The sequence below is a fragment of the Aurantimonas sp. A3-2-R12 genome (assembly GCF_036016755.1).
Taxonomy (GTDB): Bacteria; Pseudomonadota; Alphaproteobacteria; order Rhizobiales; family Rhizobiaceae; genus Aurantimonas; species Aurantimonas coralicida_A.
The window spans coordinates 57,286-106,117 of sequence record NZ_JAYXIH010000011.1; the positions used below are offsets into that span (position 1 = coordinate 57,286).

Below are 48,832 nucleotides of genomic sequence, written 5' to 3' on the forward strand. Positions count from 1 at the left end.
GGCCGTCAGAGATCGAGGTGTCGGCGACGGAAACGTTGTCCGGCAGGCCGCGGGCCAGCCAGGTCACCGCGATTCCGAAGGCGACGATCAGCGCCGCGACCGCCGGCAGGCCGATCTTCAACACCCGCACGAGGCGCGAGTGCCGTCGTGCCCGCGCGAATTCCCGCTCGGTCCGCGTGCTCGCGCCGTGCCCGGTAGGCCTCGCCGGCGAGGCCATCAGCCTGGCTGCGCGCCTTCCGGTTGGGTTCGTGTCCACCGTCAATCGGGTCCTCTCCGTCCTGGCTCGGTCCATCGACGCCCGCGATGCGCCTTGTCCAGACTTACGGCGATCCGACAGCAATACGGGCTTTTTGCGTCGAAGCCAAAAACTTGCCGTAAATTCTTAACCTGAGGGAATGAACGTTTCGTGTGGCTTCACAGGACGCGCGGTTCCGGCTAACCCTCGCCGCAACGCGCAATCCTATGGAGCCGTCCATGTCCGCAACCGCCGAGGACCTGATCGATCGCCGTCGGCTGCGCCGCAAGCTGAGCTTCTGGCGCGTGGCGGCGGTGGTCGTCGTGGCGCTCGCCGCCCTCGCCGCCGCCGTTTTCTCCGGTTTTGACGGCGCCGCCACGTTTTCGTCGCGCGATCAGATCGCCAGAGTGGCGATCGAGGGCCTGATTACCGAAGACCTTGACCTTCTCGACCTTCTCGAAAAGGTCAAGGACGACGACGCGGTCAAGGCCGTGGTACTGCGGATCGATTCGCCGGGTGGAACGACCGTGGGCGGCGAGGCGCTCTACGAAGCGGTGCGCGCCATCGCCGCCGTCAAGCCGGTGGCCGCCGAGGTCGGAACGCTCGCCGCCTCGGCCGGCTACATGATCGCTTCCGGCGCCGATCACATCGTCGCCCGGCGAACCTCCATCGTCGGCTCCATCGGGGTGATCTTCCAATATGTCGATGCGTCCAAGCTGCTCGACACCATCGGCGTCGAGGTCAACGCGATCAAATCCTCCCCGATGAAGGCCGAGCCCTCGCCCTTCGCGCCCGCGCCGGAGGAGGCCAAGGCGATGATCCGCCGCCTGATCATGGACACCTACGAATGGTTCGTCGCGCTGGTCGCCGAACGGCGCGACATGAGTCTGTCCGAGGCGCGCGCGCTCGCCGACGGCTCGATCTTCACCGGCAGCCAGGGGCTCGAGCGCAAGCTGGTCGATGCGCTGGGCGGCGAAGCCGAGGTGCGGCGCTGGCTGGAGGATGATCGCGGTGTGACGAAGGGGCTCAAAATTGTCGAGCGGGAACCCGAGACCGAAGGCTATGCGTCGCTTTTTACCGCCGCCAGGGCGATGCTCTTCGGCGCCTTCGGCCTAGATCCTCGCGTCGCCTCGCTCGAAACCGCCCTTTTGCGCAAGGTCGGCCACCTTGACGGCATGGTGTCGCTCTGGCAGCCTTTGGATGGGCGCGCGCCACTGCGGTGAAGTCGTGGAAATATTTGACGTTTCTCATTGCAAAACGGGACGCGCTGAGAGTTCGGCGGTCGGAAGCGACCGGGCCGGACACCAAGAGGGGAAAATCGCTTGATTAAGTCGGAACTCGTGCAGGCGATCGCCAGCCGCAACCCGCATCTCTACCAGCGCGACGTCGAGACGATCGTTAAGGCGATCTTCGACGAGATCACCGAGGCGCTGTGCGAGTCGAACCGGGTCGAACTGCGCGGTTTCGGAGCGTTCTCGGTGAAGAATCGCCCGCCCCGATCGGGCCGCAATCCGCGCACCGGCGAAGCGGTCGAGGTCGAGGAGAAATGGGTCCCGTTCTTCAAAGCCGGCAAGGAATTGCGCGAGCGCCTGAACGAGGAGTGAGGCAGGCGTCGACCGCGATACCCGTCAGAATGATTGACGCATCCGGTTTGGCGCCCATTTTCAAACGATGACAAGGCCCGCGGATGCCGGTGCAGGGGCGCCGCAGCCGACAGAGGTCCGAGGCGTAGGCGCATGATTTCGAAAATACTTTCATTGCTCATTCTGGTTCCCCTGGCCATCGTGCTGGTCGTCTTCAGCGTGGCCAACCGCGAGGCGATCCCGGTTTCGCTCGATCCGATCGGCTCGATGCCGCAGCTCGCCTTCGAGGCGCCGCTGTTCATTCTTTTGATGGGGTCGGTGATCATCGGCGTCGTGCTGGGCGGGATCGGCACCTGGCTGACTCAGGCGCATTACCGGCGCAAGTCCTGGAAGCGCAAATACGAGGTGGAAAAGCTGCGGCGTGAAACCGAGGAGAACAAGGCGAAACTTCGCCAGCTCCAGGAAGAACGTGACCGCGCCTCCTACGGGCAGGCCGCCTCCAATTCGACGGCACTGGCGACCTCACGGGCGGCGTAATAGGAGCGGCGTCATACCAAACCTGCGGGTATGGGTGACCGAGCCGGCCCTACGTCGCACTCTCGTCAAAAGGCCCGCCATGCAGCGGGCCTTTGCGTTCCAGATAGTCCGCGATCCTTCGCCGAGGCGCTTGCCGCGCCTCAGACGGATTCGGTCGTGCCTTCGGCCGTGGCCGTGCCGCCTGAGACCGTCTCGGCAAAACAATCGAAGAACTGTCCAGCGAGCTTCTTGGCGGTCGAATCGATCAACCGCCCGCCCAGCTGGGCAATCTTGCCGCCGACCTGGGCCTTGACATCATAGGTGAGGATGGTGTCCGCGCCGTCCTCGGCCAAGTGTACGTCGGCGCCACCTTTGGCGAAGCCGGCGATACCGCCCTTGCCCTCGCCGACGATGGAATAGCTCTCCGGCGCGTTGATATTCTCCAGACGGACCTCGCCCGAGAATTTTGCCTTGACCGGGCCGACCTTGGTGACGACCGTCGCGGCCATCTCGTTCTCGCCCGTCATTTCCAGGCTCTGGCAGCCGGGGATGCAGGCGCGAAGAACGTCCGGGTCGTTGAGCGCGGCCCAGACCTTTTCACGTGGCGCCGACAGTCGATATTCGCCCTTCAGATCCATGTTGATCCTCCCTGTTTGGCGGGCGCGAGTTCTGGCGCCCGCAATATGTTGCTCGCGACTTGCTGCACGTTTTTGGTCGCTTTGCCAAGCCGCCAAGGAACCGCTAAGGAGCGCTCTGAACCACAGTAGCAGGGAGTTTCGCCTTGGCGCGAACGCGGCGGCCGAACCACAAGACGGCCACGAAACCGGCTCGGACGGCGTCCCGCAAGCATGAGGCGGACCGGCCGGAGCGCGCGCGCCCGGGCGGCGACGAACAGCGCGGGGGCGGCCGACCCGGCCGACCGGTGGAGCCATCGACGCGGCTGACGCTATCTGAGCGAGCGGGCGCGCGTCCGAGCGAAGAGGGGCCGCTGATCCTCACCGTGGAGCCGACGGAAGATTACGCGCTGATCGATTCGGGCGGCGGCGAGAAGCTGGAGCGCTATGGCCCGCTGCTGGTTCGCCGGCCGGAAAACCAAGCGATCTGGCGGCCGCGGCTGCAGCCGGATGACTGGCAGAGGGCCGACTCTGTCTTTACCGGCGACACCGACGAGGAGGGCACCGGCCGCTGGCGCTTTCCCCATGCGCCGCTCGGCGAGACCTGGCCGCTCGTTCATGACGGGTTGTCCTATCAGGGCCGGTTCACCTCCTTCCGTCATGTCGGCGTGTTTCCCGAGCAGGCGGCGCACTGGGCCTATGCCGAGGCCGCGATCCGCGCCGCCAGCCAACGGGGAAACAACCCGGTGCGCGTGCTCAATCTCTTCGGCTACACCGGCATCGCCTCGCTCATCGCCGCCCGCGCCGGGGCCGAGGTCACTCATGTCGACGCCTCCAAGAAGGCGGTTGGCTGGGCGCGGGAGAACCAGGAGATGGCAGGGCTCGGCGCGCGTCCGATCCGCTGGATCTGCGAGGACGCGATCCGCTATGTGGAGCGCGAGGTCAAACGCGGCAGCCGCTATGACGCGATCCTGCTCGACCCGCCGAAATTCGGCCGGGGCCCGAAAGGCGAAGTCTGGCAGCTCTTCGACGATCTGCCCTATCTTCTGGGTCTCGTCCGTGAACTTCTGTCGGATCGTCCGCTGTTCGTGATCCTCACCGCCTATTCGATCCGCGCTTCGTTCTACGCCCTGTCGGCGCTCATGGGCGAGAGCTTTCGCGGGCTCGGCGGCAACCTGCAATCGGGCGAACTCGTTATCCGCGAGGCCGGCGACGAGCCGCGCCTCCTGTCGACGTCCCTCTTCTCGCGCTGGAGCGCCGACCATGTCTGATCGTCCACCACCGGCCTCGGGCGCCGAACCCCGGCCCCACTTCGCGCCGACGCGCGCCCCCGGCCGGGTCAAGGAGGTGTCGAGCATCTCCAATCCGATCATCAAGGATATTCGCGCGCTGGCGCAGAAGCGGCATCGCGACGAGACCGGTTTGTTCCTCGCCGAAGGCCTGAAGCTGGTGATCGACGCGCTCGACGCGGGCTGGGAAATCCAGACCCTGATCGTCGCCAAGGCCGAGATCGGCCAGGAACTGCTGGCGAAAACGGCGGCGCGGACCGTGTCGCTCGGCGCCGACCTCGTAGAGGCAAGCGCCAAGGTGCTGGAAGCCATCACCCGCCGCGACAACCCCCAGAACGCCGTTGGCGTCTTCCGCCGCCGGCTGACGCCGCTCGCCAAGCTCGATGTGACCGGCACCAACGTCGTGGTGGCGCTGGACCGGGTCCGCGATCCGGGCAATCTCGGCACCGTGCTGCGCACCGCGGACGCGGCCGGCGCCTCCGGCGTCGTGTTGATCGGCGAGACCGTCGACCCGTTCTCGCTGGAAACCGTCCGCGCGACGATGGGCTCGATCTTCTCGGTTCCGCTGGCCCGGGCGAGCGAGGCGGAATTCCTCGAATGGCGCAAGCGGTTCAAGGGTCTGGTCACGGGGGCCCACATGGCGGGAGCGATCGACTACCGCAAACCCGATTACGGCGCCGGGGCGACAGTGCTGTTGATGGGCAACGAGCAGGCCGGTCTGACCGACCGGCTCACCGATGCTTGCGACGTCCTGGTGCGGATTCCGCAGGCGGGGCGCGCCGACAGTTTGAATCTCGCCGTCGCCACCGGCGTGATGCTGTTCGAAGTGCGCCGGGGAGCGCTCAGCCTGTGATGCGCGCGTTCATCGGTTTCAACCTCATTCTCGTCGCAGTCGCGGTCATCGCCGACCAGGCGATCAAGGCGCTCGTCGTCGCCACGATGGATCTGGGCGAAGCGATCGAGGTCTTGCCCTTCCTCGCGCTTTATCACGCCCGCAACACCGGCATCGCCTTTTCGATGTTCGCGGGGTTCGGCGATGTCGGGCTGTCGCTTCTGTCCGGGCTCGTTCTGGCGGTGGTCCTTTATCTCTGGGTGAAGACGCCACCCGAGCGACGTCTCCTCCATCTCGGTCTGGCGATCATCGTCGGTGGCGCGATCGGCAACCTCATCGATCGGGTCCGGCTCGGCTATGTCGTCGATTACATTTATTTCCATACGCCGGTCTGGGATTTCGCCGTTTTCAACCTGGCCGACGCCTTCATCACCGTGGGCGCGGTCGTGATCCTCGTCGAGGAGTTCATTCTGGCGCCGCGGCGCGGGACGGTCGCCAAGGTCGGTGAACCCCGCGATTGACATCGCCGGTCCCCGCCCTCAGTCGAATATCAGAACGGGAGTGATGCAATGAGCGAGACGTTTCGGGCGATCCTGGTATCGCGGGACGAGCAGAAGAAGCAGTCGGTGAATGTCGTGGAGATGGCGCCGGACGAACTGATGGACGGCGACGTCGACGTCGCCGTCGAGGCGACGACGGTCAACTACAAGGACGGCCTCGCCATCACCGGCAAGGCGCCGGTCGTGCGCCGCTGGCCGTTGATCCCGGGTATCGATCTGGCGGGAACCGTGATCCGCTCGACCCACGCCGACTGGAAGGAGGGCGACAAGGTCGTGCTCAATGGCTGGGGCGTCGGCGAGACCCATTACGGCGCCTATGCCGGCCGCGCCCGACTGAACGGCGACTGGCTGGTGCCGCTGCCCGAGCGGTTTTCGCCGAAGGATGCGATGGCGATCGGCACCGCCGGTTACACGGCGATGCTGTGCGTGCTGGCGCTGGAGAAGGCCGGAATGGGGCCGGATCGTGGGCCGGTGGTCGTCACCGGCGCTTCCGGCGGGGTCGGCTCGGTCGCGACGGCGATCCTGTCGAAGCTCGGCTGGCATGTCATCGCGTCCACTGGCCGGCCGGACGAAGCCGGCTGGCTGACCGATCTCGGCGCTGCCGAAATCATCGATCGCGCCGAACTCTCCGAGCCGGGCAAACCGATGGCCAAGGAGCGCTGGGCCGCAGGCGTCGACGCCGTCGGCAGTCACACCCTGGCGAACGTCCTGGCGGCGACTTCCTATGGCGGCGCCGTCGCATGTTGCGGGCTTGCGCAGGGTATGGACCTTCCGGCCTCGGTCGCCCCGTTCATTCTGCGCGGCGTCTCGCTGCTCGGCGTCGATTCGGTGATGGCGCCGAAACCGCGGCGGCTGGAGGCGTGGCGCCGGCTGTCGCAAGATCTCGAACCGGAAAAGCTGCGGTCGATCGCGACGGAAATCACCTTCGATGGCATCCTCGACGCCGCCAAGGACATCGTCGAGGGCAAGATCCGCGGCCGCGTCGTCGTCGACATGACGTGAACCGACCCGCGTCCGGGACGTTGTTCGTCGCGGCCACTTGAGTGATAGTGGCGGCGGGACGGTCACAAATTCTTCGCTGTAGATCGCTATGGCACTGCAGCGCGGAGTTGGCCGGACGGAGGATGCGATGATCGGACAGGGCACGAGGCAGGCGCCACTGATCGGCGCGGGATTGACGGCACCGGATCCTGGCGCCGCCGGTCTGGCTACGGTTCCCGCGAGGTTGCGCCACCTGACCCGGCGGTTCGATCCGATGTCGCCCGTTCTCGGGCGGATCGGGCAGCTCGAGGTCCGCCTGGCGCGCCGGCCGGCCGAGGTCAGGGCGTCGCAGAAGCTGCGCTATCACGTCTTCTACGAGGAAATGAGCGCCCAGCCGTCAAAGTTGCAGAAAATGACCCGCCGGGACCGGGACGGCTACGACCGCTATTGCGACCACCTTCTGGTTCTCGATCACAGCCGCGGCGGCGCGATCCCGAACCGCATCGTCGGCACCTACCGGCTGTTGCGCGGCGAGATGGCCATTCTGGCCGGCGGCTTCTACACCGCCCAGGAATTCGACATCGCGCCGATGCTCGCCAGGCATGAAGGCACGCGGTTCCTCGAACTCGGGCGCTCCTGCGTCCTCAAGGAATATCGCGGCAAGCGCACCGTCGAGCTGCTCTGGCAGGGGATATGGAGCTACGTGCTCGGCCACGACGTTGACGTGTTGTTCGGCTGCGCCTCGCTGGCGGGCACCGATCCCGAGGCGCTGGCCGTGCCGCTCGCCTTTTTGAGACAGAACGCGCCAGCGCCGGCGGAATGGCGGGTGCGTGCCCATGCCAAGGTCGGAGTTTTCCCCCCCGACTCCGCTGACGCGGTCGATGCGCGCAGGGCGCTCGCGGCGCTGCCGCCGCTGCTCAAGGGTTATTTGCGGCTGGGCGGCTATATCGGCGAAGGCGCGGTCGTCGACCATCAGTTCGGCACGACCGACGTTCTCGTCGTGCTGCCACGGGCCAACATCAACCCGCGCTATATTGGTCACTACGGCGCTGACGCCAGCCGCTTCGCCGCCTGAAGGGCGCGCGTGGCCTAATCTACTGGCCGATCCGCACGATGCTGCGGGTCTTCAAATCGACCAGCACCGGTTCGCCATTGTAGTAGAAATAGGCGAGCGTGGAATTGCCGTCGACCTGTTGCAGCGCAATCGTATCCGGCACGGAATCGCCGAGTTGCGGCGCCGTCGGCAATCGTGCGTTGTCGCTCGGATGTTCAGCGGCGTATTGCAGGACGATGACATTCTCGTCGCCGCCTTGACCGGCCGCCAGACTGGTCAGCGCGAGTGTCGACAGGGCGAGGATAAGGGCGGTTCTCAGCATGGGGAACTTTCTCGGGCGATCGTCCGCCTCGAGCGAAGGCGGCAGCTTGTCGATATTGGCACAGCACCGATGAACGGAAGCTGACGAACCTGACATGGTTCCTCGCGGTCGCGACGGCAATGTCGCGATCGCCATTACATCTGTTCGCGCGTTAATCGATGGCCTCATAGGCGGCAATGGCCGCCATATTGACGAGCTCGGAATCCTTGGCTCCCAGCGCGACGATCTGCACCGGCTTTTCCAGCCCGACCAGCAGCGGCCCGACGACCGTCGAGCCGCCCAGTTCCTGCAGCATCTTGGTGGCGATCGAGGCGGAATGAAAGGCCGGCATCACCAGGACGTTGGCAGGGCCTGAAAGCCGGCAGAACGGGTACTGCTCCATGATCTCGGCGTTGAGCGCCACGTCGGCGTTCATTTCGCCGTCATACTCGAAATCGACGTTCAGCCCATCGAGGATGCGGACCGCCTCCTGCACCTTCTGCGCCCGCTCGCCCGGCGGGTTGCCGAAAGTCGAGTAGGCCAGCATGGCGACGCGCGGCTCGTAGCCGAGCTTGCGGGCCATCGCCGCCGCCTCGATCGCGATGTCGGCGAGTTCCTGCGCGTTCGGCATGTCATGCACCGCGGTGTCGGCGACCAGAACTGTCCGGCCCCGACACAGCACGACCGAGACGCCGATCATCGTGTGGCCCGGCTTGACGTCGAGCACCCGGCCGACGTCCTGCAGAACCGTCTGGTAGTTGCGTGTAACGCCCGACACCATGGCGTCGGCGTCGCCCATGGCGACCATGGCGCTGGCGAAGAGATTGCGGTCGTTGCGCATCATCCGGACGCAGTCGCGGTGAAGGTAGCCCTTTCGCTGGAGGCGGGAGTAGAGCAGCTGGGTATAGTCGTCGACCCGGTTGGAAAGCCGCGCATTGACCAGCTCGAGGCCGGGACGGTCGAGATCGATGCCGGCCTCGCGCGCGGTCTCGCGCATCTCCGCATCGCGCCCGAGCAGAATGGCGGTGCCCAGATTCTGGTTCACATAGGCGACGGCCGCCCGCATCACCTGCGGCTCCTCACCCTCGGCGAAGACCACGCGCTTGGGATCGCGCCGCACGCCGTCGAAGATGCGCTGCAGCGTCGAGGCGATCGGGTCGCGCCGCGAGCGCAACTCTCTGTCATAGGCGTCGAAATCGGTGATCGCGCGGCGCGCGACGCCGGTGTCCATCGCCGCCTTGGCCACCGCCCGCGGGATCGCCGAGATCAGGCGGGGATCGAACGGGACCGGGATGATGTAGTCCGGGCCGAATTGCGGGCGCTGGCCACGATAGGCCGCGACCACGTCGTCGGGCACGTCCTCGCGGGCGAGAGCGGCAAGCGCTTCGGCGGCGGCGACCTTCATCGCCTCGTTGATTGTCGTCGCGCGCACGTCCAGCGCGCCGCGGAAGATATAGGGAAAGCCGAGGACGTTGTTGACCTGGTTGGGATAGTCCGAACGCCCGGTCGCCATGATCGCGTCGGTGCGGATGTCCGCGACTTCCTCGGGCGTGATCTCCGGATCGGGGTTGGCCATCGCGAAGATGATCGGATTCTTCGCCATCGAAGCGATCATGTCGGGGGTGAACGCGCCCTTGGCCGACAGACCGAAAACGACATCGGCGCCGTCCATGGCGTCCGCCAGGGTCCGCCGGTCGGTGTCGACGGCGTGGGCGGACTTCCATTGGTTCATGCCGGCCTCGCGCCCGCGATAGATGACCCCCTTGGTATCGCAGACGATGACGTTCTCCGGCGAAAAGCCCATCGCCTTCATGAGGTCGATACAGGCGATCGAGGCGGCGCCGGCGCCGTTGACGACCAGTTTGGTCGAGGCGAGATCGCGGCCGGTAAGATGGAGTGCGTTGATCAGCCCCGCGATGGCGATGATCGCCGTGCCGTGCTGGTCGTCGTGGAACACCGGAATGTCCATCGCCGCGCGCAGCCGCTCCTCGATGATGAAGCAGTCGGGCGCCTTGATGTCCTCCAGATTGATGCCGCCGAAGGACGGGCCGAGCAGGCGCACGCAATTGACGAATTCGTCGACATTCTCGGTGTCGATCTCCAGGTCGATGGAATCGACGTCGGCGAAGCGCTTGAACAGCACGGCCTTGCCCTCCATCACCGGCTTGGAGGCCAGCGCGCCGAGATTGCCGAGGCCGAGAATCGCCGTGCCGTTGGAGATGACGGCCACCATGTTGCCGCGCGCGGTGTAGTCGAACGCCTTGTCCGGGTCTTCCGCGATGGCGCGCACCGGCACGGCGACGCCGGGCGAATAGGCGAGCGACAGGTCGCGCTGGGTCGCCATCGGTTTGGTCGCGTTGATCTCCAGCTTGCCCGGCCGCCCGGAGGAATGAAAATCCAGTGCCTCGGCGTCGGAGACGGACGGCTTGCGGTGACCTGTCGTGCGCTGATCCATGCTTCCCCCTGCAATTGTCTTCATCTCCCCTTCCATCGCGATAGCCACGCAGCTAAGCGGAGGGGAGCTTGTATGGTTGGCCGCGTTCGTCGGCGTTCCGCACGACCGGGCGGCCCCAGTTTGAACGAAAGAGACCGATCCGCGCAATGACGGCCGACAAGGACGCCGCCCCCACGCCGATGATGGCGCAATATATCGAGATCAAGGCGGCCAATCCGGACTGCCTGCTGTTCTATCGCATGGGCGATTTCTACGAGCTGTTCTTCGATGACGCGGCCGAGGCGTCGCGAACGCTTGGCATCGCCCTGACCAAGCGGGGCAAGCACCTCGGCGAAGACATCCCGATGGCCGGCGTGCCGGTGGTCTCGGCCGACGACTATCTGCAGAAACTGATCGCCTTCGGCCATCGGGTCGCGGTCTGCGAGCAGATCGAGGACCCCGCCGAAGCGCGCAAGCGCGGCGCCAAATCGGTGGTGAAGCGCGACGTGGTTCGCCTGGTGACGCCGGGGACGATCACCGAGGAGGCGCTGCTCGAGCCAGGGCGCCCGAATTATCTGATGGCGCTGGCGCGGTTGGGAGGCTCCGGCCCAAATGCGGCCCTCGCCCTGGCCTGGACGGATCTGTCGACCGGCACCTTCCGCATCGCGGAAACCGACATCGGGCGCCTGGCCACCGACATCGCCGCACTCGAGCCGAGCGAAATCGTCGTCGCCGAGCCGGTCTTCCATGACGAGACGCTGCAGCCACTGTTGCGCCGGTATGGCCGCGCCGCGCGGCCCGAGCCGCAGGCGCTGTTCGACGGAGCGACCGCCGAGGAGCGGGTCTGCCGCTTCTACGGTGTCGCGACGCTATCCGGTTTCGGCGGTTTCTCGCGGGTCGAACTCGTCGCCGCGGCCGCGCTGATTGCCTATCTCGGCAAGACCCAGATGGCCGCGCGCCCGGCCCTGCAGCGGCCCGAGCGGGTGGTCGCCGGCTCGCTCATGCAGATCGATCCGGCGACGCGCGCCTCGCTGGAATTGACCCGGACAATGTCGGGCAAGCGGCAGGGCAGCCTGCTGTCGACCATCGACCGGACCGTGACCGGCGCGGGCGCCCGGCTTTTGGCCGGCCGGCTCGCCGCCCCGCTGACCGACCCGGCGGCGATCCGGGCCCGGCAGGCGTCGGTTGGCACTTTCGTCGAGGATATGCCGAACCGCCAGCGCTTGCGCGCGGCGCTCACCGGCCTGCCGGACACCGAGCGGGCGCTGTCGCGGTTGTCGCTGGGCCGTGGCGGTCCGCGCGACCTCGCGGCGATCCGCGACGGGTTGGAGGCTGGCTTCGCCATCGCCGCAGCCGCCGCTGCCGAGATGCCGGACGAATTGCGCTATGCCTTCGCGGCGCTCGCCGCGCTGCCCCAATCCTTGCATGAGGCGCTGTCGGACACGCTCGCGGACGCGATGCCGCTCCTCAAGCGCGATGGCGGCTTCGTCCGCGACGGCGCGATACTGGCGCTGGACGAGGCGCATGCGCTGCGCGAGAATTCGCGGCGGGTGATTGCCGACCTGCAGGGCCGCTACGCCGCCGAGACTGGGGTGCGGAACCTGCGCATCAAGCACAACAACGTGCTCGGCTATTTCGTCGAGGTTGGCGAGGCGCAGGCCAAGGCGCTGGCCGGCGAGGACGGTGAAACGCGCTTCATCCATCGCCAGACCATGGCGTCGGCGATGCGGTTTACCACCACCGAACTCGGCGAGTTGGAAACAAGGATCGCCGGCGCCGCGGCCGAAGCGCTCAAGATCGAGCTTGAGGCCTTCGAGAGCCTGGTCGCCGCCGTCGGCGAGGCGGCGGAAGCACTGCAGCGTGGCGCCGAGGCGCTTGCGGTGCTCGATGTCTCGACCGCTCTCGCCGAACTCGCCGTTGCCGAGGAATGGACGCCGCCGCATGTCGACGACAGCCTTGCCTTCACCGTGGAGGGCGGCCGCCACCCGGTGGTCGAAGCGGCGCTGAAGGCGGGGCCGGGCGACCCGTTCGTTTCCAACGACTGCGACCTCTCGCCGCCTGGGCCCGGGCAGGAGGGGGCAGGATCGATCTGGCTGCTCACCGGCCCGAACATGGGCGGCAAATCCACGTTTCTGCGCCAGAACGCCCTGATCGCGGTCCTGGCCCAGATGGGTTCCTACGTGCCGGCCGCGCGGGCGCATGTGGGCATCGTCGATCGCCTGTTCAGCCGGGTCGGCGCCTCGGACGACCTCGCCGAAGGACGCTCGACCTTCATGGTCGAGATGGTCGAGACCGCCGCGATCCTCAACCAGGCGGGGGAGCGGGCGCTGGTTATTCTCGACGAGATCGGCCGGGGCACTGCGACCTATGACGGCTTGTCGATCGCCTTTGCCGCGGTCGAGCACCTGCATGAGGTCAATCGCTGCCGGGCACTGTTCGCCACCCACTTCCACGAGATGACGGCGCTGGCCGCGCGGCTTTCCCGCATGCGCAACGCGACCATGCGGGTGAAGGAGTGGGAGGGCGAGGTGATCTTCCTGCATGAGGTCACGGCCGGCGTGGCCGACCGGTCCTACGGCATTCAGGTCGCCAAGCTGGCTGGGCTTCCTCCCAAGGCGGTCGAGCGCGCCCGGCAGGTGCTGGCCGAACTCGAACGCGGCGAGCAGGGCGAGAAGCGGACCGCCTTCGTCGACGACCTGCCGCTATTCTCGGCGGTCGCACGGCGCGCCGAAACGCATCCTCACGAGCCTGAGCCAGACCACGCGCTTCGCGACGCGCTCGCGGCGCTTGATCCCGACAGCCTGTCGCCGCGCGATGCGCTCGAAGCGCTTTACCGGTTGAGCGCGCTCGCTCGCCCTTCACGCTGACACGCGCCAGCCCGATCCCGTTTGACGGGTGACGGTGCGCATCCGCCAGAATGCGATCCGCGCGGTTCGTCGGCGCATCGGGCTGTCAAGTTTGTTCGCTTCCGATTCTGCTGAATTTGTAGCCAGCTACAAATTATGGAACTCCGAAAGATGACGCCCGTTTGGCAACGGACGAGGTTAACGATCTCTAAACGACCGATGGCAAAGACGTAAACATTTTGCCGTCGCAAGTATGAAAGGTTTTACACTATGAAGAATGCATCTATTTTTTCCGCTGCTATCATCGGCGCCTCAATCTTGACCGTTTCTGCATACGCTCAGGACGCCGCGCCGAAAATTCCGGGGTCGGAGACCATCATCGAGGAGAACGAGGCGGCGACTCGCGATGCGGTTGCTGACAACCCTGGTGCGGCAACCGGTGCGGCCGAAGCGGACGCGACCACCGAGACACTGGTCCCGGGCAGCGAGGCTCAGATCCAGCTGAACGAAGCTACTGAGCGCGATGCGGTTGCAGCCGGTACGAAAGCCGAGACCACCGGGGAGACGGCTGCCGACGGCACGCTCCTCGTCCCGGGTTCGGGCGCAACGACGAGCCAGTCGGACGCTGAGGCCAAGGCGACCACGACCGAGGATGTGCTGCAGGACGAGGCTTCGACCGACGCCGTGAAGTAACTCGGGAATCGTTGCGTAGTCCAAAGTGGCCACGCGCGCATGTGAGAAAGGGTCGTCCTGACGGGCGGCCCTTTTTCTATGGCCGGAGTGGGCACCGCCGGGCCATCGATCGCGGCCCGGAGGAGAAATTCCAAACTGCTCTCCGCACAGGAACATGTCGATTGTCAACAAATCCGCGTCTCACGGAGGGATCACTTCGTTTTGACAGGGTGATTTCAGACGGACTGTTCAACAGAAATGTATTTCATCCGGATAGATCATCATTAGCTGGTGTTCACCGGCGACGACGGCCCAAGCAATCCAATGCAACCGGGTCGCCTCGCCCCAAAACGAAATAAATGGAATTATGATATGAAGAACATTCTCGCTATTTCCGTCGCTGTTGCCGCTCTTGCCGGTGTTCTGCCTGCCGCGGCCCAGTCGCTCGTGCCGGGCTCCGACTTCTACATCCAGCAGCAGCAGGAAGCGCAGCGCCAGTCCGTCGTCGACGGCTCCGTCTCCCTCGCGCCGTCGGCGTCTGGCGACGCGCGCGCCTTCGGCTACGTATCCGAGCGTTCCGCCACTTCCGTGGACGCGCGTTCGGTCATCGTTCCAGGTTCGGACTTCGAGAATCGTCGGGCGGACGAGTTCGAGCGCCGACAGGTTCGCCGCTAATCCGGAAATGCGACTGCTGCACCCGCGTGCAGCGTCCGGGCCAAGGGTCATCCGCTTCCGCGGGTGGCCCTTTTTTCGTTCAGGAGCGATGCCTTGGTGGCGCGGAAGCCATGGTGAGTTTTCTCGCAAGGGGTCTGCGAATGGGTTATAGCCTTCGCCGCGAAGCGAATAAGCAGCAGGACCGCATATGACCATGCTCGAGGCCAGCCCCGCCCAGCCGAGCCTCCTGCCGTTCGTCGAGACCGGCGAGCAGGTCCAGCTCGACGGCATCCTCGACGTCGAGATGCTGCGATCGGGGCTCGCGTCGATCGCCGAAAAGGACTCTTCCGGCGGCGCTTCGACGGCGGCGCGGGCCGAAGTTCTGGCGCTGCTCAAGGATACCATCCGCCACGGTCGGACGATGATCGAGGAGATGCTGTTCGAAGATGGCGGCGGCCTCTTGTGCGCCCAGCGGCTCGCCTCGTTGCAGGACGCGGTGATCCGGGAAATCCACGATTTCGCTCTGCGCTACGTCTTTCCCTCGGCGAACCTGTCCTCCGGCGAGCGCATGGCGATTCTGGCGGTCGGCGGTTACGGCCGCGGCACGCTCGCGCCCGGATCCGACGTCGATCTGTTGTTTCTCCTGCCCTACAAGCAGACCGCGCTCGGCGAGCAGGTGGCCGAATATCTGCTCTATCTGCTCTGGGATCTCGGCTTCAAGGTCGGGCACGCCACCCGCACGGTCGATGAATGCATCCGGCTGGCCCGCTCCGACTTCACCATCCGGACCTCGATCCTGGAACGCTGGCTGATCGCCGGCGCCGAGGAATTGCTGATCGAACTCGGCCAGCGCTTCGAGGCCGAAATCGTCGAGGGGACCAGCGAGGAGTTCATCGCCGCCAAGCTCGGTGAGCGCTCCGTCCGTCACGCCAAGACCGGCAACACCCGCTATCTGGTCGAGCCGAACGTCAAGGAAGGCAAGGGCGGCCTGCGCGATCTCAACACTCTGTTCTGGATCGCCAAATATCACTACCGGGTGAACTCCACCGAAGCGCTCGTCGAGGCCGGGGTGTTCTCGCGGCGGGAGGGACGGCTGTTCCATAAGGCCGAGGATTTCCTCTGGGCGGTGCGCTGCCACATGCATTTCGTCGCCGGCAAGGCGGAAGAACGGCTCTCCTTCGACCTGCAGCCGGAGATTGCCGCGCGTCTCGGCTACAACTCCCATCCGGGGTTGAAGGATGTCGAGCGCTTCATGAAGCACTACTTCCTGATCGCCAAGGACGTCGGCGATCTGACGCGCATCTTCTGCGCGGCGCTGGAAGAGCAGCACGCCAAGACCGCCCCGGGCCTGCGAGGCTTCGTGCGCAGCTTGCGCAATAGGGCCAGGAAAATCCCCGGCACGCTCGCCTTTCATATCGACAACAACCGCATCAACGTCACCGGGCCGAACGTCTTCCGCGACGACCCGGTGAACCTGATCCGGATCTTCCGGCTCGCCGCGCTGCATGAGCTGGAGTATCATCCGGACGCGCTGAAGCTGATCCGCCGGTCGATCCGGCTCGTCAACGCCGATCTGAGGGAGGATCGGGATGCCAACAGCCTGTTCCTCGACGTTCTTACCGACCCGGTCGACCCGGAACTGCATCTGCGCCGGATGAACGAGGCCGGCGTGCTCGGACGATTCATTCCGGATTTTGGCAAGATCGTCGCGATGATGCAGTTCAATATGTACCACCACTACACGGTGGACGAACATCTGCTGCGCTCGATCGCCACACTGTCGCGGATGGAGCGCGGGGAGCTCGCCGACGAAGTGCCGATGTCCACGGGGTTCATGCGGACGCCGAAAGACCGCACCCCGCTCTACGTGGCATTGCTTCTCCATGATGTCGCCAAGGGACGGCCTGAAGATCACTCGGTCGCCGGCGCCAGGATCGCCCGCGAATTATGCCCGCGCCTCGGCCTCGACGAGCGCGAGACGGATCTCGTCGCCTGGCTGATCGAGGACCATTTGGTGATGTCGATGACGGCGCAGCAGCGCGATCTCAACGACCGCAAGACGATCCTCGACTTCGCCGAACGGGTGCGCACGCTCGACCGGTTGAAGCTGTTGACCGTGCTGACGGTCTGCGACATCCGCGCGGTCGGTCCCGGCGTCTGGAACGGCTGGAAGGGTCAGCTCTTGCGGACGCTCTACATGGAGACCGAACCGACGCTGACCGGCGGCTTCACCCAGTCGTCGCGGGGTGAGCGGATCGCTCTCGCGCGCGCGGTTTTGGCCGAGCGGCTGGCGGCCTGGCCCGCCCTCGAGCGACAGGTCTATCTCGATCTGCACTATCCCAATTATTTCCTCACCGCCCCGCTCGAGGATCAGGTCCGCCACGCCGAGTTCATTCGGACCGCCAGGGCCGACCAGCCGCTTGCCACCAGCGTGCGGACCGACAAGTTCCACGAGGTGACCGAGATCATGGTGCTCGCGCCGGATCATCCGCGGCTGTTGTCGCTGCTGGCGGGCGCCTGTGCCGGGGCCGGGGCCAACATCGCCGACGCGCAGATCTTCACCATGTCCGACGGTCGCGCGCTGGACGTCATGGTGCTCAACCGCGAATTTGTGTCCGACGATGACGAGATCCGCCGCGCCCAGCGAATCTGCGACAACATCGCCAAGCTGCTGCAGGGGAGCGAGATGCCGGCGAACCTCATCGCGCAGCGCAAGCCCTTGCGCAAGACGACGCTGTTTCCGGTCAAGCCGCGTGTGAGCGTCGACAACGATTTGTCCAACCAGTTCAGCGTCATCGAGGTCGAGGGGCTGGACCGCCCGGGCCTTCTGTCGGACGTCACCGGCGCGATTTCCGACCTCAATCTGGACATTCGCTCGGCCCATATCTCGACCTATGGCGAAAAGGTCGTCGACGTCTTCTACGTCACCGATCTGATCGGCACCAAGATCACCAGTGAGACGCGGATCGAGCGTATCGAGGCGCGCCTGACGCGCGTTCTGGAAAGCTCCGAGGGCGAAGTGTCCTCGTCCGTCGTCATGTCATCCCCTCGTGCTTTCGGCATACCCCATCGATGAGCCTGCTTTCCAAGTTTGCAACGGTCGGCGGCGCGACGCTCGTCTCCCGCATTTTCGGCTTTGGCCGCGAGATGATGATGGCCTCCGCCCTTGGCGTTGGTCCGGTGGCGGATGCGTTCAACCTCGCTTTCCGCTTTCCGAACCTGTTTCGCCGGCTGTTCGCCGAGGGCGCCTTCAACGCCGCCTTCATTCCGCTGTTCGCGCGGTCTTTGGAGGAGGAAGGCGAGGAGGGCGCCCGGGGCTTCGCCAACGAAGTGTTCTCGACGCTGTTCACGATCCTCGTGGCGGTGACCGTCCTGGCGATGATCTTTATGCCATTCCTGGTCAAGACGATCATCGCGCCGGGTCTCGCGGTCTGCATCGACGATCCGGCGGCCGGCGGTAACGCGATCTCCTGTGCCGCGCGCTACGACATCACCGTGACGTTCTCGCGCATCATGTTTCCCTATCTCGCCTGCATGTCGCTGATGGCCATGGTGTCGGGTATCCTCAACGCCTTCCGCCGCTTCTTTGCCGCGGCGGTGGCGCCGACGCTGTTGAACTTCATCCTGATCGGCGTCCTTGGCTGGGCGCTCTGGGACGGCGCCGACAAGGCGACGATCGGCTTTTTGATGAGCTGGGGGGTCCTGATCGCCGGATTCGCGCAGCTCGCCATGGTGGTCGTCGCCATGCGCATGGCCGGCTTCAGCGTCGCGCTGCGGTGGCCGCGCTGGACCAAGCGGCTGAAGCGGCTTCTGGTTCTGGCCGGTCCGGCCGCGCTGATCGGCGGCATCACCCAGATCAATCTGTTCGTCGGCCAAGCGATCGCCTCCTTCAAGCCAGGCGCTGTCTCAACCCTGCAATACGCCGACCGGCCCTATCAATTGCCGCTCGGCATGGTCGGTATCGCGATCGGCGTCGTGCTCCTGCCGGAGCTGGCGCGGGCGCTCAAGGCCGGCCGGCTGCGGGAAGCCCAGCATACCCAGAACCGCAGCCTGGAATTCGCGCTGTTCCTGACGCTGCCGGCTGCCGTCGCACTGTTCATCATCCCCGAGCCGATCATCCGCGTCCTCTACGAGCGCGGCGCCTTCGACGCGGCCGCGACCCCCGCCGTGGCGGCGGTGTTGGGCCTTTATGCCCTCGGCTTGCCGGCCTTCGTCATGGCGAAGGTATTCACGCCCGGCTATTTCGCCCGCGAGAACACGCGCACGCCGATGATCGCGACGCTGATCTCGGCCGGCGCCAACATCGTCCTGTCGCTCATCCTGTTCTGGCTGATCGCGGAACGCGGCATTGCTCTGGCCACCACCATCGCCGGCTGGCTGAATGCCGGTCTGCTTTTCGCCGGGCTGTATCGAAAGGGCCTATGGGAGATCGACCGCGAACTGGTGAAGCGCTCGGCTCTGGTGGTTCTGTCATCGCTGTTGATGGGCGCTGTCCTGGTCCTGGAGATGGTCGAACTCGGCGACTGGCTGCGGCCAGAATCGCCCGTCACCACGCAGGCCCTCGCGATTCTGATCCTTGTGTCCTCGGCCATGGCGATCTATTTCGCGCTGGCGTTGGCGACCGGCGCGGCGGATCGCAAGCTGTTTCTGGCTGTGCTGAAGCGAAAGAAGCCGCAAATCTGAGCGGCGCCGACGGCGTTGCCCGAACCGGCCCACGCTTGATCGCGGCCGATCTCTCCGCCATAACGCCCGCGATTTTCCACACCGCCGCGATCCTTTGGAGCCGCCGACCATGAGCGACATCACCCCACGCGTCTTCTCCGGCGTGCAGCCGACCGGCAATCTGCATCTCGGCAACTATCTCGGTGCGATCAAAAAGTTTGTCGCCCTGCAGGAGAGCCACGACTGCCTCTATTGCGTCGTCGACCTGCACGCGATCACCGCGCAGCTCGTCCAGGACGATTTACCGGGACAGATCCGTTCGATCACCGCGGCCTTCCTGGCGGCCGGCATCGACCCGAACAAGCACATCGTCTTCAACCAGAGCCGGGTCTCCGGCCACGCGGAGCTCGCCTGGATCTTCAACTGCGTCGCCCGCGTCGGCTGGATGAACCGGATGACCCAGTTCAAGGAAAAGGCCGGCAAGGACCGCGAGAACGCCTCGCTCGGCCTGCTGGCCTATCCCAGCCTGATGGCCGCCGACATCCTGCTGTACCGCGCGACCCATGTCCCGGTCGGCGACGACCAGAAGCAGCATCTGGAGCTCACCCGCGACATCGCCGCGAAGTTCAATTTCGACTTTGCTGAGCGCATCGAAGCGGCCGGGCTCGCTGTGCCGATTACCGTGGGCGATGAAAGCACCGCGGGTTATTTCCCGATCACCGAGCCGCTGATCGAAGGGCCGGCGACCCGGATCATGAGCCTCAAGGACGGGGCCAAGAAGATGTCGAAGTCGGACCCGTCGGATTTGTCGCGGATCAATCTGACCGACGATGCCGACGCCATCGCCAAGAAGATCCGCAAGGCCAAGACCGATCCCGACGCGCTGCCTTCCGAGGTGGACGGCCTGAAGGAGCGGCCCGAGGCCGACAATCTGGTCGGCATCTTCGCCGCGCTCGCCGAGCGGTCGAAGGGCGATGTGCTGGCCGAATATGGCGGCCGGCAGTTTTCCGAGTTCAAGCCGGCCCTGGCGGAGTTGGCCGTCGACATCCTCGCGCCGATCAGCGGTGAAATGCGCCGCTATCTCGCCGATCCGTCGCATATCGACGCGGTCTTGAAGGATGGCGGCGAGCGCGCCGGCGCCATCGCGGACGCGACGATGAAGGACGTCAAGGACATCGTCGGCTTTCTGCGCGATTGATCCGCTAGTTCGTCGGCGCAGGCCGGTTGTCATTTTCCGTTCGTCGGGAGTGAACGCGCCGGCCACCACCACCATCTTGCCGTGCGGCCCCGGCGCTGCCATCTTGCCGCCATGGTATCAAGACGCATCGGTCGGGACGCCGGCGGCAAACGCAAGTTCCTCGCCATCATCGACGAAACCCCCGAATGCGGGCGCGCGGCGGCGTATGCCGCGTATCGCGCCAAGGCGAGCGGCGGCGGCGCGGTGCTGCTCTACGTGATCGAGCCGGGAGACTTCCAGCATTGGCTCGGCGTCGAGAAGATCATGCGTGCCGAGGCGATCGAGGAGGCCGAGACGCGGCTTGCCAAGGTCGCCGACGAACTGCGCGAAAAGGTCGGGATCGAGCCTGAGGCCGTGGTGCGGGAAGGCACGATGATCGACGAGATCCACGCGTTGATCGAGGCCGATCGCGAGATCGCGATTCTCGTCCTGGCGGCCGGCGAGGCCTCCGAGGGGCCGGGGCCGCTGGTTTCTTCGGTGTCGGGCAAGGGCGCGGCGTTCCCGATCCCGGTGACGATCGTGCCGGCGACTTTGACCGATGAGGATATCGCCAGCCTCTGTTGAGGAGCGATTTGGCACCTTATCTTCAGTTTACGTCTTGTTGCAGCGAGCGCAGCGCTGCTGTAAGTTTAGAACAATTCCAAAGATTGCCGCGGCGTCGATGCCGCGAAAGGGGCGTGACATGTTCATCCAGACCGAAGTGACACCGAATCCCGCGACGCTGAAGTTCCTGCCGGGCCGCGTCGTCGTCGAGAACGGCACCATCGAATTCCGCTCGAACGAAGATGCCGAGCGTTCGCCGCTGGCGACGCGATTGATGCAGATCCCCGGTGTGACCAGCGTCTTCTTCGGCTATGACTTCGTCACCGTCACCAAGGACGGGCCGGACTGGCAGCACCTGAAGCCGGCGATTCTCGCCGGGCTGATGGAGCACTTCATGTCGAACGAGCCGGTCATGGCGGACATGGCCGCCGGCGAAGCGATGCCGGACGGGGAAGAGTTCTTCGAGGAAAGCGATTCGAGCACCGTCGCGACCATCAAGGAACTGTTGGAAACCCGCGTTCGCCCGGCGGTGGCCCAGGACGGCGGCGACATCACTTTCCGCGGCTATCGCGACGGCACGGTGTATCTCAACATGCGCGGCGCCTGCGCCGGTTGCCCGTCCTCGACGGCGACGCTGAAGCACGGTATCCAGAACCTGTTGCGTCATTTCGTGCCTGAGGTCGAAGCGGTGGAGGCGGTCGAGGCCGCCTGATGCCGCAAGATCGACAGTCGCGTCCGCTTCGCCGGCGCTTTTCCAGCGCCGAAAGCGCCCGCCCGCGCAGATGACCTCTCTGCTGTTGGCCATCGACACCGCGTTCGAGCGCTGTTCGGCGGGGCTCCTCGATCTTCGCTCCGGCGCAATCGTCGGGTGTGCCGAACCGGAGATCGGCAAGGGACACGCGGAACGACTGATGGGGGTCGTCGACGCGGTTCTGGAAAGCGCCTCGGCTAGCTATGCGGACATTGCCAGGATCGCGGTCACGGTCGGACCCGGCTCGTTCACCGGGCTGAGGGTCGGCGTGTCGGCGGTGCGTGGTCTCGCGCTGGCGCTCGGCGTTCCAGCTATCGGCGTGACGACACTGGAAGCGCTTGCGGCGCCCCATGTTGGTGGCGGCAAGCCGATCCTGTGCGTCCTCGACGCCAAGCGCGGCGAGGTTTATGCGGCGCTCTTTAGCGCCGACGGGATGCAGATCGAAGCTCCGCGGGCCTTGCCGCCGAAGGCGCTCCAGGCCTTCGTCGCCGGTCTTTCGCAAGACCAGACGATCGGACTTGTCGGAACCGGCGCGGCGATCGCCGCGCCGGTTCCCCAGCCGCGAGCCAACGTAGTCCTGACGGATGAGGCACGCGTCGATATCGCTGTGCTGGCACGGCTTGCGGCACAGCGGGAGGCAGGCGAGCCGCCGCGTCCGCTCTATCTGCGGGGCGCCGACGCCAAGCCCGCTTCCGCGACGGCGGGTGTCGCCTTTGGAAGCGAAAGCACTCCTCAACTCTTGCTGTGATACTCTGTGTCGAGTGAAGCTTGCGGATCGGTTGGTCTCATCCGGCCGATAGCGCCGCTGACACAGCGGAATGAGCGGGCAGAGAGGAAAACAGGCCGATGTACTGGTTTTTGCCCTGGACCTGGACGGTCTCGTTTCTGGACAGCTGGCTGAGCGGTCAGGAGATCGCCGCGGCGCCGCTGGAGGATTCCGATATCGACGCGGCGGCCGATCTCCACAGCGAAGCCTTCGATCATCCCTGGTCCGGCGATGAACTCGCCTCTCTCCTCAGCCAGAAGGGCGGTATCGGCATCGTCGCGCGACATGTCGGCCATCCGTCGGAGCAGCCGCTGGGCTTCGTGCTCGCCCGCAACATCGACGGTGAGGCGGAGATCCTGACGATCGCCGTCGCCAAGCGCGCGCGCAACCACGGCGTCGGCCGTCTCCTGATGGACCAGTTGCTACAGCAGCTTTATGCAGAGGGCGCGGCGTCGCTGTTCCTCGAGGTCGACGAGGAGAACGCTCCGGCATTGAAGCTCTACCGTCGGTTGCGCTTCCAGGAGGTTGGCCGCCGGCCGGCCTATTACCGCCAGCCGGACGGCCGCACGACCAGCGCGTTGATGCTCAAGCGGACACTGAGATAGCGACGGCGGCGCCATGGCGTACAGGATGATGACCGCGCCACCGGGCGGTAAGCGATGATCGGATGGCTGCGCGTCGGCTTCGTCGCCGCGACCCTCACCGCGCTCACCCTCGTGTTATGGCCGCTCCAGAGCCTGGCGATTGCGCGCGGCTGGGCCTTGGCACGTCGACTGCCCGTGATCTGGCACCGCATCGCCTGCACTGTCGCGGGCATCGAGGTCAAGATCGTCGGGCAGCCGAGCCAGACCCATCCCTTGCTTCTTGTCGCCAATCACCAGTCCTGGGCCGACATCATGGTGCTCGGCAAGATCACGCCGCTGTCGTTTATCGCCAAGGCCGAGGTTCGGGACTGGCCGGCCTTCGGCCTGCTCGCCCGGCTCCAGCGGACAATTTTCGTAGAGCGGGACGCGCGCCGGCGCACCGGGGTTCAGGCCGACGCCATCGCCGAGCGGTTGACGGCCGGCGATGTCATGGTCTTGTTCGCCGAGGGCACGACGTCGGACGGCAACGCGGTGCTGCCGTTCAAGACGGCGCTGTTCGGCGCCGCCCAGTCGGCACTTCGCTCCTACAAGGCCCATGCGGTCGCCGTGCAGCCGGTGGCAATCGCCTATACCCACGCCAATGGCGTGCCGCTCGGCCGCTATTTTCGGCCGTTGGCCGCCTGGCCGGGCGCCGTCGAACTGGGGCCGCATCTCCTGACCTTTCTCAAGGAGGGCGCGATCCGGGTCGAGGTCTCGTTCGGCACGCCGATCCCCTTCGGCGAATCGTCCGATCGCAAATTGGTGGCGCGCACGGCCGAGGCCAGCGTCCGAAACATGCTCGCTGCGAGCCTTCGCGGTCACAGAACGGAGGCAAAAGACCCCTCCGTGCTGCGCGAAAATGATCGGGCGCTTGCGCCGCGTCATGATGCTGTCGATATATGGGTCTAATTCATCCCTGTCGGCGCCAAGCTGGCAGGCTCGGTCCGACCAGAAGGGCGCATGACTGAAACGATCGAAGCACGCGAGCCGGCGACGGCCGGGGACAAGTCCCGCAAAGTCTTCATCAAGACCTATGGCTGTCAGATGAACGTCTACGACTCCCAGCGCATGGGCGACGCGCTGGCGAAGGACGGCTATCGGCAGACGGAGACGATGGAGGACGCCGATCTCGTACTCCTGAACACCTGCCACATCCGCGAAAAGGCGGCGGAGAAGATTTATTCCGAACTCGGTCGCATTCGTCTCTTGAAGGCGGACAAGGCTTTGCGGGGCGAGGAACTGCGCGTCGGCGTCACCGGCTGTGTGGCCCAGGCCGAGGGCCGCGAGATCATCGACCGGGCGCCGGTCGTCGACCTGGTCATCGGCCCGCAGACCTATCACCGTCTGCCCGAGGCGCTCGCCCGCGTGGCTAAGGGCGACAAGGTCGTGGACACCGATTACGCCGTCGAGGACAAATTCGCACATCTGCCGCGCGCCGAGGCGCCGCAAATCCGCGCCCGCGGGGTGACGGCCTTTTTGACCGTTCAGGAAGGCTGCGACAAGTTTTGCACCTTTTGCGTGGTGCCCTATACGCGCGGCGCCGAAGTCTCCCGCTCGTTCGGCCAGATCATGGACGAGGCGCGTCGGCTGGCCGATGCCGGCGTGCGCGAGGTGACGCTGCTCGGCCAGAACGTCAACGCCTGGTCCGGCGAGGACGCCGCCGGCCGGCCGATTGCTCTTGGCGGCCTGTTGCGCGCGCTCGCAGAGATTCCCGGGCTTGGTCGGCTTCGCTACACGACGTCGCATCCGCGCGACATGGACGACGATCTCATCGCCGCCCATCGCGATTTGCCGACGCTGATGCCCTATCTGCATTTGCCGGTTCAGTCCGGCTCGGACCGCATCCTGAAGGCGATGAATCGCCGCCATACTGCGGCGGACTACTTGGCGCTGCTCGATCGGATTCGTGCCGCCCGGCCGGACATCGCCCTGTCCGGCGACTTCATCGTCGGTTTTCCCGGCGAGAGCGACGCGGATTTCGAGGCGACGATCCGCCTTGTCGAAACTGTCGGCTACGCCTCGGCCTTCTCGTTCAAATATTCCCCGCGTCCCGGCACGCCCGGCGCCGACATGGACGACCACGTCGATGAGGCGGTGAAATCGGAGCGGCTGCAGCGGTTGCAGGCGCTGTTGCGCGAGCAGCAGATGGCCTTCGCCGAAAGCCTCGTCGGCCGCGACGTCGAGATCCTGCTCGAAAAGCCAGGCCGCTATGCTCATCAGCGGGTCGGACGCTCGCCCTTCCTGCAACCGGTGGTCGCCGCCGCCGATGTCGGCGAGATCGGCGATCTGGTAACGGTGCGCATTGCGGCGACGCTGCCGAATTCCCTGCTTGCCGAGGGCTCCGGGGCGGTTCGGGTCGGCGATGCGAGGAGGGTCGCGTGAGGGCCGAACGCGGAACCGCGCCCGCCTCCGGCGCATCGGATATGGCGCATATCGTGTTGACCTACGAGGACAACCGATTGGCAAGCTCGCTGTTCGGCCAGTTCGACGAGAATCTGGCCCTGATCGAGCAAAAGCTTGGCATCGACGCGCGGGCGCGCGGCAACAAGATTGAGATTCGGGGCGATCAGGTCGCCAGCGAGCAGGCCCGTCGCTCGCTCGATTATCTCTATGAGCGTCTTCAGGGCGGCCACGAGATCGGCAAGAACGACGTCGAGGGCGCGGTTCGCATGGCGATCGCCCAGGACGACCAGCTCTATTTGCCGACGCTCGAGAAAAAGGGGCGCATGTCGCTCGCGCAGATTTCGACGCGCCGCCGCACGATCCACGCCAGGACGCCGACCCAGGATGCCTATATGCGGGCTCTGGAGCGGTCGGAGCTCGTGTTTGGGGTGGGGCCGGCCGGCACCGGCAAGACCTATCTCGCGGTCGCTCATGCGGCGATGTTGCTGGAGCGTGGCCAGGTCGAGCGGATCATCCTGTCGCGGCCGGCCGTCGAGGCCGGTGAGCGGCTCGGCTTCCTGCCGGGCGACATGAAGGAGAAGGTCGATCCGTATCTGCGCCCGCTTTACGATGCGCTTTACGACATGATTCCGGCCGAAAAGGTGGAACGCGCTCTGGCGGCGGGCGCGATCGAGATCGCCCCGCTCGCCTTCATGCGCGGCCGCACGCTGTCCCATGCCGCGGTGATTCTCGACGAGGCGCAGAACACCACCACGATGCAGATGAAGATGTTCCTGACTCGTCTGGGCGAGAATGCCCGCATGGTGGTGACGGGCGACCCCTCCCAGGTGGATTTGCCGCCTGGCCAGAAATCCGGCCTGATCGAGGCGCTCCGCATTCTGGAAAAGGTGCCGAGCGCGGTCACGGTTCGCTTTGAAGCGAAGGACGTGGTGCGCCATCCGCTGGTTCAGGCAATTGTCGAGGCTTACGAGGAGGATGCGGTGCGCCATCGTGCGTCGGCTAGCCCGCTGGACAGATAGTGCGATCGGGAAAATCAGGATACGTTCCGTATGAAGGGCTGACGGTCGCCCTTTCGATCGAGGCGACGGAGTGGGAAGCGGCGGGGCTCGGCGATGTCTCGGCGATGGCGCATGGCGTTTTCGCCGCGACGGCCGGGCGGATTGGCCTGCCGGAGGATCTGCAAAGCGAGATCGCCGTGACGCTCGCCGACGACGAGACCGTGCGCGCCGCCAATGCCGAATGGCGCGGCAAGGATCGCCCGACCAACATCCTGTCGTTTCCGATGGCCAATCTTGCGCCCGGCGATCGTCCGGGGCCGCTGTGCGGCGATCTTCTGCTGGCCTTTCAGACCGTGCAGCGGGAGGCCCACGCCGAAGGCAAGCGCCTCGCCGACCATGTCCGCCACCTTCTGGTGCATGGCTTTCTGCATCTCATGGGCTTCGATCACATCGACGAAGCGGAGGCCGAGGCCATGGAGACGCTGGAGATCGCGATCCTCGCCGACCTCGGCATTGCGGACCCCTATCGCGAATGCCTCGAAAATCCCCCAAAGCCGGTTATGATGGCCGACTGAACGATGAGTGAGACGATGAACATTCAGACGCACGCGACGGGTCCGAACGACCACGACGCGGTAGACGCCGCCGAGGATGGCGGCGAGCGAGGCGCTGGCGACGACCGAAGTCGGCGCGGCGGAAAACCCAGAAAAGAGCGGGGATTTATCGGCGGTCTTGTCCACCGGCTGCGACCGCGCATGCCCAATCTGATGCGCGAGGATCTGACCCAGGCGCTGCTCGAGCCGGGGCACGGCGAAGGGGCCTTCTCCCCCGAAGAACGCGCCATGCTGAACAACATTCTGCGGTTGCGGGAGGTCCGGGTCGAAGACGTCATGGTTCCGCGAGCCGACATCCAGGCGGTCGAGATCACGACCACGCTCGGCGAATTGATGAAGCAGTTCGAGGCGAGCGGCCACTCGCGCATGCCGGTCTATGGCGAGAGCCTCGACGATCCGCGCGGGATGATCCACATCCGCGATGTCGTCGGCCACATCACGCGGGTTGCCCGTCCTGCCAAATCCAACGGCGGCGATAGCCAGCCGGCCAAGAAACCCCGGTCGGGGCTCGATCTTCGGCAGATCAACCTGGCCCGGCGCGTCGCCGATCTCGGCATCATCCGCACGGTGCTGTTCGTTCCGCCCTCCATGCTCGCCTCGGACCTGATGGCGCGGATGCAGGCGATGCGCACGCAGATGGCGCTGGTCATCGACGAATATGGCGGCACCGACGGGCTGGTCTCGCTGGAGGACATCATCGAGATGGTCGTCGGCAATATCGAGGACGAGCATGACGACGAACCCGCGATGATCACCGAGAGCGGCGACGGCATCTATTATGCCGACGCCAAGGCCGATCTCGACGAGGTCAAGAAGCTGGTCGGCGAGGATTTCGACATCAGCGAATACGAGGACGAAGCCGACACGATCGGCGGTCTGCTGTTCTCCGAACTCGGGCGAATTCCGGCCAGGGGCGAAGTCGTCCAGGCGGTCCCGGGCTTTGAATTCCAGGTCCTCGACGCCGACCCGCGGCGCGTGCGTCGGGTGCGGATCGTCCGCTTCCAGCAGGGGGAAAAGCGCCGTCGCATCGTCGAAGGGCTGGCTGATGCGCCTTGAGGAGGACATGGTTTCGTCGTCTGCCGGACGGAAATCGGCGCGACGGTGACGTTTCGCTAGCGGTCCATTCGGGGCGGGAACGATCAGGATTCGTCGACAGCATTTGGGGGACAATGTGAGCGTCATCTCTCGACGTGACGGACGCCAGCGCGAGGGGGGCCTCCTGGATCGGCTGGCCGGTTGGGTCTTGCTGCTGGAGGGCTGGCGCCGCGTCGTCCTGACCATCGCCGCCGGTGCCCTGTGTACATTCGCGCTGCCGCCGTACAATTTTCCTGCGGTCGGCTTTGTCGGCTTTCCATTGCTCGTCTGGCTGCTCGACGGTGTCGTCGTCGATCCTGGCCGCTCGCTGATCCGCCGCATGGCGCCAGCCTTTGTTACCGGTTGGCTGTTCGGCTTCGGATACTTCGTCGCCGGCTTGTGGTGGCTGGGGGCGGCCATGCTGGTCGATGCGGCGGCCTTCGCCGCTTTCATCCCGCTCGCGGTTCTGGGGCTGCCCGCCATCCTGGCGATCTATTATGGTCTGGCGGCCGTGCTCGCCCGGCTTGTCTGGGGCGACAGCGCCCTGCGCATTTTCGCGTTGGCGGGCGCTTTCGCGCTGTTTGAGTACCTGCGCGCCATTCTCTTCACCGGCTTTCCCTGGAACGAGATCGGCGTGATGGCCGCACCGGTGCCGCTGCTGATGCAGACGTCGAGCCTGGTCGGGGTCCACGGCCTGACGCTGCTTGCCGTCATCGTGTTTTCCAGCCCAGCCGTTCTCATCGACCGCCGCGGGCGCGGTCCCGTGCTGGTGGTCGCCTCCGCGCTCCTTATCTTCCACCTGGGGTTCGGCTTCTGGCGAATGCAGGTGAATCCGACCGAATTCGTCGAGAACGTGCGGCTGCGGGTGGTTCAGCCGAACATCGAACAATCGCTGAAATGGGAAGCGACCCAGGCCGAGTCGATCTTCGATCGGCATATCCGCTTGACCGAGGCGCGGGCGGAGCCCTCCACGGTCCCCGGCGCGACCATCGCGCTATCGTCCGATACCAAGGCGCCCGCGATCGGCGCGGCACTGCCGCCGCCGAAGACCCTCGTCATCTGGCCGGAATCCTCGTTTCCCTTTCTCTTGACCGAGCGGCCCGATGCGATCGCCCGCATCGCCGACACGCTGCAACCGAACGAAACGCTGATTGCCGGCGCGGCCCGCATCGAAGGCCCGGACATTGCGACCTCGCGGGTCTACAATTCGGTCTATGTCATCGACGACGAGGGCGAGATCGTCGCGGCACGCGACAAGACCCATCTCGTCCCCTTCGGAGAATATCTCCCGTTCCAGGAATTTCTGGAAGGCTTCGGCCTGTCGCAGCTGGCCGAGATGCCGGGGGGGTTCTCCGCCGGAGCCGCGCGCGCCAAGGTGGCGCTCGATGGCGCTCCTTCGTTCCTGCCGCTGATTTGCTACGAGATCATCTTTCCAGGCGAGATCGACGTGGGAACGGCCGAAACGCGGCCCGGCTTCCTCGTCAATGATACCAACGATGCCTGGTACGGAGCGACGCCGGGTCCCTACCAGCACCTGCGTCTCGCAGAACTCACCTCGGTCGCGGTCGGCCTACCGCTCGTGCGCAGCGCGAACACCGGGATCTCCGTCGTCAACGACTCCTACGGCCGGCAGATCGGCGGTCTGGGGCTTGGATCGACCGGCACGATCGAGGTCGGATTGCCGCGCGCGGGTGCCCCCACGCTTTTCGCGCGCTTCGCAAGCCTGCCGTTTTGGCTTGCATTCGCAATAACATGGGTTGTCGCAGTGGTATCCCGGTTAAGGATGCGCGCGAGGATTGATTGACTCCGCCGCCATGCACCGCCTACGCCCTGCGCACGATGTGAATTGTGACAAATGCCTAGTCAACCAAACGATCAATTTCTGGAATGACTGGGAGGGGGTTCAGGCCACACGGATGATGGCCTGGAGATGCGCAGAGACGAAAAGGCCGATCCGATGATCGAGAACAAGAAGAAGCCGAATCCGGTCGATACGCATGTCGGCTCGCGCGTACGCTTGCGTCGCACCATGCTCGGGATGAGCCAGGAGAAATTGGGCGAGAGCCTCGGCATTACCTTCCAGCAGATCCAGAAATACGAGAAGGGCTCCAATCGTATCGGGGCGAGCCGGCTGCAACGCATATCCGAGGTCCTGAACGTCCCGGTCGCGTTCTTCTTCGAGGATGTTCCAGGCAGTTCGCCCGGTAAGAATGGGCTGCATGAACCGTCCGGGCCGGACTACGTGGTCGACTTTCTCTCCTCCTCCGAAGGACTCCAGTTGAACCGCGCCTTCGTCAAGATCGGGGACCCCAAGGTCCGGCGCCGCATCATCGAACTCGTGCGGACCCTGGCCGACACCTCCGAGCCGGACGACAAGCCCCGCAGCGAGTAAATCGCGCCGGCGGGACACGCCGCACTTGACCTTCCACCCTCGTTGCCCCACACCGCACCGCGCAATATATGTGTCGGGAACCCAATCTCCCGCCACGCAGCTTTTCGTCCCGTCGAACCATCGCGCTGTTGAACGGCTGCGGAGTTGAGACGGGCGATTCCCGGAATCGAAGAGGGGTAAAGATGGCGCGTTCGGAATTTGTCTTCACCAGCGAAAGCGTCTCGGAAGGCCATCCAGACAAGGTTTGCGATCGGATTTCCGACGAGATCGTCGATCTCGTCTATCGCGAAGCCAAGAAGACCGGGCTCGATCCCTGGTCGGTCCGCATCGCCTGTGAGACGCTCGCCACGACCAATCGCGTCGTGATCGCCGGTGAAGTCCGGCTGCCGCCAAGTCTGATGAAGACCGACAAGCACGGCAATGAGGTCATCAATCCGTCCCGCTTCAAGTCCGCCGCTCGCCGGGCCATCCGCGACATCGGCTATGCCCAGAACGGCTTTCACTGGAAGACCGCGAAGATCGACGTCCTGCTGCATTCGCAGTCGGCCGACATCGCCCAGGGCGTCGACAAGGCCTCGGACGTAAAGCACATCGATGGGGCGAACGCCCAGAACGAGGGTGCCGGCGATCAGGGCATCATGTTCGGCTATGCCTGCCGCGAAACGTCCGAGCTGATGCCGGCGCCAATCTACTATGCGCACAAGATTCTCGAGCTTCTGGCGGCCGCGCGCAAAAAGGGCGAGGGCGACGCCGGGCTGCTGGGGCCCGACGCCAAGAGCCAGGTCACCGTCCGCTATGTCGACGGCGATCCGACCGAGGTCACCTCGATCGTCCTGTCGACGCAGCATGTCGAGGAAAGCTGGGACTCGGCCAAGGTCCGCGCCGTCGTGGAACCCTATATCCGCGAGGCTCTCGGCGATTTTCCGATCGCCGATGACTGCGTTTGGTACATCAATCCGACGGGGAAGTTCGTCATCGGCGGCCCCGACGGCGACGCCGGCCTCACCGGCCGCAAGATCATCGTCGATACCTATGGTGGCGCGGCGCCGCACGGCGGCGGTGCCTTCTCCGGCAAGGACACCACCAAGGTGGATCGGTCCGCCGCCTATGCGGCGCGCTATCTCGCCAAGAACGTGGTCGCCGCCAAGCTCGCCGATCGCTGCACGATTCAGATCGCCTATGCGATCGGCATCGCCCAGCCGCTGTCGATCTATGTCGATCTGCACGGCACCGGCAAGAAGGTGACCGAGGAACAGATCGAGGCGGCGATTCGGGAGGTCATGGACCTGTCTCCGACCGGTATTCGCCGTCATCTCGACCTCAACAAGCCGATCTACGCCAAGACCTCGGCCTATGGCCATTTCGGCCGCAAACCCGGGCGCGATGGCTCGTTTTCCTGGGAGAAGACCGACCTGGTGCCGAAGCTGAAGGCGGCACTCGCCAGCTAAGAGACGATGTCGGCGCGGGACCATCCACAGCGATCACGCGAAGCGTTTTTCGGCCGCCTGAAGGGGCCGAGACTCCGGCCGCGACAAGCCGAACTCGTCGAGAGCTTCCTGCCGCGCCTGCGGCTGGACCTCGCCGAGCCGGCGCCGACCAATCTTCGCGAGCTGTTCACCGAGCCCGTCGAGGCAATCCGCCTCGAGATCGGCTTCGGTGGCGGCGAGCATCTCCATCAGGAAAGCGGTCGCTTCCCTCACGCGGGCTTCATCGGCGTCGAGCCTTTCGTCAACGGCATGGCCAAGCTGCTCGGCCGGCTGCCGGAATCGCCCCGCCCGAATCTGCGGCTTTACGACGACGACGCGACGCGGCTACTCGACTGGCTGCCTGAGGCGAGTCTTGCAGGGATCGACCTTTTCTATCCGGACCCCTGGCCGAAGAAGAAGCATTTCAAGCGCCGCTTCGTCAGTGCCCGCAACCTTGATCGCATGGCCCGCGTCCTCAAGCCGGGAGCGTTGTTCCGTTTCGCCTCCGACATCGAAACCTATGTCGACTGGACGCTCCATCACTGCGGCGACCATCCCGATTTCGCCTGGACGGCTCGCCGCGCCGCCGACTGGCATACCCCCTTCGAAGCCTGGCCGGGAACACGTTACGAGGCCAAGGCGATCCGGGAAGGCCGCCGCCCCGCCTACCTGACCTTCCGGCGGCGATGACGCGACGCGGTCGCGCTACCGACTTTCCCATCTTCGCCACGAGAAACGCTTGATGCGTAAGTCCGAAGAGCGTATAGAGCGGACAAATTCTCTGCGATGCGATCGTGAGAGTGGGTCCTGCCGGTCCCGCTCTTTTTTGTTACCGGGGGTCCGGTTTCATGATCGGGCGGGCTTCGGAAACGTTGCGCGGATCGGCGGAGACACATGCAACTGGGCATGATCCGGCAGGATCGAACCGCCCCGCAGCCTTACCGGAGCACCGTGACGACCGCAGCTGATCGCCTCGTGAAAGAGCAAGGACTGGAAGCCCGCATCGCCGCGATTATCGAGCCGGCGATCGAGCAGATCGGATATCGTCTGGTCCGTGTCCGGATCTCCGGCCTGAACGGGATGACCGTCCAGATCATGGCGGAGCGCCCCGACGGCACGATGACCGTCGAGGGCTGCGAGGCTGTTTCGCGAGCGATCTCGCCGGTGCTCGACGTCGACGATCCGGTCGACAAGGCCTATCATCTGGAAGTGTCCTCGCCGGGCATCGATCGACCGCTCGTGCGCAAGAGCGATTTCGAGACCTGGGCCGGTTTTCTCATGAAGCTCGAGACGAGCCGGCTGATCAACGAGCGCAAGCGCTACCGCGGTCTGATCGTCAAAGTGAGCGACGAGGCGATCACCATCGAGCGCGACAAGCCGGCCGAGGGCGAGGAGAGCGCGGTGGAAATCCCCTTCGATGCCATCGGCGAGGCTCGGCTGATCTTGACCGACGATTTGGTCGAAGCGTCGCTGAAGGCCGACAAGGCCGCGCGCAAGGCGGGCGGGGATAAGGCGGACGACGACGAGGCTGACGCGGCCGACAGCGGCCACTGAGGTTTCGACGCCCGGCGGGGTCACTCCGCCGAGGCGAAGGATTGGACGGCGGCGGCGATCCGCCAGGAATTTGATGAGGTCGGGCGCGGTGGATGCGGCGAGCGACCGAAGGTCAGGAGAAAGAGTATGGCAGTCAGTGCGAACAGGCTGGAGCTTCTGCAGATCGCGGATGCCGTCGCGCGCGAAAAGTCGATCGACCGCGAAATCGTCATCGGGGCGATGGCCGACGCCATTCAGAAGGCGGCGCGCAGCCGCTACGGCCAGGAAACCAACATCCGCGTCGACATCAACACCAAGACCGGTGAGATGAAGCTGCAGCGGCTCCTGGAAGTGGTCGACGAGGTCGAGGATCCGAATACGCAGATCTATCTCGATCTGGCCCGCGACAAGAATCCCGACGCCGAACCGGGCGATTTCATCGCCGAGCAGCTTCCGCCGATGGATTTCGGCCGCATCGCGGCCCAGTCGGCCAAGCAGGTGATCGTGCAGAAAGTGCGCGATGCCGAGCGCGATCGTCAGTTCGAGGAATACAAGGACCGCGTCGGCGACATCGTCAACGGCACCGTCAAGCGCGTCGAATACGGCAATGTGATCGTTGATCTCGGCCGCGGCGAGGGCATTATCCGCCGCGACGAGCAGATCCCGCGCGAGCTGTTCCGCTATGGTGACCGGGTACGCGCCTTCGTCTACGACGTCCGCCGCGAGCAGCGGGGTCCGCAGATTTTTCTCTCGCGCACCCATCCGCAGTTCATGGCCAAGCTCTTCACCATGGAAGTGCCGGAGATCTACGACGGCATCATCACCATCAAGGCGGTGGCGCGTGATCCGGGCTCGCGGGCGAAGATAGCGGTGATATCGAGCGACTCCTCGGTCGATCCGGTCGGCGCCTGCGTTGGCATGCGCGGCAGCCGCGTCCAGGCGGTGGTCGGCGAATTGCAGGGCGAAAAGATCGACATCATCCCCTGGTCCCCGGACGCGGCCTCGTTCCTGGTCAATGCGCTGCAGCCGGCGGAAGTCGCCAAGGTGGTGCTGGACGAGGACGCCGAGCGCATTGAAGTCGTCGTCCCCGATGACCAGTTGTCACTGGCAATCGGACGGCGCGGACAGAACGTGCGCCTCGCGTCGCAATTGACCGGCTGGGATATCGACATCCTGACCGAGCAGGAGGAATCGGAGCGCCGTCAGAAGGAATTCGTCGAACGCTCCGAGACCTTCATGAACGCGCTCAACGTCGACGAGATGGTCGGCCAGGTTCTCGCTTCGGAAGGCTTTGCGACCGTCGAGGAGGTCGCCTATGTCGACGAGGATGAAGTGGCCGCGATCGAGGGCTTCGATCAGGAGACGGCTTCCGAAATCCAGGCGCGGGCCCGCGAATATCTGGAGCGCCGCGAGGCCGAATTCGATTCCAAGCGGACCGAATTGGGCGTCTCCGACGAGCTGAAGGAGATCGACGGCCTGACGACGCCGATGCTGGTCGCCCTCGGCGAGGAGAGTATCAAGTCGATGGAGGACTTCGCGGGCTGCGCGGCCGACGACCTGATTGGTTGGACGGAACGCAAGGACGGCGAGACCACGAAGTATCCGGGAGCCTTGGCGGCCTTCGATATTTCGCGCGTCGATGCCGACCGGATGGTCATCCAGGCCCGGCTGAAGGCTGGCTGGATCACCGAGGCGGATCTGGCGGTGCCGGAGACGGAGGCCGAGGAGGGTGCCGAAGCCGAGACGGCTGACGAGGGCGCCGCCGCCTGAATCGTCGAAGGCAGGTTGCCATGGCCCTCGATTCGGACGAAGAGGACAAGGACGAGCCGGAGGTCGGGGTGAACGAGCGCATGTGCATCGTTTCGCGCAAGGCGATGGCGCCGGAAGACGTCATCCGCTTTGTTCGCGGGCCGGACGGGGCGGTGGTTCCGGATCTGCGCAGGCGGCTTCCGGGCCGCGGCGCCCATGTCGCGCTCAGCCGCGCGGCGGTCGACCAGGCGATGCGCCGTAAACTGTTCGCCCGGGCGCTTCGGGCCGAGGTGACGGGACCCGCCGATCTTGGCGCCGTCGTCGATCAGCTTCTGGCGAAGTCGGCATTGGGCGCGCTCGGCATGGCGAAAAAGGCCGGTCAACTGGTGACCGGGGCGGCGAAGGTCGATGCGGCGATCCGCTCGGGCCAGGCGCTGCTGCTGGTTCAGGCGCGCGAGGCGGCGCCGGACGGAATTCGTAAGATGGATGCCGCGCGTCATGTCGCAGCGGCATCCGGCCACGCAACGGTGATACCCGCTTTGCGCCTGCTGGGTGCGGACGAATTGGGTTTGGCGTTGGGTGGGGGGAATGTGATACATGCAGCCATCCTTGCCGGTGACGCGGGCTCGGCTGCGGCGAAGCGTATGCAAGCGCTGGCCAATTATCGGGGCGAAGGCCCTGGTTCGGATCCTGGCGACGCCCGAAATGGGCGTGAGGGAACCGCGACTGAGACTGGGAACGAGATCGGAGCGCCTACAGAGCGACGCTCCAGGCAAGATGAAGGGCGCGGGATCGATCCGGCGCAGGAAGCGGAAGCGTAAATGAGCGATACCAAGTCCGGCGACGATAAGACGCTGAGCGTGAGCACGAAGAAGACCCTGACCTTGAAGCGCGGCGTCGAGCAGTCGACGGTTCGGCAGAGCTTCTCGCATGGGCGCACGAACCAGGTCGTTGTCGAGACCAAGAAGCGACGCATTACCAAGCCGGACGAGCGCGAAGCCGCGCCGACACCGGCAGTGGCAGCAAAGCCGAGCCCGGCCAAGCCGGCCGCGCCTGCGAGTCCCGCAAGCGAAGCTCCGGCTCCGACACCCAAGAGCGCCGCTCCGCTGCCGCCACAGACAGGCGGTAAGCCACCCCAGATTCAGCTTGGACCGAAGCCTGGCGAGGCGCCTGTGGCAACGGCCCAGGAAGTGTCCGAGCCGGCCGCCCCCGAGGCGACCGCGCCGGTGGAAGCCAAGGCCGAAGCTCCGGTCGCTGTGCCAGAGGCCGAGGCGCCGGTGGCTGCGGCGGCTGTGGAAGCGACGCCGACCGCCACGCCATCCGCGCCTGCCGCATCCGCATCGAAGCCGGCTTCGACCGCGCCGCGTGCCGCCACCTCCGCCGGCGCTGCGCGCCCCTCAGGGCAAGCCGCGCCCACGCGTCAAGGTGCCGGCCGTCCGGCTGGCCGCGACGAGCGTCGCGATGGCCGCCAGCAGCCGGCTCCGGGAGCCCGTCAGCCCCGCGGCGCTGTGCTCAGCGATCTGTCGTCGCGTGAAATGGATGCCCGCCGTCGGGCGCTCGAACTCGCCAAGCAACGCGAGGCCGAGGATCGGCGCGTGTTCCAGGAAGAGGAAGCGCGGCGGATCGCCGACGACGATCGGCGTCAGCGCGAGCGTGACGAATCCGAGCGCCGTCAGGCCGAGGAGACGGCTCGCCTTGAAGCCGAGGCCGAAGCCCGCCGCAAGGCGGAAGCCAGCGCCGAGCGCAGGGGCGGCGGTCAGCCGAACCAGCCCGCGGGTCCGGCCCCGACACCTGCCGACGCGGAGGCCGCCGAAGCTGCGGCTGCCCGCAGCGGACGGGCCGAACTCCGCCGCCGTCCGGGCGGCGACGACGACGCCAAGGGTGCCCGGCCGGGCGCGCGTCGCTCGGTCAAGGGTGCGGTGGGCGCCGAAGCGCCGAAGCCGGCGCGTCCCGAACGCGATGCCGGTCGCCGTCGCGGCAAGCTGACCCTCGACAAGGCATTGACGTCGGAAGATGGCGCGCGTGGCCGCTCGCTGTCCTCCATCCGTCGGCGGCAGGAAAAGTTCAAACGCTCGCAGCAGAGCCAGCCCCGAGAGAAGATCGCCCGCGAAGTGATTATTCCCGAGACCATCAGTATCCAGGAACTCGCTAACCGCATGTCGGAGCGTTCCGTCGACGTCATCAAGTTCCTCATGCAGCAGGGACAGATGATGAAGCCGGGCGACATCATCGAGCCGGATGTGGCCGAGCTGATCGCGTCCGAATTCGGACACACGGTCCGCCGCGTCGCCGAATCCGACGTTGAAGAAGGTATCTTCGGGGTTGACGACGATCCGGAGAAGATGGTGCAGCGGCCGCCGGTCGTCACCATCATGGGCCACGTCGATCACGGCAAGACCTCGCTGCTCGACGCCATCCGCAAGACCAGCGTCGTCTCGGGCGAAGCGGGCGGCATCACCCAGCATATCGGCGCCTACCAGGTCGAGCAGAACGGCCACAAGATCTCGTTCATCGACACGCCCGGCCACGCCGCCTTTACGGCGATGCGGGCCCGCGGCGCTGCCGCGACCGACATCGCCATCCTCGTCGTGGCGGCGGACGACAGCGTGATGCCGCAGACGATCGAATCGATCAATCACGCCAAGGCGGCGAACGTGCCGATCATCGTGGCGATCAACAAGATCGACAAGCCGGGCGCCGATGCCAGCAAGGTGCGCAGCGCGCTTCTCCAGCATGACGTGTTCGTCGAATCCATGGGCGGCGAGGTGCTCGACGTCGAGGTCTCGGCGCTGAAAGGCACCAATCTCGACAAGCTGCTCGACGCGATCCTGCTGCAGGCCGAAATTCTCGAACTGAAGGCCGATCCGACCCGTACCGCGGAGGGAACGGTCATCGAGGCGCAGCTCGACAAGGGCCGTGGTCCGGTGGCGACGGTTCTCGTCGAAACCGGCACGTTGAAAATCGGCGACATCGTCGTTGCCGGCGACGAATGGGGCCGGGTGCGTGCGATCATCAACGACAAGGGCGAGCAGCTGAAAGAAGCACCGCCCTCGATGCCCGTCGAAGTGCTCGGCATGCAGGGAACGCCCCTGGCCGGCGAGCGTTTCGCGGCCGTCGAGAGCGAGAGCAAGGCGCGCGAGATCGCCGAATATCGTCAGCGCGTCTCGCGTGAGAAGCAGGTGGCCAAGAACGCCGGCCAGCGCGGCTCGCTCGAGCAGATGATGTCGCAGCTGCAGGATACCGGCCTCAAGGAGTTCCCGCTGCTCATCAAGGGCGACGTCCAGGGCTCGGTCGAGGCGATCATCGGCGCCCTCGACAAGCTGGGAACCGAGGAAGTGCAGGCGCGGATCATCCATTCCGGCGCCGGCGCGATCACCGAGTCTGACGTGTCGCTGGCGACCGCCTCGAACGCGGCGATCATCGGCTTCAACGTCCGCGCCAACAAGCAGGCGCGCGAAGCGTCCGAGCGCGACGGCACCGAGATCCGCTACTACAACATCATCTACGATCTCGTGGATGACGTGAAACAGGCGATGTCGGGCCTGCTCTCTCCCGAGCGGCGCGAGACCTTCCTCGGCAATGCCGAGATCCTGGAGGTGTTCAACATCACCAAGGTCGGCAAGGTCGCGGGTTGTCGCGTCACCGAGGGCAAGGTCGAGCGCGGCGCCGGCGTCCGGCTCATCCGCGACGACGTCGTCATTCACGAGGGCACCCTCAAGACGCTCAAGCGCTTCAAGGACGAAGTTGCGGACGTCGCGGGCGGCCAGGAGTGCGGCATGGCCTTCCAGAACTACGAGGACATCCGCCAGGGCGACGTCATCGAGTGTTTCCGCGTCGAGCACGTCGCGCGTTCGCTCTAGATCACGATGACATCGGATCGCTTCGGTCCGATGTCAGTCAGTTGACGCGAAAAGCGAGCGGGAAACCGATTCCCGCTTTCGCTCGTTTCGCGTCAACGTCGCGCCGAGTGGCCAAGGCTGCTCCGACAGACCTTCCTTGCAATGACGAAAGGCCCGGCGGCGACGCCGGGCTTTCATTGAACGTGAGCGTTATTCATGGCCAGATCATCCAAATCCGGACCCTCCCTGCGCTCGCTGTCGGTCGGCGAGAAGGTTCGGCACGCCCTGACCGAGGTATTGCAGCGCGGCGAAATCCGCGATCCGCTCCTCGAAAATGCCGTCATATCCGTCTCCGAAGTCCGCATGGCGTCGGACCTCAAGCTAGCGACGGCCTATGTCACCGTGCTCGGCCAGACCGACACGGAACCCTATGTCGCGGCGCTCAATCAGCATGTCCGATTTATTCGCGGCCGCCTGACGCCGGCGCTCAAGCAGATGAAATACATGCCGGAGGTGCGGTTTCGCGCCGACACCTCCTTCGACAATTTCGCGCGCATCGACGCGCTGCTGAAATCGCCCGAGGTCGTCCGCGATCTCGACGGTGACGACGACGAGGATCTTGGCTGATGGTGCGCCGGGGCAAGAAGCCGAAGGGCCGGCCGATCAATGGCTGGATCATTCTGGACAAGCCGAAGGGCATGGGCTCGACCGAAGCGGTGTCGAAGTTGAAATGGCTGTATTTCGCGCAGAAGGCGGGCCATGCCGGCACGCTCGATCCGCTGGCTTCGGGCATGTTGCCGATCGCGTTCGGCGACGCGACCAAGACCGTTCCCTTCGTCATGGAAGGGCGCAAGGTCTATCGCTTCACCGTGCGCTGGGGCGCCGAGACCACGACCGACGACACGGAGGGGCCGGTGGTCCACTCCTCCGAGACGCGTCCGTCCGAGGCCGAGATCGAGGCGCGTCTGGCCGACTATACCGGCGAAATCGAGCAGGTGCCGCCGAGCTTCTCGGCCATCAAGATCGCCGGCGAGCGGGCCTATGACCTGGCGCGTGAGGGTGAGACGGTAGAGATCGCGGCGCGGACCGTCTCGGTGCATCGGCTGGACATTGTCGACTGCCCCGATGCCGATACGACCGTGTTCGAGGCTGAATGCGGCAAGGGCACCTATGTGCGCGCGATCGCTCGCGATCTCGGCCGCGACCTTGGTTGTTATGGCCATGTGATCGAGCTGCGCCGCGTCTCCGTCGGCGCGTTCGGCGAGGACGATCTGGTGCCGCTGGAAGAGCTGGAGGCCGCCGCTGAAGAGGGGCGCGAGGAGCTGGATGCCGAAGCTCTCGAGGCCGGCGCCAAGGCGCGGGTCGTCGATTTCGAGCCGCTGGACGAGTATCTCGTGGCGCCGGAAGTGGCGCTCGCCGACCTTTACGAAGTGGCGCTGACCGACGACCAGGCGGGCCGTGTCCTGTCCGGCAATGCGGTCCTGTTGCGCGGACGTGACGCGCCGGCCTTCTGCGACGAGGCCTATGCGACCGGCCATGGCCGGCTCGTCGCGCTCGGCGCGATCGAGGAGGGGGCGTTCAAGCCAAAGCGGGTCTTCGGCGGCAAAGGCTGAGGCGAGGTCGGAAAGTGGGCCCCGCACACGACCGTGTCCCTAGCTTCGCGTAAGCCGGCCCGTGCAATATGCACCTTCCTTGGCGGATCGAGGTGCCGGTATTGTTGCGCAGTGCAATAGAAAATTTACCCGCACCTCTTACGGCTAAGGAAGCCGCACAAGCCGACATATGGCATCTCGCCGTTCCCCGATTGCTTCCGCTGCGGATTTGGACCGGTGGAAGGACGCCATGTCGCTCAGGAACATCAAATTCTCGACCCGCATCATCGCCGCGGTTTTTCTGCCGTTGCTGGCCCTGTCGGTCTACGAGGCAATCCAGGTCAATACGCTCTGGCGCGAATCAAAGGCGGCCCAGCAGACCGAGATGTTCGCCCGCGAGATGCGCACCGTCTACGATCTCGTCCACGTCCTTCAGGTCGAGCGCGGCAATTCGGCCGGCTTCATCGGGTCCAAGGGCGCCCAGATGGGTGATTCCCTGGTCACGGCGCGGAATGGAACGAATGGTCGGCTCGCCGATCTTCGCTCGGTCAGCGAAGCGTTGCTGCCGGTCGCCAATGCACAGATTCGGGAGTCCCTCGCCAAGGCGAAGGACGATTTGGAGCGGCTCGGCGCCGTTCGTGGCACCATCGACGACCTCTCTATCTCGACCGGTGAGGCGCTGGGTTACTATACCGCCGTGATCGCCGATTTGAGCCGCATCGGCGGCGGCATCATCAACGCAACGGAAAGTCGCGATACCGCGATGAACCTTGCCGCCTATGTCAACATCATGGGCGCGAAGGAACTGGCCGGCGTGGAGCGCGGGATGGGCGCGGGGGGCATTGCCGCCGGCACGTTCTCCCTCGCCGCGTTCGACGCCTTTTCGGCTAAGAAGGGCGCTCAGGAAGCGCTGATATCGCGCTTTTTCGATCTCGCTTCGGACGATGTCGCGGCGACGAGCCGAAGCTTATACGGTAAGGGCGCCGGCGCCGATGTGGAAGCGATGCGCCTGGTGATCCTGGACGGAGGAAACTACGGGAAACTGTCGTCGCTGAACGCCGGCACATGGTTCGCCGGGATGACCGAATGGCTGGGAACCCTCGGCTCCATGGGAGCGGCGGTCTCCGACCGGATCATAGCCGACGCGGCGGCGGCGAGCAGCGCGGCCCAGACGCAGCTGACGGTGGTTGCCGCCATCGCGCTCGGACTGTTCGCAGCAATCGCCTTGTCGATCGTTCTGGTCGTACGCAGCATCGTTCGGCCGATCTCGGGGCTGTCGGTCCTGTTGCGCCGGATGGCGAACGGCGAATTCGACATCGAGGTGCCATTCGCCGGCCAACGCAACGAGGTCGGCGCCATGGCGGGCTCGGTGGTGGCCCTTCGTGAGGCCTTGCGGGAAAAAAGCGCGCAGGACGCCGAGCTCGAAGCCGGCCGTCATGCAAGCGATAGCGCGCGGCAAGCCGCCGACGCCAAGCGGGCGACCGCCGAAAGTGAAAGGCTCGCCGTCGTCGTCGGCGAGCTTGGTTCCGGCCTGCGGGAACTGGCCTCCGGCAATCTCTGCCACCGGATCGACACCGCCTTCTCCGGCGAATTCGAGCAGCTGCGAACGGATTTCAACGAAGCGGTCGCGCAACTGGATGCGACGCTCGCTGCCGTGGGGAGCAGCGCCAGGGCCGTGCATGTCGGGGCGGACGAAATTCGTGGTGCCGCCGACAACATGGCCGGCCGCACCGAGCAGCAGGCGGCCTCCGTCGAGGAAACGTCGGCCGCGTTCCAGGAAATCAACACGGCCGTTCAGGGTCTGTCGGCCAAGGCAAAGGAGGCGGGCGATCTGACCTCGCGCGCCAAGGGCCAGGCCGAGCGGTCCGGCGAGGTGGTGCGCAACGCCGTCACCGCGATGGGGCGTATCGAGACGTCGTCGCGGGAGATCGGCAACATCATCGGCGTCATCGACGAGATCGCCTTCCAGACCAATCTCCTCGCCCTCAACGCGGGTGTCGAGGCGGCCCGTGTCGGCGCGGCCGGCAAAGGCTTTGCCGTCGTCGCCCAGGAAGTGCGCGAACTGGCCCAGCGTTCGACCGAGGCCGCCAAGCAGATCAAGGAACTGGTCGCGTCGTCCCAAGACGAAGTCGGTAGCGGCGTTGCCCTGGTCGGAGAGACCGGCAATGCGCTTGAAGCGATCGTCGCCGAGATCCGGGAGATCGACGCGCATGTCGCCGCGATCGCGACCACCGCACGCGATCAATCGGTCGGGCTGCAGGAGATCAACACGGCGCTGCATTCGATCGACCAGGGAACGCAGCAGAACGCGGCCGTGGCCGAACAGTCGACGGCGGCAAGTCATGGCCTGGCGACCGAGGCGTCGTCGCTCAACGACCTCCTGTCGCGGTTCAAGCTGGCCGAGCAGTCGCTCCCGGGGCGAGCGCGGCGGGCAGCTTAGATCACTATGACATCGGATCGACTCGATCCGATGTCATGATCGGTTTCAGCAAGTCAGCGCGCAATGCGGGCGGACAACCCGTTCCAACTTTTCTTCATTCCGTCTAGGCGCCCTGCTGCGGCGGTTTGTCCGCGGCTGCGGTGATCGCGGCCGGCCTGCTGGTTTATTTCCGCCGCCGCTGGCTTTGAGCCATGGGCTCGTCCACGCCGTCCCGTAAGGCTAGTATTCTTCGCGGATTTGGCCTATAGGCAGCCGCAGCGCCGACCGGCTTGTCCCGTCCGCGCTATGTAACGGCCCTCGCTGGACGACATCCCGGCCATGGGCGACCCAACCCTCAAGATTTTCCAAGAAAGGGATTTCGATGTCGATTACGCTTGAGCGCAAAGCCGAGCTCATGAAGGAATACGCGATCAAGGAAGGCGACACCGGTTCGCCGGAAGTCCAGGTCGCGATCCTGACCGAGCGGATCGTGAACCTCACCGAGCATTTCAAGGACCACAAGAAGGACAACCACTCGCGTCGTGGCCTTCTGAAGATGGTCTCCCAGCGCCGCCGCCTCCTCGACTACGTGAAGTCGAAGGAAGAGCAGCGCTATCAGACTCTGATCGGCCGTCTCGGACTGCGCCGCTAAGATAGATACCCGGCGGGCCGGAGTGGGGCGACCCCTTCGGCCCGCCGGTCGCATTTCGGCCCCCCGCGAACCGGCGGGCCACACCAGCCCCGGGCTCCGCGACCAGTTCGCAAGAGCCCGACCACCCGAGCGGTCATGGGGCAGGATTACCGGATGCTTCCGGAACGGCCGGCGCCAGGCAAAGACCTGGCGCCTTCACCGCCTCGAAGCCTCTCGTCGTCTTGCCCATGACGCGTTTCGGTCACGAAACGCGCTTCGCCTCCAGCACCTATGACGGTGCTCACGGAGCGCAGGATGAAAAGGCAACAACATGTTCAACACCCACAAGGTGGAAATCGACTGGGCGGGCCGTCCNAGGATGAAAAGGCAACAACATGTTCAACACCCACAAGGTGGAAATCGACTGGGCGGGCCGTCCGCTTACCCTGGAAACCGGCAAGATCGCCCGTCAGGCCGACGGCGCGGTTCTGGCCACCTACGGTGAAACCACCGTGCTGGCGACGGTCGTCTCGGCCAAGCAGCCCAAGCCCGGCCTGGATTTCTTTCCGCTGACCGTCAACTACCAGGAAAAAACCTTCGCGGCCGGCAAGATCCCGGGCGGCTTCTTCAAGCGCGAGGGCCGGCCCTCGGAAAAGGAGACCCTGGTTTCCCGTCTGATCGACCGTCCGATCCGGCCGCTCTTCGCCGCCGGCTACAAGAACGAGACCCAGGTCGTTCTCACCGTCCTGCAGCATGATTTGGAGAACGATCCGGACGTTGTCGCGATGGTCGCGGCCTCGGCGGCGCTGACGCTCTCCGGCGTGCCCTTCATGGGGCCGATCGGCGGCGCCCGCGTCGGCTATATCGAGGGTGAGTACAAGCTGAACCCGCATGTCGACGAGATGATCGAGTCCAAGCTCGACCTCCTCGTCGCCGGCACCGACTCTGCCGTGCTGATGGTGGAATCGGAAGCCCATGAGCTGTCCGAGGACGTCATGCTCGGCGCGGTCATGTTCGGTCATCGCGGCATGCAGCCGGTGATCGACGCCATCATCAAGCTGGCCGAACACGCCGCCAAGGAGCCGCGCGAGCATATCGCCGCGGATCATTCCGCGCTCGAGGGCGAAATGCTGCAGCTCGCCGAGGGCGAGCTGCGCGACGCCTACAAGATCACCGACAAGCAGGCGCGCTACGTCGCCGTCGACGCCGTCAAGGCGAAGGTCACCGCGCATTTCCTCCCAGAGGGCGCGGAAGAGACCAAATATTCCAAGGAAGAGGTCGGCGCGGTCTTCAAGTCGCTGCAGGCCAAGATCGTCCGCTGGAACATCCTCGACACTGGTAGCCGTATCGACGGGCGTGACCTGAAGACGGTCCGCACCATCGTCGCCGAGGCCGGTATCCTGCCGCGCACCCACGGCTCGGCGCTGTTCACCCGCGGCGAGACCCAGGCGCTGGTCGTCGCCACGCTCGGCACCGGCGAGGACGAGCAGTTCGTCGACGCCCTGACCGGGACCTACAAGGAGCGCTTCCTGCTCCATTACAACTTCCCGCCATACTCGGTCGGCGAGACCGGCCGCATGGGTTCGCCCGGCCGCCGCGAAATCGGCCACGGCAAGCTGGCCTGGCGGGCGATGCGCCCGATCCTGCCGGCGCCCGAGCAGTTCCCCTACACGATCCGCGCGGTCTCCGAGGTCACCGAGTCGAACGGCTCGTCCTCGATGGCGACGGTCTGCGGCACTTCGCTTGCCCTGATGGATGCCGGCGTTCCGCTGAAGGCTTCCGTTGCAGGCATCGCGATGGGACTGATCAAGGAGGACGAGCGCTTCGCGGTTCTGTCCGACATCCTCGGCGACGAGGACCATCTCGGCGACATGGACTTCAAGGTCGCCGGCACGGGCGAGGGCATCACCTCGCTGCAGATGGACATCAAGATCCAGGGCATCACCGAGGAAATCATGCAGGTCGCCCTCGATCAGGCCAAGGCCGGTCGTCTGCATATCCTCGAGGAGATGGCCAAGGCGCTGTCGGAAAGCCGTGCCGAGCTCGGCGAGTTCGCACCGCGCATCGAGGTCATGCAGGTTCCGACCGACAAGATCCGCGACGTCATCGGCGCCGGTGGCAAGATCATCCGCGAGATCGTCGAAAAGACCGGCGCCAAGATCAACATCGAGGACGACGGCACCGTGAAGATCGCCTCCTCCTCGGCCAAGGAGATCGAGGCAGCCAAAAAGTGGATTCACTCGATCGTGGCCGAGCCCGAGGTCGGTGAGATCTACGAGGGCACGGTAGTCAAGACCGTCGAATTCGGCGCCTTCGTCAACTTCTTCGGCTCCAAGGACGGTCTCGTCCACATCTCGCAACTGGCCGCCGACCGGGTCGGCAAGACCACTGACGTCGTCAAGGAAGGCGATAAGGTCTGGGTCAAGCTGATGGGCTTCGACGAGCGCGGCAAGGTCCGCCTCTCCATGAAGGTGGTCGACCAGACCACCGGCGAGGAGATGAAGGAAGACGCCGCCTGATCGGCGGCCTTCTTTCCGACCCTTTGAAAGGCGCGTCCCCCGGGGCGCGCCTTTTTTTGCGTTTTATGACCATCCAGGTTGAAGCCTGCTGGCCAAACCGTTGCCGCCGCAGATAGCCGCGACCAGGACGGGTGCATACATTCCCCTACGGAATTCAACTTGACTATTGCCAAACGTCGTTTCATTGTTAATGGGAAAGTACGATGGCACCAAAGTAAGAAAGGATTAGAAATGCCGGAAATCAGCGCAAAAACCCTTTCACTCTTGGTCGACGGGAAGAGCGTGGAGATCAAGAATGAAAAAGAGACCCAGACGGAGCTGAATAACGCGCTCCAAGATCCCGATAAATTCAAGGAATTCGCAAAGAGCCCAGCAGCATTCGCTAAGGAATACGGCCTGCAGATCGACGAGGCGCTATCAGCTCAATTGTCCTCGAAGCTCAAGGACGTCCAGAGCGTCGGCGATATGCAGAAGGTTATGCGGGGCACCAACGAGGCAACGGTCTGGGCCGTGGCATCCGGGTCCTACTCGGTCGCGTCGTCGAAGATCGCACTGGCGTACTGACGCATTTGTGCCAACCTGCTGAGAGACCCCTCGCCCGGTTGGGGAAGTCGGCGGGGCGGTCCTTGACAACGGTGGGGCACAAACCATGGCGATTCCAGTTTCATCCTTTGCCTTCCATTTAACTTATACCTGTCCACTCGCTTGCGCACATTGTTGCTTCAATTCCTCGCCGCAAGTCGCCGATCGCCTCGATCCGGCATTCGTTCTTGAGGCGATCGCTCATATTCCCGAAGATGTGACCCTGGTCGCCTTCACGGGGGGCGAGCCGTTTCTGCATGGTCGCAATCTCGTTCGCTATGTCGAGGCCGCGAAATCAAGATCTTTCAAGACCCGCATCGTAACGAGTGGATATTTCGCCACCTCGGAAAGAGCGGCACGTCTTCGCTTCCAGCCCTTGGCAGACGCCGGCCTAGACGAGCTTTCCATCAGCTGGGACGACTATCACGAGGAGTTTGTGGCTTTCGACTGCGTGCGCACGCTTGTGCAGACGGCGAGGGAGGCCGGAGTCTATACGGCGATCAGTTCCGTCCAGTCCGTCGAGACACTCTGGACGGCTGAGCGGATACGAAGCGCACTCGGAGATGTCGGCTCCGAGGTGGAGATCATTAGTGAATCCGGGCTCAATCTGACCGGGCGGGCGGAGACAGACCTCAAGGACGCCACCTTTGTATCGAACGGATATCTCGGACCATGTCCCTATGTGCTGACTGGGCCGACCATGAGCGCGAAGAACAAGCTTCTTGCCTGTTGCGGCGTCATTCCGGACACCAAGCGGCTCACGATCCGCGAAGCGCCCGATCCGGAAGAAATTCCGGAGCTGATTGAAGCAAGCCTGCGCAATCCGCTTTTTACCGGGTTGTTTCTACGGGGACCCTATTCCCTGATGGAGGCGATCGCTCGCAAGCATGATGTTACAATTCCTCCTCGTGACAAGGTGGGGGGCAATTGCGAGGCCTGTAAGCTGTTGTTTGAGACGCCAACGATCGAGGCTCATCTCGACGCGTATCTGAAAGACATGTCGATCACGTTTCTCAATGAGATGCTGTTGCTAGAATCTCTGGAACTGCTCACTCCGAAACATGTGATGGGCCTGTGGGGAAATAGCAGTGCCACCCGTACGGACCTCTGTCGCCACGAAGCCGGTCACGCTATCTAAGACGGGACTGACTGCGTATCCGGGACAGGACCGTTCTCGCTGTTGAAGAGAGTGCATACCGCAAGAGTTGATCGGAAACCGACCTGGGCGCTTTGATCGCACGCGTCTTCGCCGCGCTGCTCACCGGCACGGTGTTCAGCCAGTCGGTGGAGTTCACGCAGCAATATCTGCAGCGGCTCGGTGGCGCGGTGGACGAGATCGAAATGGTCGTCGCGCGATTCGACGCCGGGGCGGCACGAGCGGGCGTCTCGCGGGACGCGGCGCTAAAGCGCCTGCGCGGGAATTCCGATCCCCTGGCGGCCCGGCAGGGCGAGGACGCCGCCGCGACGATCTTACGCTCCGAGGAGCTGGCGCGGCGTTACCGTGATCTCGTCGACGCGGCGCCGCTGCTCCGGCCGTTCGTCGTTCTGGGTGATCTGGACTGGGCGATTACCGCGCGAGCCGGCAACGATTATCGTCCCGCTTTGCCAATCACGATCGACGGTTTCGTGCTGACAGCGACAGGATTCGGCCTCGGCTGGGCCTTCGGGGCTAGCGCCCATGGCGCGGCGCGGATGGGCCGCCGCCGATCCCGGCGGCGGATACGCTCGATCTGACACCGCCGCGTGGTGGAAAAATGCGGCCTAGAGCATCCGGCGAATAATTTGAATCGACGGGTTCCCATTTGATGTTCGGTTTGATTCTCTGTGAGCAGGAGGTGCTTCATGGGAAAGGCTGTTTCATCAGATTT

Annotated in this window: 43 protein-coding genes and 1 pseudogene (1 of these 44 cut by a window edge); 40 read left to right on the forward strand and 4 right to left on the reverse strand. The window is 65.0% G+C overall.

The annotated features are described in order from the left end of the window. Positions 1 to 256: the 5' portion of an LPS export ABC transporter periplasmic protein LptC gene (lptC, locus tag VSX60_RS07955; RefSeq protein WP_327623652.1), read on the reverse strand. The gene continues 461 nt to the left of window position 1, outside the view; the window shows 256 of its 717 coding nt (coding positions 1-256); it begins with the start codon at positions 254 to 256; its stop codon lies beyond the left edge, outside the window. Positions 257 to 474: 218 nt separating this feature from the next. Here lptC and sppA point away from each other — a divergent pair, with 218 nt between their 5' ends. From sppA to VSX60_RS07970, 3 genes are all read left to right on the forward strand, one after another. Continuing rightward, complete coding sequence (sppA, locus tag VSX60_RS07960; protein ID WP_327623614.1) at positions 475 to 1,458, forward strand: signal peptide peptidase SppA; 984 nt, start codon at positions 475 to 477, stop codon at positions 1,456 to 1,458. A 99-nt stretch (positions 1,459 to 1,557) separates the two neighbouring features. Then, positions 1,558 to 1,839 (forward strand): integration host factor subunit beta, encoded by a 282-nt coding sequence (locus VSX60_RS07965; RefSeq protein WP_327623615.1) that lies wholly within the window; start codon positions 1,558 to 1,560, stop codon positions 1,837 to 1,839. A gap of 132 nt (positions 1,840 to 1,971) precedes the next feature. Then, positions 1,972 to 2,355, forward strand: a complete 384-nt coding sequence (locus VSX60_RS07970) for a LapA family protein (protein WP_327623616.1) — start codon at positions 1,972 to 1,974, stop codon at positions 2,353 to 2,355. Positions 2,356 to 2,495: 140 nt separating this feature from the next. On the opposite strand, the gene VSX60_RS07975 is transcribed toward VSX60_RS07970, so the two are convergent. Then, the gene (locus VSX60_RS07975; protein ID WP_327623617.1) at positions 2,496 to 2,972 is read right to left on the reverse strand and encodes an SRPBCC family protein; all 477 of its coding nucleotides are present in this window, start codon (positions 2,970 to 2,972) and stop codon (positions 2,496 to 2,498) included. 143 nt (positions 2,973 to 3,115) lie between these two features. On the opposite strand from VSX60_RS07975, the gene VSX60_RS07980 reads away from it, so the two are divergent. The 5 genes from VSX60_RS07980 to VSX60_RS08000 all read left to right on the forward strand — a co-directional run bounded on the left by VSX60_RS07980 (position 3,116) and on the right by VSX60_RS08000 (position 7,685). Then, on the forward strand, positions 3,116 to 4,219 hold the full coding sequence (locus tag VSX60_RS07980) for a class I SAM-dependent methyltransferase (protein ID WP_327623618.1): 1,104 nt from the start codon (positions 3,116 to 3,118) through the stop codon (positions 4,217 to 4,219). Next, on the forward strand, positions 4,212 to 5,090 hold the full coding sequence (locus VSX60_RS07985) for a TrmH family RNA methyltransferase (protein ID WP_327623619.1): 879 nt from the start codon (positions 4,212 to 4,214) through the stop codon (positions 5,088 to 5,090). The genes VSX60_RS07980 and VSX60_RS07985 overlap by 8 nt, the downstream gene beginning before the upstream one ends. Further along, positions 5,087 to 5,590, forward strand: coding sequence for a signal peptidase II (lspA, locus tag VSX60_RS07990; RefSeq protein WP_442873067.1), 504 nt, complete (start codon positions 5,087 to 5,089; stop codon positions 5,588 to 5,590). The genes VSX60_RS07985 and lspA overlap by 4 nt, the downstream gene beginning before the upstream one ends. A gap of 48 nt (positions 5,591 to 5,638) precedes the next feature. Continuing rightward, positions 5,639 to 6,631, forward strand: coding sequence for an acrylyl-CoA reductase (NADPH) (acuI, locus tag VSX60_RS07995; protein WP_327623621.1), 993 nt, complete (start codon positions 5,639 to 5,641; stop codon positions 6,629 to 6,631). Between the two features lie 127 nt (positions 6,632 to 6,758). Beyond that, the gene (locus VSX60_RS08000; RefSeq protein WP_442872850.1) at positions 6,759 to 7,685 is read left to right on the forward strand and encodes a GNAT family N-acetyltransferase; all 927 of its coding nucleotides are present in this window, start codon (positions 6,759 to 6,761) and stop codon (positions 7,683 to 7,685) included. Between the two features lie 19 nt (positions 7,686 to 7,704). On the opposite strand, the gene VSX60_RS08005 is transcribed toward VSX60_RS08000, so the two are convergent. Together VSX60_RS08005 and VSX60_RS08010 are read right to left on the reverse strand one after the other, a co-directional pair. Beyond that, positions 7,705 to 7,986, reverse strand: a complete 282-nt coding sequence (locus tag VSX60_RS08005) for a hypothetical protein (RefSeq protein WP_327623622.1) — start codon at positions 7,984 to 7,986, stop codon at positions 7,705 to 7,707. A gap of 151 nt (positions 7,987 to 8,137) precedes the next feature. After that, positions 8,138 to 10,444, reverse strand: coding sequence for an NADP-dependent malic enzyme (locus VSX60_RS08010; RefSeq protein ID WP_327623623.1), 2,307 nt, complete (start codon positions 10,442 to 10,444; stop codon positions 8,138 to 8,140). Between the two features lie 122 nt (positions 10,445 to 10,566). On the opposite strand from VSX60_RS08010, the gene mutS reads away from it, so the two are divergent. The 32 genes and pseudogenes from mutS to VSX60_RS08165 all read left to right on the forward strand — a co-directional run bounded on the left by mutS (position 10,567) and on the right by VSX60_RS08165 (position 48,698). After that, a complete protein-coding gene (mutS, locus tag VSX60_RS08015) occupies positions 10,567 to 13,266 on the forward strand; it encodes a DNA mismatch repair protein MutS (protein WP_327623624.1) in 2,700 nt (899 codons plus the stop codon). A 297-nt stretch (positions 13,267 to 13,563) separates the two neighbouring features. Then, positions 13,564 to 13,938: a hypothetical protein gene (locus tag VSX60_RS08020; protein ID WP_327623625.1), complete on the forward strand. Its 375-nt coding sequence runs from the start codon at positions 13,564 to 13,566 to the stop codon at positions 13,936 to 13,938. 351 nt (positions 13,939 to 14,289) lie between these two features. Further along, the gene (locus tag VSX60_RS08025; RefSeq protein ID WP_327623626.1) at positions 14,290 to 14,592 is read left to right on the forward strand and encodes a hypothetical protein; all 303 of its coding nucleotides are present in this window, start codon (positions 14,290 to 14,292) and stop codon (positions 14,590 to 14,592) included. Between the two features lie 193 nt (positions 14,593 to 14,785). Beyond that, positions 14,786 to 17,647, forward strand: a complete 2,862-nt coding sequence (locus tag VSX60_RS08030) for a [protein-PII] uridylyltransferase (RefSeq protein ID WP_327623654.1) — start codon at positions 14,786 to 14,788, stop codon at positions 17,645 to 17,647. Then, positions 17,644 to 19,254 carry a murein biosynthesis integral membrane protein MurJ gene (murJ, locus tag VSX60_RS08035; protein WP_327623627.1) on the forward strand — a complete coding sequence of 537 codons (1,611 nt, stop codon included), beginning with the start codon at positions 17,644 to 17,646 and terminating at the stop codon, positions 19,252 to 19,254. Before VSX60_RS08030 ends, murJ begins: the two co-directional genes overlap by 4 nt. Positions 19,255 to 19,363: 109 nt before the next feature. After that, on the forward strand, positions 19,364 to 20,431 hold the full coding sequence (gene trpS / locus VSX60_RS08040) for a tryptophan--tRNA ligase (protein WP_327623628.1): 1,068 nt from the start codon (positions 19,364 to 19,366) through the stop codon (positions 20,429 to 20,431). Positions 20,432 to 20,542: 111 nt separating this feature from the next. Beyond that, the gene (locus tag VSX60_RS08045) at positions 20,543 to 21,034 is read left to right on the forward strand and encodes a universal stress protein (protein WP_327623629.1); all 492 of its coding nucleotides are present in this window, start codon (positions 20,543 to 20,545) and stop codon (positions 21,032 to 21,034) included. A 118-nt stretch (positions 21,035 to 21,152) separates the two neighbouring features. Continuing rightward, the gene (locus VSX60_RS08050) at positions 21,153 to 21,725 is read left to right on the forward strand and encodes a NifU family protein (protein ID WP_327623630.1); all 573 of its coding nucleotides are present in this window, start codon (positions 21,153 to 21,155) and stop codon (positions 21,723 to 21,725) included. A gap of 70 nt (positions 21,726 to 21,795) precedes the next feature. Next, positions 21,796 to 22,512, forward strand: a complete 717-nt coding sequence (tsaB, locus tag VSX60_RS08055; protein ID WP_327623631.1) for a tRNA (adenosine(37)-N6)-threonylcarbamoyltransferase complex dimerization subunit type 1 TsaB — start codon at positions 21,796 to 21,798, stop codon at positions 22,510 to 22,512. Between the two features lie 98 nt (positions 22,513 to 22,610). After that, positions 22,611 to 23,135 (forward strand): GNAT family N-acetyltransferase, encoded by a 525-nt coding sequence (locus VSX60_RS08060; RefSeq protein WP_327623632.1) that lies wholly within the window; start codon positions 22,611 to 22,613, stop codon positions 23,133 to 23,135. A gap of 54 nt (positions 23,136 to 23,189) precedes the next feature. Then, a complete protein-coding gene (locus VSX60_RS08065) occupies positions 23,190 to 24,062 on the forward strand; it encodes a lysophospholipid acyltransferase family protein (RefSeq protein ID WP_327623633.1) in 873 nt (290 codons plus the stop codon). Between the two features lie 51 nt (positions 24,063 to 24,113). Beyond that, complete coding sequence (gene miaB, locus VSX60_RS08070; protein ID WP_327623634.1) at positions 24,114 to 25,535, forward strand: tRNA (N6-isopentenyl adenosine(37)-C2)-methylthiotransferase MiaB; 1,422 nt, start codon at positions 24,114 to 24,116, stop codon at positions 25,533 to 25,535. Positions 25,536 to 25,576: 41 nt separating this feature from the next. Further along, the gene (locus VSX60_RS08075) at positions 25,577 to 26,575 is read left to right on the forward strand and encodes a PhoH family protein (RefSeq protein ID WP_327623655.1); all 999 of its coding nucleotides are present in this window, start codon (positions 25,577 to 25,579) and stop codon (positions 26,573 to 26,575) included. Beyond that, positions 26,575 to 27,129 carry an rRNA maturation RNase YbeY gene (ybeY, locus tag VSX60_RS08080; protein ID WP_327623635.1) on the forward strand — a complete coding sequence of 185 codons (555 nt, stop codon included), beginning with the start codon at positions 26,575 to 26,577 and terminating at the stop codon, positions 27,127 to 27,129. Before VSX60_RS08075 ends, ybeY begins: the two co-directional genes overlap by 1 nt. A gap of 15 nt (positions 27,130 to 27,144) precedes the next feature. Then, entirely contained in the window at positions 27,145 to 28,224 is a 1,080-nt protein-coding gene (locus tag VSX60_RS08085) for a hemolysin family protein (RefSeq protein WP_442872851.1), read from the forward strand. Positions 28,225 to 28,387: 163 nt separating this feature from the next. Next, on the forward strand, positions 28,388 to 30,046 hold the full coding sequence (gene lnt / locus VSX60_RS08090; RefSeq protein ID WP_327623657.1) for an apolipoprotein N-acyltransferase: 1,659 nt from the start codon (positions 28,388 to 28,390) through the stop codon (positions 30,044 to 30,046). Positions 30,047 to 30,199: 153 nt separating this feature from the next. After that, positions 30,200 to 30,634: a helix-turn-helix domain-containing protein gene (locus tag VSX60_RS08095; RefSeq protein WP_327623658.1), complete on the forward strand. Its 435-nt coding sequence runs from the start codon at positions 30,200 to 30,202 to the stop codon at positions 30,632 to 30,634. 182 nt (positions 30,635 to 30,816) lie between these two features. After that, the gene (gene metK, locus VSX60_RS08100) at positions 30,817 to 32,082 is read left to right on the forward strand and encodes a methionine adenosyltransferase (protein ID WP_327623636.1); all 1,266 of its coding nucleotides are present in this window, start codon (positions 30,817 to 30,819) and stop codon (positions 32,080 to 32,082) included. A 6-nt stretch (positions 32,083 to 32,088) separates the two neighbouring features. Continuing rightward, positions 32,089 to 32,790, forward strand: a complete 702-nt coding sequence (trmB, locus tag VSX60_RS08105; RefSeq protein ID WP_327623637.1) for a tRNA (guanine(46)-N(7))-methyltransferase TrmB — start codon at positions 32,089 to 32,091, stop codon at positions 32,788 to 32,790. A gap of 204 nt (positions 32,791 to 32,994) precedes the next feature. Next, on the forward strand, positions 32,995 to 33,654 hold the full coding sequence (rimP, locus tag VSX60_RS08110) for a ribosome maturation factor RimP (protein WP_442873068.1): 660 nt from the start codon (positions 32,995 to 32,997) through the stop codon (positions 33,652 to 33,654). Positions 33,655 to 33,780: 126 nt separating this feature from the next. Continuing rightward, positions 33,781 to 35,403: a transcription termination factor NusA gene (nusA, locus tag VSX60_RS08115; RefSeq protein ID WP_327623638.1), complete on the forward strand. Its 1,623-nt coding sequence runs from the start codon at positions 33,781 to 33,783 to the stop codon at positions 35,401 to 35,403. Positions 35,404 to 35,423: 20 nt separating this feature from the next. Then, positions 35,424 to 36,203 (forward strand): RNA-binding protein, encoded by a 780-nt coding sequence (locus tag VSX60_RS08120; protein WP_327623639.1) that lies wholly within the window; start codon positions 35,424 to 35,426, stop codon positions 36,201 to 36,203. Next, a pseudogene (locus tag VSX60_RS22555) lies at positions 36,204 to 36,347 on the forward strand (translation initiation factor IF-2 associated domain-containing protein); the annotation flags it as partial. It abuts the gene before it with no gap. Positions 36,348 to 36,398: 51 nt separating this feature from the next. Further along, complete coding sequence (infB, locus tag VSX60_RS08125; protein ID WP_442873069.1) at positions 36,399 to 39,242, forward strand: translation initiation factor IF-2; 2,844 nt, start codon at positions 36,399 to 36,401, stop codon at positions 39,240 to 39,242. 195 nt (positions 39,243 to 39,437) lie between these two features. Continuing rightward, positions 39,438 to 39,848 (forward strand): 30S ribosome-binding factor RbfA, encoded by a 411-nt coding sequence (gene rbfA, locus VSX60_RS08130; protein WP_327623641.1) that lies wholly within the window; start codon positions 39,438 to 39,440, stop codon positions 39,846 to 39,848. Next, positions 39,848 to 40,834, forward strand: a complete 987-nt coding sequence (truB, locus tag VSX60_RS08135) for a tRNA pseudouridine(55) synthase TruB (protein ID WP_327623642.1) — start codon at positions 39,848 to 39,850, stop codon at positions 40,832 to 40,834. The genes rbfA and truB overlap by 1 nt, the downstream gene beginning before the upstream one ends. A 229-nt stretch (positions 40,835 to 41,063) precedes the next feature. Beyond that, positions 41,064 to 43,253: a methyl-accepting chemotaxis protein gene (locus tag VSX60_RS08140; RefSeq protein ID WP_327623643.1), complete on the forward strand. Its 2,190-nt coding sequence runs from the start codon at positions 41,064 to 41,066 to the stop codon at positions 43,251 to 43,253. A gap of 244 nt (positions 43,254 to 43,497) precedes the next feature. Next, positions 43,498 to 43,884, forward strand: coding sequence for a 30S ribosomal protein S15 (gene rpsO / locus VSX60_RS08145; RefSeq protein ID WP_327623660.1), 387 nt, complete (start codon positions 43,498 to 43,500; stop codon positions 43,882 to 43,884). A gap of 374 nt (positions 43,885 to 44,258) precedes the next feature. Next, entirely contained in the window at positions 44,259 to 46,382 is a 2,124-nt protein-coding gene (gene pnp, locus VSX60_RS08150) for a polyribonucleotide nucleotidyltransferase (RefSeq protein WP_327623644.1), read from the forward strand. Between the two features lie 231 nt (positions 46,383 to 46,613). Next, positions 46,614 to 46,946: a hypothetical protein gene (locus VSX60_RS08155; protein WP_327623645.1), complete on the forward strand. Its 333-nt coding sequence runs from the start codon at positions 46,614 to 46,616 to the stop codon at positions 46,944 to 46,946. Between the two features lie 85 nt (positions 46,947 to 47,031). After that, positions 47,032 to 48,102: a radical SAM protein gene (locus tag VSX60_RS08160; RefSeq protein WP_327623646.1), complete on the forward strand. Its 1,071-nt coding sequence runs from the start codon at positions 47,032 to 47,034 to the stop codon at positions 48,100 to 48,102. Positions 48,103 to 48,194: 92 nt separating this feature from the next. Next, positions 48,195 to 48,698 (forward strand): DUF2937 family protein, encoded by a 504-nt coding sequence (locus tag VSX60_RS08165; protein WP_327623647.1) that lies wholly within the window; start codon positions 48,195 to 48,197, stop codon positions 48,696 to 48,698. Positions 48,699 to 48,832 lie beyond the last annotated feature (134 nt).

Bases quoted from the DNA above. Each gene is read 5' to 3' on its own strand.
- VSX60_RS08085 (WP_442872851.1), top strand. From the start codon at position 27,145: ATGAACATTCAGACGCACGCGACGGGTCCGAACGACCACGACGCGGTA.
- tsaB (WP_327623631.1), top strand. From the start codon at position 21,796: ATGACCTCTCTGCTGTTGGCCATCGACACCGCGTTCGAGCGCTGTTCG.
- truB (WP_327623642.1), top strand. From the start codon at position 39,848: ATGGTGCGCCGGGGCAAGAAGCCGAAGGGCCGGCCGATCAATGGCTGG.
- VSX60_RS08030 (WP_327623654.1), top strand. From the start codon at position 14,786: ATGCTCGAGGCCAGCCCCGCCCAGCCGAGCCTCCTGCCGTTCGTCGAG.
- pnp (WP_327623644.1), top strand. From the start codon at position 44,259: ATGTTCAACACCCACAAGGTGGAAATCGACTGGGCGGGCCGTCCGCTT.
- VSX60_RS08005 (WP_327623622.1), bottom strand. From the start codon at position 7,986: ATGCTGAGAACCGCCCTTATCCTCGCCCTGTCGACACTCGCGCTGACC.
- murJ (WP_327623627.1), top strand. From the start codon at position 17,644: ATGAGCCTGCTTTCCAAGTTTGCAACGGTCGGCGGCGCGACGCTCGTC.
- VSX60_RS07975 (WP_327623617.1), bottom strand. From the start codon at position 2,972: ATGGATCTGAAGGGCGAATATCGACTGTCGGCGCCACGTGAAAAGGTC.
- VSX60_RS08140 (WP_327623643.1), top strand. From the start codon at position 41,064: ATGTCGCTCAGGAACATCAAATTCTCGACCCGCATCATCGCCGCGGTT.
- VSX60_RS08000 (WP_442872850.1), top strand. From the start codon at position 6,759: ATGATCGGACAGGGCACGAGGCAGGCGCCACTGATCGGCGCGGGATTG.
- sppA (WP_327623614.1), top strand. From the start codon at position 475: ATGTCCGCAACCGCCGAGGACCTGATCGATCGCCGTCGGCTGCGCCGC.
- rimP (WP_442873068.1), top strand. From the start codon at position 32,995: ATGCAACTGGGCATGATCCGGCAGGATCGAACCGCCCCGCAGCCTTAC.
- VSX60_RS08060 (WP_327623632.1), top strand. From the start codon at position 22,611: ATGTACTGGTTTTTGCCCTGGACCTGGACGGTCTCGTTTCTGGACAGC.
- acuI (WP_327623621.1), top strand. From the start codon at position 5,639: ATGAGCGAGACGTTTCGGGCGATCCTGGTATCGCGGGACGAGCAGAAG.
- VSX60_RS08050 (WP_327623630.1), top strand. From the start codon at position 21,153: ATGTTCATCCAGACCGAAGTGACACCGAATCCCGCGACGCTGAAGTTC.
- trpS (WP_327623628.1), top strand. From the start codon at position 19,364: ATGAGCGACATCACCCCACGCGTCTTCTCCGGCGTGCAGCCGACCGGC.
- rbfA (WP_327623641.1), top strand. From the start codon at position 39,438: ATGGCCAGATCATCCAAATCCGGACCCTCCCTGCGCTCGCTGTCGGTC.
- trmB (WP_327623637.1), top strand. From the start codon at position 32,089: ATGTCGGCGCGGGACCATCCACAGCGATCACGCGAAGCGTTTTTCGGC.
- mutS (WP_327623624.1), top strand. From the start codon at position 10,567: ATGACGGCCGACAAGGACGCCGCCCCCACGCCGATGATGGCGCAATAT.
- metK (WP_327623636.1), top strand. From the start codon at position 30,817: ATGGCGCGTTCGGAATTTGTCTTCACCAGCGAAAGCGTCTCGGAAGGC.
- nusA (WP_327623638.1), top strand. From the start codon at position 33,781: ATGGCAGTCAGTGCGAACAGGCTGGAGCTTCTGCAGATCGCGGATGCC.
- miaB (WP_327623634.1), top strand. From the start codon at position 24,114: ATGACTGAAACGATCGAAGCACGCGAGCCGGCGACGGCCGGGGACAAG.
- VSX60_RS07985 (WP_327623619.1), top strand. From the start codon at position 4,212: ATGTCTGATCGTCCACCACCGGCCTCGGGCGCCGAACCCCGGCCCCAC.
- VSX60_RS08095 (WP_327623658.1), top strand. From the start codon at position 30,200: ATGATCGAGAACAAGAAGAAGCCGAATCCGGTCGATACGCATGTCGGC.
- VSX60_RS08010 (WP_327623623.1), bottom strand. From the start codon at position 10,444: ATGAAGACAATTGCAGGGGGAAGCATGGATCAGCGCACGACAGGTCAC.
- VSX60_RS08065 (WP_327623633.1), top strand. From the start codon at position 23,190: ATGATCGGATGGCTGCGCGTCGGCTTCGTCGCCGCGACCCTCACCGCG.
- VSX60_RS08155 (WP_327623645.1), top strand. From the start codon at position 46,614: ATGCCGGAAATCAGCGCAAAAACCCTTTCACTCTTGGTCGACGGGAAG.
- VSX60_RS08045 (WP_327623629.1), top strand. From the start codon at position 20,543: ATGGTATCAAGACGCATCGGTCGGGACGCCGGCGGCAAACGCAAGTTC.
- VSX60_RS07970 (WP_327623616.1), top strand. From the start codon at position 1,972: ATGATTTCGAAAATACTTTCATTGCTCATTCTGGTTCCCCTGGCCATC.
- VSX60_RS08025 (WP_327623626.1), top strand. From the start codon at position 14,290: ATGAAGAACATTCTCGCTATTTCCGTCGCTGTTGCCGCTCTTGCCGGT.
- VSX60_RS08075 (WP_327623655.1), top strand. From the start codon at position 25,577: ATGGCGCATATCGTGTTGACCTACGAGGACAACCGATTGGCAAGCTCG.
- VSX60_RS08160 (WP_327623646.1), top strand. From the start codon at position 47,032: ATGGCGATTCCAGTTTCATCCTTTGCCTTCCATTTAACTTATACCTGT.
- VSX60_RS08120 (WP_327623639.1), top strand. From the start codon at position 35,424: ATGGCCCTCGATTCGGACGAAGAGGACAAGGACGAGCCGGAGGTCGGG.